The organism is Pseudomonas sp. NBRC 111124 (assembly GCF_001320245.1).
In the GTDB taxonomy this organism is placed as follows: Bacteria; Pseudomonadota; Gammaproteobacteria; order Pseudomonadales; family Pseudomonadaceae; genus Aquipseudomonas.
The window spans coordinates 1-42607 of record NZ_BCBA01000046.1 but is presented as its reverse complement, the minus strand read 5'-3'; the positions used below and the strand labels follow the sequence as shown (position 1 = coordinate 42607).

General features: G+C 67.2%; 34 protein-coding genes. 29 read left to right on the top strand and 5 right to left on the bottom strand.

What is annotated here, in order from left to right:
• Positions 1–206 precede the first annotated feature (206 nt).
• From APH28_RS18730 to APH28_RS18705, 6 genes are read left to right on the top strand one after another with little or no spacing between them, the layout of a single operon-like run.
• The gene (locus APH28_RS18730) at positions 207–998 is read left to right on the top strand and encodes an enoyl-CoA hydratase/isomerase family protein (protein WP_060511944.1); all 792 of its coding nucleotides are present in this window, start codon (positions 207–209) and stop codon (positions 996–998) included.
• 36 nt (positions 999–1034) lie between these two features.
• Positions 1035–2195 (top strand): acyl-CoA dehydrogenase family protein, encoded by a 1161-nt coding sequence (locus tag APH28_RS18725; RefSeq protein ID WP_060511942.1) that lies wholly within the window; start codon positions 1035–1037, stop codon positions 2193–2195.
• Between the two features lie 13 nt (positions 2196–2208).
• Positions 2209–4308, top strand: a complete 2100-nt coding sequence (locus APH28_RS18720; protein WP_060511940.1) for an acetate--CoA ligase family protein — start codon at positions 2209–2211, stop codon at positions 4306–4308.
• Positions 4309–4318: 10 nt separating this feature from the next.
• Positions 4319–5926 (top strand): 5-guanidino-2-oxopentanoate decarboxylase, encoded by a 1608-nt coding sequence (locus tag APH28_RS18715; RefSeq protein WP_060511954.1) that lies wholly within the window; start codon positions 4319–4321, stop codon positions 5924–5926.
• 29 nt (positions 5927–5955) lie between these two features.
• Positions 5956–7146: a pyridoxal phosphate-dependent aminotransferase gene (locus tag APH28_RS18710; protein WP_060511938.1), complete on the top strand. Its 1191-nt coding sequence runs from the start codon at positions 5956–5958 to the stop codon at positions 7144–7146.
• Positions 7139–8554, top strand: coding sequence for an aldehyde dehydrogenase family protein (locus tag APH28_RS18705; RefSeq protein WP_060511936.1), 1416 nt, complete (start codon positions 7139–7141; stop codon positions 8552–8554). The genes APH28_RS18710 and APH28_RS18705 overlap by 8 nt, the downstream gene beginning before the upstream one ends.
• 179 nt (positions 8555–8733) lie before the next feature.
• On the opposite strand, the gene APH28_RS18700 is transcribed toward APH28_RS18705, so the two are convergent.
• Positions 8734–9168 carry an Rrf2 family transcriptional regulator gene (locus tag APH28_RS18700; protein ID WP_060511934.1) on the bottom strand — a complete coding sequence of 145 codons (435 nt, stop codon included), beginning with the start codon at positions 9166–9168 and terminating at the stop codon, positions 8734–8736.
• A 187-nt stretch (positions 9169–9355) separates the two neighbouring features.
• Here APH28_RS18700 and APH28_RS18695 point away from each other — a divergent pair, with 187 nt between their 5' ends.
• The 5 genes from APH28_RS18695 (at position 9356) to APH28_RS18675 (ending at position 15173) form a co-directional block, all read left to right on the top strand.
• On the top strand, positions 9356–10957 hold the full coding sequence (locus APH28_RS18695) for an ABC transporter substrate-binding protein (protein WP_060511932.1): 1602 nt from the start codon (positions 9356–9358) through the stop codon (positions 10955–10957).
• 74 nt (positions 10958–11031) lie between these two features.
• Entirely contained in the window at positions 11032–11991 is a 960-nt protein-coding gene (locus tag APH28_RS18690) for an ABC transporter permease (RefSeq protein WP_060511930.1), read from the top strand.
• Positions 11992–11994: 3 nt separating this feature from the next.
• Positions 11995–12822, top strand: coding sequence for an ABC transporter permease (locus APH28_RS18685; protein ID WP_060511928.1), 828 nt, complete (start codon positions 11995–11997; stop codon positions 12820–12822).
• A 2-nt stretch (positions 12823–12824) separates the two neighbouring features.
• The gene (locus APH28_RS18680) at positions 12825–14459 is read left to right on the top strand and encodes an ABC transporter ATP-binding protein (protein WP_177334277.1); all 1635 of its coding nucleotides are present in this window, start codon (positions 12825–12827) and stop codon (positions 14457–14459) included.
• Between the two features lie 9 nt (positions 14460–14468).
• Positions 14469–15173 (top strand): NAD(P)H-dependent oxidoreductase, encoded by a 705-nt coding sequence (locus APH28_RS18675; RefSeq protein ID WP_060511926.1) that lies wholly within the window; start codon positions 14469–14471, stop codon positions 15171–15173.
• Positions 15174–15318: 145 nt separating this feature from the next.
• Here the strand turns inward: APH28_RS18675 and APH28_RS18670 are convergent, their stop codons facing one another.
• A complete protein-coding gene (locus tag APH28_RS18670; protein WP_060511924.1) occupies positions 15319–16710 on the bottom strand; it encodes an FAD-dependent oxidoreductase in 1392 nt (463 codons plus the stop codon).
• A 229-nt stretch (positions 16711–16939) separates the two neighbouring features.
• On the opposite strand from APH28_RS18670, the gene APH28_RS18665 reads away from it, so the two are divergent.
• The 3 genes from APH28_RS18665 to APH28_RS18655 are packed head-to-tail and all read left to right on the top strand — an operon-like array spanning position 16940 to position 20376.
• Positions 16940–18043 (top strand): polyamine ABC transporter substrate-binding protein, encoded by a 1104-nt coding sequence (locus APH28_RS18665; protein WP_060511922.1) that lies wholly within the window; start codon positions 16940–16942, stop codon positions 18041–18043.
• A 36-nt stretch (positions 18044–18079) separates the two neighbouring features.
• Entirely contained in the window at positions 18080–19498 is a 1419-nt protein-coding gene (locus APH28_RS18660) for an aminotransferase (RefSeq protein ID WP_060511919.1), read from the top strand.
• Between the two features lie 53 nt (positions 19499–19551).
• A complete protein-coding gene (locus APH28_RS18655) occupies positions 19552–20376 on the top strand; it encodes a helix-turn-helix transcriptional regulator (protein WP_156340924.1) in 825 nt (274 codons plus the stop codon).
• Here the strand turns inward: APH28_RS18655 and APH28_RS18650 are convergent.
• Together APH28_RS18650 and APH28_RS18645 are read right to left on the bottom strand one after the other, a co-directional pair.
• A complete protein-coding gene (locus APH28_RS18650; RefSeq protein WP_060511916.1) occupies positions 20345–21670 on the bottom strand; it encodes an MFS transporter in 1326 nt (441 codons plus the stop codon). The two genes, APH28_RS18655 and APH28_RS18650, sit on opposite strands and share 32 nt — an antisense overlap.
• Positions 21667–22650, bottom strand: a complete 984-nt coding sequence (locus APH28_RS18645; protein WP_060511914.1) for a flavin reductase — start codon at positions 22648–22650, stop codon at positions 21667–21669. The genes APH28_RS18650 and APH28_RS18645 overlap by 4 nt, the downstream gene beginning before the upstream one ends.
• 185 nt (positions 22651–22835) lie before the next feature.
• Between APH28_RS18645 and APH28_RS18640 the strand changes: the two genes are divergently transcribed.
• The 5 genes from APH28_RS18640 to APH28_RS18620 all read left to right on the top strand — a co-directional run bounded on the left by APH28_RS18640 (position 22836) and on the right by APH28_RS18620 (position 30157).
• Positions 22836–24272, top strand: a complete 1437-nt coding sequence (locus APH28_RS18640) for a coniferyl aldehyde dehydrogenase (RefSeq protein ID WP_060511912.1) — start codon at positions 22836–22838, stop codon at positions 24270–24272.
• Between the two features lie 32 nt (positions 24273–24304).
• On the top strand, positions 24305–25876 hold the full coding sequence (locus APH28_RS18635) for an amidase (protein ID WP_060511950.1): 1572 nt from the start codon (positions 24305–24307) through the stop codon (positions 25874–25876).
• A gap of 122 nt (positions 25877–25998) precedes the next feature.
• On the top strand, positions 25999–27720 hold the full coding sequence (locus APH28_RS18630; protein WP_060511910.1) for an FAD-binding protein: 1722 nt from the start codon (positions 25999–26001) through the stop codon (positions 27718–27720).
• Positions 27717–29393, top strand: a complete 1677-nt coding sequence (locus APH28_RS18625) for an FAD-binding protein (protein WP_082432335.1) — start codon at positions 27717–27719, stop codon at positions 29391–29393. The genes APH28_RS18630 and APH28_RS18625 overlap by 4 nt, the downstream gene beginning before the upstream one ends.
• On the top strand, positions 29390–30157 hold the full coding sequence (locus tag APH28_RS18620) for an SDR family oxidoreductase (RefSeq protein ID WP_060511908.1): 768 nt from the start codon (positions 29390–29392) through the stop codon (positions 30155–30157). Before APH28_RS18625 ends, APH28_RS18620 begins: the two co-directional genes overlap by 4 nt.
• A gap of 82 nt (positions 30158–30239) precedes the next feature.
• Here the strand turns inward: APH28_RS18620 and APH28_RS18615 are convergent, their stop codons facing one another.
• Positions 30240–31025, bottom strand: a complete 786-nt coding sequence (locus APH28_RS18615; RefSeq protein WP_060511905.1) for an enoyl-CoA hydratase — start codon at positions 31023–31025, stop codon at positions 30240–30242.
• Between the two features lie 136 nt (positions 31026–31161).
• On the opposite strand from APH28_RS18615, the gene APH28_RS18610 reads away from it, so the two are divergent.
• The 10 genes from APH28_RS18610 to APH28_RS18565 all read left to right on the top strand — a co-directional run bounded on the left by APH28_RS18610 (position 31162) and on the right by APH28_RS18565 (position 42474).
• A complete protein-coding gene (locus APH28_RS18610; RefSeq protein WP_060511904.1) occupies positions 31162–31935 on the top strand; it encodes an SDR family oxidoreductase in 774 nt (257 codons plus the stop codon).
• A 57-nt stretch (positions 31936–31992) separates the two neighbouring features.
• Positions 31993–32961 (top strand): bifunctional MaoC family dehydratase N-terminal/OB-fold nucleic acid binding domain-containing protein, encoded by a 969-nt coding sequence (locus APH28_RS18605; protein WP_060511902.1) that lies wholly within the window; start codon positions 31993–31995, stop codon positions 32959–32961.
• Positions 32962–32970: 9 nt separating this feature from the next.
• Positions 32971–34104: an acyl-CoA dehydrogenase family protein gene (locus APH28_RS18600; protein ID WP_060511900.1), complete on the top strand. Its 1134-nt coding sequence runs from the start codon at positions 32971–32973 to the stop codon at positions 34102–34104.
• Complete coding sequence (locus APH28_RS18595) at positions 34076–34495, top strand: MaoC family dehydratase (RefSeq protein WP_060511898.1); 420 nt, start codon at positions 34076–34078, stop codon at positions 34493–34495. The genes APH28_RS18600 and APH28_RS18595 overlap by 29 nt, the downstream gene beginning before the upstream one ends.
• 17 nt (positions 34496–34512) lie before the next feature.
• Positions 34513–35691 carry a lipid-transfer protein gene (locus APH28_RS18590; RefSeq protein ID WP_060511946.1) on the top strand — a complete coding sequence of 393 codons (1179 nt, stop codon included), beginning with the start codon at positions 34513–34515 and terminating at the stop codon, positions 35689–35691.
• Positions 35692–35701: 10 nt separating this feature from the next.
• On the top strand, positions 35702–36871 hold the full coding sequence (locus APH28_RS18585) for an acyl-CoA dehydrogenase family protein (RefSeq protein ID WP_060511896.1): 1170 nt from the start codon (positions 35702–35704) through the stop codon (positions 36869–36871).
• A gap of 68 nt (positions 36872–36939) precedes the next feature.
• On the top strand, positions 36940–38145 hold the full coding sequence (locus APH28_RS18580; RefSeq protein WP_060511894.1) for an acyl-CoA dehydrogenase family protein: 1206 nt from the start codon (positions 36940–36942) through the stop codon (positions 38143–38145).
• Positions 38142–39296: an acyl-CoA dehydrogenase family protein gene (locus APH28_RS18575; RefSeq protein WP_060511892.1), complete on the top strand. Its 1155-nt coding sequence runs from the start codon at positions 38142–38144 to the stop codon at positions 39294–39296. Before APH28_RS18580 ends, APH28_RS18575 begins: the two co-directional genes overlap by 4 nt.
• A gap of 22 nt (positions 39297–39318) precedes the next feature.
• Positions 39319–41007, top strand: coding sequence for a class I adenylate-forming enzyme family protein (locus APH28_RS18570; RefSeq protein WP_060511891.1), 1689 nt, complete (start codon positions 39319–39321; stop codon positions 41005–41007).
• 108 nt (positions 41008–41115) lie between these two features.
• Positions 41116–42474, top strand: coding sequence for a DUF1329 domain-containing protein (locus APH28_RS18565; RefSeq protein ID WP_082432334.1), 1359 nt, complete (start codon positions 41116–41118; stop codon positions 42472–42474).
• Positions 42475–42607 lie beyond the last annotated feature (133 nt).

The following is a 42607-nucleotide window of genomic DNA, read 5'->3' as shown; positions in this document are numbered from 1 at the left end:
CGCCGCGCGGGCGGCGCTCGATCTCATCGGCGCCAAAAACTTTTCGTCGTACACCTGTTGGCCCAAACGCAACCCCGCTCCATCCCCTGATTCCCCCCACTTGTTCGAAGTTGTAACACCGCGATAACCCCAATTGCCTCCTTGTTGAACACTCGTTTAGCATGAGCCTCACCTCCCACAGCAATCACAATAATCCGAGGCCCGTCATGACCGCTCCGTCGTCCCTAATCACCCAGGTTGAAGCCGGCGTTGCCTGGATCACCCTGAACCGCCCCGAACAGCGCAACGCGCTGGACATCCCCACCCTGAAGCAGCTGCACGCCACCCTCGAAGCCTTCAACACCGACCCCGCCGTGCGCGTGGTCGTGCTGACCGGCACCGGCCGCAGCTTCTGCGCCGGCGCCGACCTTGCCGAATGGGCCGAAGCCGAAGCCCGTGGCGCACTGGAAACCTACGGCTGGACCGAAACCGCCCACGCGCTGATGCACTGCCTGCACAACCTGGACAAACCCACCCTCGCCGCCATCAACGGCACCGCCGTCGGCGCCGGCATGGACCTGTCGCTGTGCTGCGACCTGCGCCTGGCTGCCCAGTCGGCCCGCTTCAAGGCCGGCTACACCAGCATGGCCTACTCGCCGGACGCCGGCGCCAGCTGGCACTTGCCACGGCTGATCGGCAGCGAGCAGGCCAAGCGCCTGCTGTTCCTCGATGAACTGTGGGGCGCCGAACGCGCCCTGGCGGCCGGCCTGGTCGGTGAAGTGGTCGCCGACGACCAACTGCTCGCCGCTACTGCCGAACTGGCCGCGCGCCTGGCCCAAGGCCCGACTTTTGCCTACGCCCAGACCAAGCGCCTGATGCGCGAAGGCGCCTCGCGCAGCCTCGCCGAGCAGCTCACGGCCGAACTGGCCGCCGGCCTGCTCTGCGGGCGCAGCGAGGACGGCGCCGAGGCCTTGCGCGCCGCCACGGAAAAACGCGCGCCACGCTTCAGCGGCCAATAAGCACTCACTCTTCCCCCGGTTACCCAGGAACAGGCCATGAATTTCCAACTCACCCAAGAACAAGAAATGTTGGTGGATGCCGTACGCAGCTTCGTCGCCAAGGAGCTGTTGCCCCATGAAGAAGCCGTGGACCGTGCCGACGAAGTGTCCCCGGAGCTCGCCGCGCAGATTCGCGGCAAGGCTATCGCCGCCGGCTTCTACGCCTTCAACATGCCCGAGGAAGTCGGTGGCGGCGGCCTCGACTACCTGTCCCAGGCCCTGATCGAGCGCGAGCTGTCCAAGGTCTCGTGGGCGCTGCATGTGTTCGTCGCCCGGCCTTCGAAGATCCTCATGGCCTGTACCGGCCAGCAGGTCGAGGACTACCTGCTGCCATGCATCCGTGGCGAGAAGACCGACTGCTTCGCCCTGACCGAACCGGGCGCCGGCTCCGACGCCAATTCGATCAAGACCCGCGCCGTGCGCGAGGGCGATGACTTCGTGATCAATGGCAGCAAGCACTTCATCAGCCATGCCGGGCACGCAGACTTCGCCATCGTCTTTGCCGTCACCGACACCTACGAGCACAACGGCCGCAAGCGCAATGCCGTCACCGCGTTCCTGGTCGATCGCGGCACACCGGGCATGACCATCCGCCGTGGCCCGAAATGCGTGAGCAACCGCGGCTACCACACCTACGAACTGTTCTTCGATGACTGCAAGGTGCCGGCTGCCAAGGTGCTCGGCGAAGTCGGCAAGGGCTGGGAAGTGGCCAACGCCTGGCTGACCGCAGGCCGGGTCATGGTTGCCGCCAACTGCGTCGGCCAGGCTCAGCGCGCGCTGGACGTGTCGCTGCAGTGGGCGGCCGACCGCAAGCAGTTCGGCCAGCCGATCGGCACCTACCAGGGCGTGTCGTTCAAGCTCGCCGACATGGCCACGCAGATCCGCGCCGCCGAGCTGCTGACGTTGCACACCGCCTGGAAGATGGACCAGGGCAGCATGACCGACGGCGAGGCCGGCATGGCCAAGCTGTTCGCCAGCGAAGTGCTCGGCAAGGTCGCCGACGAAGCGGTGCAGATCTACGGCGGCATGGGCCTGATGGACGAAGGGCCGGTCGAGCGGATCTGGCGCAACGCGCGCATCGAGCGGATCTGGGAAGGCACTTCGGAAATCCAGCGGCACATCATTTCGCGCGAACTGCTGCGCCCACTGCTGCGCTGACCGGAGCCTCACCATGTCGCAAGCCATTCGTGACAACCTCAAACGCCTGCTGGCGCCGCAGCACCTGGCCTTCGTCGGTGGCCGCAGCATGGCCCGGGCGCTCAAGCGCTGCGCTGACGGCGGCTACCCGGGCCAGATGTGGCTGGTCAACCCGCAACACGACAGCATCGACGGCGTGCCTTGTGTGCGCAGCGTGGCCGAGCTGCCCTGCGCGCCTGACGCGGTGTTCATCGCCACTAACCGCGAACTGACCCTCGCCTGCGTCGCCGAACTTGCCAAAAAAGGGGCGGGCGGGGCGATCTGCTATGCCTCGGGCTTTGCCGAAAGCGGCGCTGAAGGCCAGGCACTGCAACAGCAGCTGCTCGACGCCGCCGGTGACATGGCGCTGCTCGGGCCCAACTGCTACGGCCTGCTCGACTACCTGCACAGCGCCGCGCTGTGGCCGGTGGCTCACGGTGGCAAGGCGGTGGAGAAGGGCGTGGCGGTGCTCACCCAGAGCGGCAACTTCGCCTACAACCTGTCGATGAGCGACCGCTCGCTGCCGGTGGCCTACATGGCGTCGGTCGGCAACCAGGCGCAACTGGGCATCGCCGAACTGATGGACGTGCTGCTTGACGAACCCCGGGTCACCGCCATTGGCCTGCACCTCGAAGGTTTGAAGAACGTGCCGGGCTTTGCCCGCGCCGCGCACAAGGCACTGGAAAAGGGCATCCCCATCGTCGCGCTGAAGACTGGCGTGTCGCAGATCGGCGCCGAGCTGGCGCTGAGCCACACCAGTTCGCTGTCCGGCTCCGATGCCCTCTACGACAGCCTGTTCGAGCGCCTGGGGGTGATCCGGGTCAGCGGCCCGGTGAGCTTCGTCGAAACCCTCAAGGCCGCTGCCTGCGGCAACCTGCCCAAAGGCGCCAGCCTGATCGCGTTGGCCTGCTCGGGCGGCGATGCCGGGCTGATCGCCGACTACAGCGAAAGCAACCAGTTGAGCCTGCCGGCGCTGGACGCCCGCCAGGTCGAGGAGCTGGCCCAGGTACTGCCGGCCTACGCCAACCTGGTCAACCCGCTGGACTTCACCACGGCGATCTGGGGCGACGGCCCGGCCAAGGCGCGCATGCTCGACAGCGCCCTGCGCAGCGACGCCGACGCGGCGATGCTGGTGCTCGATTACCCCGCCGAGTTCACCGGCGAGCGCAAGGAATGCGACCTGCTGCTGGAACTGTACTGTGCGGCGCTCAAGCGCCATGGCAAGACCGGTTTCGTCACCTCGGCCTTCCCGGAACTGCTGCCAGCCAGCGCCCGTGAACGCTTGCACGCGGCCGGCGTGCCAGCGCTGCAAGGGGTAGAGGATGGCCTCGCCGCCTGGGGCCGGGTTGCCCGTTACGCACAGCAGCGCCCGGCCTTGCTGGCGCTGGGCGAATCGGCGCGGGTGCCGCTGTGCCCGCAGCCGCTGTCCGGTGACAGCCGCCTGCTCAACGAGTGGGAATCCAAGCAGGCCCTGCGCGGCTTCGGCCTGCCCATCCCGAGTGGCGTGCTGAGCAGCCCGCAGAGCGCACTGGCCGATGCCGGCAAAGTGGGCTATCCGCTGGTGCTCAAGGCCGTCAGCGCGCAGTTGCCGCACAAGACCGAGGCCGGCGCGGTGGCGCTGAACCTGGCCGATGAGGCCGCCCTCGGCCGGGCGCTTGAGCAGATGCGCACACGCATTGCCGCTTACGCGCCAGGCGTCGGCTTCGACCAGGTGCTGCTCGAACCCATGGCCAGCGCGCCACTGGCCGAGCTGATCGTCGGCATCAAGCGCGAGGCGGATTTCGGCCTGGCGCTGGTGATCGGTGCCGGCGGCATCCTCGTCGAGCTGCTCAAGGACAGCACCAGCCTGCTGCTGCCGACCACCGACGGCGCCATCCGCAAGGCCGTGCTCAGCCTGCGCAGCGCAGCCTTGCTGCAGGGCTTCCGTGGCAAGCCGGCGGCCGACCTGGACGCGCTGGTCGCTGCCATCCGCGCAGTGGCCGACTACGCCTGCGAAAACGCCAGCCAGCTGCTGGAGCTGGATGTGAACCCATTGATGGTCGGTGCCAATGGCACCACTGCGGTCGATGCCTTGATCCGCCTCGGCCAGGTGTAAGGACATGAACATGACGAACCCCACACTCACAGGCGGCCAGGCGCTGGTGCGCCTGCTGGCCAACTACGGCGTCGATACCGTCTTCGGTATCCCCGGCGTGCATACCCTTGAGCTGTACCGCGGCCTGCCCGGCAGTGGCATTCGCCACGTGCTCACCCGGCACGAACAGGGCGCCGGCTTCATGGCCGACGGCTATGCCCGGGTCAGCGGCAAGCCCGGCGTCTGCTTTGTCATCACCGGCCCCGGCGTGACGAATGCGGCCACCGCCATCGGTCAGGCTTACGCCGACTCGATTCCGCTGCTGGTGATTTCCAGCGTCAATCATACCGCCAGCCTGGGCAAAGGCTGGGGCTGCCTGCATGAAACCCAGGACCAACGCGCGATGACCGCGCCGATCACGGCCTTCTCGGCCGTGGCGCTGAAGGCCGAAGACCTGCCGGAGCTGATCGCCCGCGCCTATGCCGTGTTCGACAGCGAACGCCCGCGGCCGGTGCATATTTCGGTGCCGCTGGACGTGCTGGCGGCGCCGGTGGCGCGGGACTGGAGCCATGAAGTGGTGCGCCGCCCTGGTCGCGGCCCGGCCAGCCTCGACAGCCTGCAACAGGCAGCTGCCAGGCTGGCCGCGGCCAAGCGCCCGATGATCATCGCCGGCGGCGGCGCCCTGCAGGCAGGCGCCGAGCTGCAGCAGTTGAGCACACGCCTGGCGGCGCCGCTGTTCACCAGCGTCGCCGGCAAGGGCCTGGCACCGCTGGGCTCGCCGCTCAACGCCGGTTCCACCCTGTGCGTGGAACCAGGCTGGGCACTGATCGCCGAGGCCGACGTGGTGCTGGCGGTCGGCACCGAGATGGCCGACACCGACTTCTGGCGCGAGCGCCTGCCACTGACCGGCGACCTGCTGCGGGTGGATATCGACCCGCGCAAGTTCAACGACTTCTACCCGTGCGCGGTGCCGTTGCTCGGCGATGCCCGGCAGACCCTGGCGGGGCTGCTCAAACAGTTGCCGGATGGCGTGCGCGATGCCTCCCAGGCAAGCGCCGCAGTGGCCCGGCTGCGTGCTGCCGTGCAGGCCGGCCACGGTCCCTTGCAGGCGCTTCACCAAGCGATCCTGCAGCGGGTCGCGGCCGAGCTGCCGGACAACGCCTTCGTCAGCACCGACATGACCCAGCTGGCCTACACCGGCAACTACGTCTTCAACAGCCGGGCGCCGCGCAGCTGGCTGCACCCCACCGGCTACGGCACCCTCGGCTACGGCCTGCCGGCCGGTATCGGCGCGATGTTCGCCACGGCCGACCGCCCGGGCCTGGTGCTGGTGGGTGACGGTGGCTTCCTCTACACCGCGCAGGAGCTGGCGACTGCGGTCGAGGAGCTGGACCGCCCGCTGGTGGTGCTGCTGTGGAACAACGATGCGCTGGGGCAGATCCGCGACGACATGCTCGACCTCGATATCGAGCCCATCGGCGTACTGCCGCGCAACCCGGACTTCACCGGCCTGGCCCGTGCCTTCGGTTGCACGGTCGCGCAGCCGCAGAGCCTGGACGAACTGCAACGCGACCTGCGCGGCGGCTTTGCCCGCAACGGCGTGACCCTGATCGAGCTCAAGCACGCCTGCGCGCGCTGAGCCCACCCCGCACAACAGGACAACCAGCCATGCGATTTTCCTCACTGACCCAACGGATCGCCGGCGACGGCGCCGCCGCCTGGGAGATCCACTACCGCGCCCTGGCCATGCTCGAAGAGGGCCGCGACGTGCTGCTGCTGTCGGTCGGCGACCCGGACTTCGACACCCCGGCGCCGATCGTCCAGGCCGCGGTGGCCAGCCTCGAAGCCGGCAATACCCATTACGCCGACGTGCGCGGCAAGCGCAGCCTGCGCGAGGCCATCGCCCGTCGCCACCAGCAGCGCAGCGGTCAGGCGGTCACGGCCGACCAGGTCACGGTGCTGGCGGGGGCGCAGTGCGCGCTGTTCTGCGTCGCGCAATGCGTGCTGGAGCCGGGCGATGAAGTGATCGTCGCCGAGCCGATGTATGTCACCTACGAGGCGGTGTTCGGTGCCTGCGGCGCCAACGTGGTGCCGGTGCCGGTGCGCCCTGAGCATGGCTTTCGCGTGCAGCCCGAAGACGTTGCCGCCCGGATCACCCCGCGCACCCGTGCCCTGGCACTGAACAGCCCGCACAACCCCTCCGGCGCCAGCCTGCCGCGCAGTACCTGGGAGGCCCTGGCCGAACTGTGCATCGCCCATGACCTGTGGCTGATCAGCGACGAGGTGTACAGCGAGCTGCTGTTCGAAGGCGAACACATCAGCCCGGCCAGCCTGCCGGGCATGGCCGAGCGCACGGCGACGCTGAACAGCCTGTCCAAGTCCCATGCCATGACCGGCTGGCGGGTCGGCTGGGTGGTTGGATCCGCGGCGCTTTCCGGGCACCTGGAAAACCTGGCGCTGTGCATGCTGTATGGCTCGCCCGATTTCATCCAGGATGCGGCAGTGGCCGCGCTGGTACAGCCATTGCCGGAACTCGAACACATGCGCGAGGCCTATCGCCAGCGCCGCGACCTGGTGTGTGCACGCCTGGCCGACTGCCCCGGCATACGGGCACTGAAACCCGATGGCGGGATGTTCGTGATGGTCGATATTCGCGAGACCGGGCTCAGCGCACAGGCATTCGCCGACCGCCTGCTCGACCAGCATGGGGTGTCGGTGTTGGCCGGTGAAGCGTTCGGCCCGAGTGCGGCCGGGCATATCCGCCTGGGCCTGGTGCTCGGCGCCGAGCCGCTGGCTGAAGCCTGCCGCCGCATAGCCCGGTGCGCGAGCGAACTGATGGAGGCGCAACGCAATGGGTGAATACAGCCGCTTGTTCATCGATGGCCGCTGGCAGCAGCCGCTGGGGCAGGGCATGGCCGAGGTGATCGACCCGGCCAGCGAGGCGGTGGCCGGTAAGGTGCCGCTGGGTAACGAAGAGGATGTGGAACGCGCCGTCAACGCGGCGCGAAAGGCGTTCGCTGACTGGTCGCGCACGCCGTCCAGCGTGCGCGCCGGGTACATTCGCGCCCTGGCCGAACAGCTCAAGGCCCGGGCCGACGAGATGGCCGCGGTGATCACCACCGAGCTGGGCATGCCGGTGCAGTGGTGCCGGTCGGTACAGGTCGACGGGCCCATCGTCGGGCTTGAGCAGTACATCGAACTGGCCGGCCTGATGGAGGAGGTGCGCGAAGTCGGCAACTCGTTGGTGTACCGCGAGGCGGTGGGCGTGTGCGCGTTCATCAACCCTTGGAACTACCCGCTGCACCAGCTGATCGGCAAGCTCGCGCCAGCCTTGGCCGCAGGCTGCACGGTGGTGGTCAAGCCGAGCCAGGAAACCCCGCTGCATGCCTTTTTGCTGGCCGAGATGATCGAGGCCATCGGGCTCCCGGCCGGGGTGTTCAACCTGGTCAGCGGGCCGGGGGCGAAGGTCGGCGAGGCGCTGGCACGGCACCCGCAGGTGGACATGGTTTCGTTTACCGGGTCCACCGGCGCGGGCGTGCGGGTCTCCCAGGCGGCGGCACCGTCGGTTAAACGCGTGTGCCTGGAGCTGGGTGGCAAGTCGCCGTTCCTGATCACCGCCGACGCCCCGCTGGAAGCGGCGGTGCGCCATGGCGTACAGGACGTGATGATCAACTCGGGGCAGACCTGTACCGCACTGACCCGCATGCTGTTGCCGGCCTCGCGCTATGCCGAAGCCCTGGACATCGCCGTGGACGAGGCCCGCAGCCTGGTGATGGGTGACCCGCAGGACCCGCGTAGCTTTCTCGGGCCGATGTGTTCGGCCGGGCAGCGGCGCACGGTGCAGGACTACATCCGGGTCGGCCAGGAAGAGGGCGCACGATTGCTGTGTGGCGGGGAGACAGCACCAGGCTTCGAACGTGGGTTCTATGTACCGCCGACGCTGTTCGCCGCCGTCGACAACCGCATGCGCATTGCCCAGGAAGAAATCTTCGGGCCGGTGCTGTGCCTGATTCCTTATGCCGATGAGGCCGAGGGTATTGCCCTGGCCAACGACTCGCCATTCGGGCTGTCCAGCGCGGTGTGGGCGGGCAGCCGCGACAAGGCGCTGCAACTGGGGCGCCAGCTGCGTGCGGGGCAGTGCTTCGTCAATGGTGGGGCGTTCAACTACCAGGCGCCGTTCGGCGGCTACAAGCAGTCGGGCAATGGCCGCGAATGGGGGGAGGAGGGCCTGAACGAGTTTGTCGAGGTGAAGGCCATTCAGCTCTGAATGGCGGAGCAACCGTCATGCGCGATCCACCCTGTGGGAGCCGCGCTTGCCGGCGATGGGCCGCAAAGCGGCCCCGGCAATTTATGCAACAACCTTGAAATCGTGGGGCCGCTTCGCGGCCCATCGCCGGCAAGCGCGGCTCCCACAGGGTGGAACGCGACAGTTTTCAGAAACGTCGTTCAGGCCGTGTGCTCCTTTGGCGTATCGAACGCCACGAACAGCTGATCCGCCGTGATCGCCCCCAGGTCCAGGCGCATGTTCTGTTCCAGCATCGCAAACAACTGGGTGAACACTTCATACACCTTGCAGTGATCTTCGAGCCCGGCAAACGGGTTGTCGATCTTCTCGGCGATCAGCGAGCTTTCCTGCACCGCGTCATACACCTCGCGCAAGGTGATCTCCTGCGGCGCGCGGGCCAACGTCACACCACCCTGTGCGCCGCGGAACGAGGTCAGAATGTTGGCCTTGACCATCTGCGACACCATCGAGCGCACGCGGGTCGGGTGCACCTTGACCCACTTGGCGATGGTTTCGGTGCGCAACTTCTGCGGGGCATTGGCCGCCACGAACGAAAGGATGTACGAAGCGGTGATGAGTCGGGTCGACTGGCTCATGGGGCAAAGGCTCCCTGCGAAAACGTCAATGGTACACCAGTGAAAAAGCCCGGTATCGGGCGCTGGAAATCAGCTTGTCCTGCCGCTAATGTATTTGTTACGGTAACAATTACAAATTGTAAACAGCTTCTACGCAATCCGCTTTGACCGAACAACAATTCCTTGCGGTTCAACAGGGGCAAATGCCATGAGCGATAACAACAAGAACAATCCTCACGCCATTCTCGACGGCGGCCTGCCGCGCCGGGATTTCCTCAAGTACAGCGCGGCCGCTGCGGCCATTGCCGGGGCGTTCTCCCTCGGCCTGCCGCTGCCTGGCCATGCCGAAGAGGCCACGCCAAAGCCGGGCGGCACCTTGCGCCTGGGCCTGGCCGGGGGCAGCACCACCGACTCCAGGGACCCAGGCTCGTGGGTCGACACCTTTACCTTCATCGGTTTTTCGGCGGTGTACAACACGCTCACCGAAATTTCCGTGGACGGCACTGCCATCCCCGAGCTGGCCGAGCGCTGGGAATCGAGCCCCGACGCCAAGGTCTGGACCTTCGCCCTGCGCCAGGGCGTGACCTTCCACAACGGCAAGACCCTGAGCGCCGATGACGTGGTGGCTTCGATCCAGCACCACCTGGGCGACACGTCCACGTCTGCGGCCAAGACCGTGCTGGGCGATGTCGCCAAGGTGCACGCCAGCGCCCCCGACACCGTGGTGTTCGAGCTGCACTCGGGTAACGCCGACTTCGCCTACGTGGTCGCCGATTACCACCTGGTGATCATGCCCGCCAAGGACGGCTTGGCCGACTGGCAGGCCGGCGTCGGCACCGGCGGCTACCGCATCAAGGGCTTCGAGCCGGGCGTGCGCATGGACCTTGAGCGCAGCCCGGACTACTGGAAGCCGGGCAGGGCGCACTTCGCCAGTGCCGAGCTGATCGCCATCGCCGACGGCGCCGCGCGGGTCAACGCCCTGGTCACCGGCAAGGTCGATGTGATCAACAAGGTCGACCTCAAGACCGTGTCCCTGCTCAAGCGCAACCCCAAGCTGGTGATCGAGGAAACCAAGGGCGCTCAGCACTACACCTTCCCGATGCTCACCGACAGCGAGCAGTTCCGCGACAACAACGTGCGCATGGCCCTCAAGCACGCGATCAACCGCGAGACCCTGCTGGCCTCGGTGCTCTATGGCTACGGCCAGGTCGGCAACGACCACCCGCTGCAGCCGGCCAACCGCTTCATCAACCCGGCGCTGGAGCAGCGCGTCTACGACCCGGACAAAGCCCGTTTCTACCTGCGCCAGGCCGGCATGGACAGCCTCAAGGTGCGCCTGCAGGCTTCCGATGCCGCCTACAGCGGCGCGGTGGATGCCTCGGTGCTGTTCAAGGAGCAGGCGCGCCAGGCCGGGATCGACATCGACGTGGTGCGCGAACCGGCCGATGGTTTCTTCACCAACGTGTGGATGAAGCAGCCGTTCACCACCTCGTTCTGGTACTCCAGCCTCACCGCCGACCGCATGTTCAGCATCGGCTACGCCAAGGGCGCGGCGTGGAACGAGACCCACTGGGACAACCCGCGCTTCAACCAGCTGCTCAACGCCGCCCGTGGCGAGATGAACGAGCCGCTGCGCCGCGAGATGTACAACGAAATGCAGGCGCTGTGCCGCGATGAAGGCGGGGCTATCGTGCCGCTGTTCGCCAGCTCTGTCGCGGCCCGCTCCAGCCGCGTGGCCCATGGCCCGCTCACGGCGCCTTATGGCGAGTTGGATGGCCTGCGGGTGATCGAGCGCTGGTGGCAGGCTTGAGCCGCTGAACCTGTATTCAGTCGGGGTATCCAGTCGATGCATCCAGCGAAGGCGTCCAGTGAAGGAGTGATGCGGTGAACAATCTTGGCAAACTGCTTGTGCAGCGGCTGGCCCTGGGCCTGTTGTCGCTGTTTGCGGTCTCGGTGGTGATCTTCCTGGCAGTCAGCCTGCTGCCAGGCGACATCGCCCAGGCCATGCTCGGCCAGTCGGCCACCCCGGAAACCGTGGCGGCCCTGCGCGCCCAGCTGGGGCTGGACCTGTCGCCCGTGGAGCGTTTCGTGCAATGGGCGTGGCGCCTGCTGCACGGTGACCTGGGGGTGTCGCTGGCCAACCAGCGGCCGATCATCGAACTGGTGGGCACGCGGCTGGGCAACACCTTCAGCCTGGCCCTGCTGGCGGCGCTGTTCTCGGTGCCGACGGCGTTGCTGCTGGGCATGCTTGCGGCGTTGTACCGCAACAGTTGGTTCGACCGCCTGCTCAATACCGGCGCCTTGAGCGCCGTGTCGTTCCCCGAGTTCTTCGTTGCCTACCTGCTGATCCTGGTGTTCGCGGTCAAGCTCGAATGGCTGCCGGGCATCTCCAGCCTGCCTGCCGACGCCTCGCTGGGCGAGGTGCTGGAAGTCTCGGTGCTGCCGGTGGCGACCCTGAGCCTGGTGGTGATCGCGCAGATGATGCGCATGACCCGCGCCTCGCTGATCAACCTGCTGGCCAGCCCCTACATCGAAATGGCCCGGCTCAAGGGCGTGTCGCCGGCGCGGGTGATCTTCAAGCATGCCTTACCCAATGCCCTGGCACCGATCGTCAACGTGGTGGCGCTGAACCTGGCGTACCTGGTGGTGGGCGTGGTGGTGGTGGAGGTGGTGTTCGTCTACCCGGGGCTCGGCCAGTTGCTGGTGGACGCGGTGGCCAAGCGCGACATCCCGGTGGTGCAGGCCTGCAGCCTGATCTTCGCCGGCACCTACATCTTGCTCAATACCGGCGCCGACGTGCTGTCGATCGCCAGCAACCCACGCCTGATGCATCCGAAGGGGTAGACCATGAACTTGATCACACCTGTGCTGCGTGCGCCCCTGAGCGCCAAGTTCGGCCTGCTGGTGATTGTTGCCTACACCGTGGTGGCGCTGTTTGCGCCGCTGTTGGCGCCGTACGGCGAAACCCAGGTGGTCGGCGAAGGCTTCGCGCCGTGGAGCGCGCAGTTCCTGCTGGGCACCGACAACCTAGGCCGCGACACCTTGAGCCGCCTGCTGTTCGGCGCTCGCAACACCCTCGGCATCGCCTTCCTGACCACCAGCCTGGCGTTCCTGCTGGGTGGCCTGTGCGGGTTGGTGGCGGCCATCAAGGGCGGCTGGATCGACCAGGGCCTGTCGCGCCTGGTGGACATCCTGATGGCCATCCCGCAGCTGATCTTCGCCTTGCTGATCCTGAGCGTGGTCGGCACCACCGCCACCTCGCTGGTGCTGGTGATCGCCTTGCTCGACGCCACCCGGGTGTTCCGCCTGTCGCGGGCGGTGGCGATGAACGTGGTGGTGCAGGACTTCGTCGAAGCCGCACGGTTGCGCGGCGAAGGGCTGTGGTGGCTGGTCACCCGCGAAGTGCTACCCAATGCGGCGGCGCCGCTGATTGCCGAGTTCGGCCTGCGCTTCTGTTTCGTCTTCCTGTTCATCAGTGCCTTGTCGTTCCTCGGCCTCGGCATCCAGCCGCCGACCGCCGACTGGGGCAGCATGGTGCGCGACAACGCGGTGCTGATCACCTTCGGTGACATCAGCCCGCTGCTTCCGGCCCTGGCGGTGGCGTTGATCACGGTGAGCGTGAACTTCGTCGTCGACTGGGTGCTGCACCTGTCCAGTGGCCTGAAGGAGTGCTGAGCATGAACCCTGACACCTTGCTGGAAATCCGCGGCCTGCGCATCGAAGGCCAGCATGACGACGCCTGGCACCCGCTGATCAAGGGCATCGACCTGACCCTCAAGCGCGGCGAGGTGCTGGGCCTGATCGGCGAGTCCGGTGCCGGCAAGTCGACCTTGGGCCTGGCCGCGATGGGCTACGTGCGCGACGGCTGCCGGATCACCGGCGGCAGCGTGTGCTTCGATGGCATCCAGTTGCTCGATTGCAACACCGAAACTCTGCGCAAGCTGCGCGGCCTGCGCATCGCCTATGTGGCGCAGAGCGCTGCGGCCTCGTTCAACCCGGCCCACCGGCTGATCGACCAGCATGTGGAAACGGCAGTGGTCAACGGCGGCCTCGACCGCGCCAAGGCCGAGGCCGAGGCGGTGGAGCTGTACCGCATCCTGCGCCTGCCCGACCCTGAACACATCGGCCAGCGCTACCCGCACCAGCTGTCCGGCGGCCAGCTGCAGCGGGTGATGACCGCCATGGCCATGGCCTGCCACCCGGACCTGATCATCTTCGACGAACCGACCACGGCGCTGGACGTTACCACCCAGATTGAGGTACTGGCGGCGATCCGTGACGCGGTGAAGACCTTCGGCAGCGCTGCGCTGTACATCAGCCATGACCTGGCGGTGGTGGCGCAGATGGCCGACCGCATCATGGTGCTGCGCCACGGCAGCCTGGTGGAAGAGGCGCAGACCCGCCACATGCTCAGCGCCCCGCAGCAGGCCTACACCCAGTCGCTGTGGGCGGTGCGCAATTTCCACACCACGGCCAAGCCCTGCCCACTCGATGAGAAGCCCTTGCTCGAAGTGCGCAACGCCGATGCCCGCTATGGCCAGCATCCGGTGCTGCACGATGTGTCGCTGAAGCTCTATCGCGGTCAGACCCTGGCGGTGATCGGCGAATCGGGCAGCGGCAAGAGCACCACCGCGCGCCTGATCAGCGGCCTGCTGCCGCCGACCTCGGGCCAGGTGCTGTATGACGGTGAGGCCTTGCCGGCCGACTACCGCCAGCGCAGCAAGGAGCAGCTGCGGCGCATCCAGATGATCTACCAGATCCCCGACACCGCGCTCAACCCACGCCAGCGCATCGTCGACATCATCGGCCGGCCACTGGGCTTCTACCTCGGGCTCAAGGGCAAGGCGCTGCGCGAGCGAGTCGCCGAACTGCTGCGAATGATCGACCTGGAGCCGGCCAAGTACATGGACCGCCTGCCACGCGAGCTGTCGGGCGGGCAGAAGCAGCGGATCTGCATCGCCCGTGCCCTGGCCGCAGAGCCCCAGCTGATCATCTGCGACGAAGTGACCTCGGCCCTCGACCAGCTGGTGGCCGAAGGCGTGCTGAAACTGCTCGACCGTATCCAGCGCGAGCTGGACGTGGCCTACCTGTTCATCACCCATGACGTGGCCACCGTGCGCGCCATCGCCGACGAGGTGCTGGTGATGCAGCGCGGGCGGGTGGTCGACCACGGCAGCCGCGAAGCGATCTTCCAGCCGCCGCACCGTGACTACACCGGGCTGCTGTTCTCCTGCGAACCGGAGATGGACCCCGACTGGCTCGACCGCCTGCTGGCGGCGCGCAACGCCCATTCCCCTTTGGCAACTGTTTGAGGATTGCCCATGAAAGTGTTGATCGTTCACGCTCACCCCGAGCCTCAGTCCTTCACCGCCGCACTGCGTGATCAGGCGGCACAGACCTTCCGCGCCCAGGGCCATGAGGTGCAGGTCAGCGACCTGTACGCCATGGGCTGGAACCCGGTGGCCAGCGCCGACGACTTCAGCCACCGGGAAAACCCGGAGTACCTGGTGTATGCGCTGGAACAGCGTCTGGGCGTGAAGAGCGGCTCCATCGCGGCGGATATCCAGCAAGAACTGGACAAGCTGCTGTGGGCCGACCTGCTGGTGCTGAACTTCCCGATCTTCTGGTTCTCGGCGCCGGCGATGCTCAAGGGCTGGATCGACCGCGTGCTGGTGTCCGGGGTGTGCTACGGCGGCAAGCGTTTCTACGACCAGGGCGGCCTGGCCGGCAAGCGCGCATTGGTGACCGTGACCCTGGGCGGGCGCGAGCACATGTTCGGCGAAGGGGCGATCCACGGGCCGCTGCAAGACATGCTGCGGCCGATCCTGCGCGGCACCCTGGCCTATGTCGGTTTCGAGGTGCTGGAGCCGTTCGTGGCCTGGCATGTGCCGTACATCAGCGACGAGGCGCGCCAGGCGTTCCTGCACAGTTACGAACAGCGCCTCCAGCATCTGTCGGATGACCTGCCGCTGAGCTTCCCACGGCTGGACCAGTTCGATGAGGCGCTGTATCCGCTGCCGCGCTGATCATAGGGCAGCTTGGATTGCCGGGGCCGCTTTACGGCCCATCGCCGGCAAGCGCGGCTCCCACAGGGTCCTGCGTACGCCGATCAAGGTGGGAGCCGCGCTTGCCGGCGATGGGCTGCGAAGCAGCCCCGGGGCTGTCGAGCGCTCACGCCTTGTCCGCCTTGCCGGCAGCCGCAGCAAACTTGGCCAGATGGACGTCCAGCCGGCGAGGGCGCCGGCCAAGGTCCTCGGCGCGCTCCTTGCGGCGAATGGCATTGCGCACCATCAATGAACCCAGGTAGCGGATGGGCTCCGGCGGGAAATGCCCGAGCGGGCCGTTGAGCAATGGCGAGCGTGTCCATGGGTTGTCCAGCCCCAGCACCAGCGAAGACAGGATCTGACCGCCCATGTGGCACGGGCCCACACCACTTCCGGAATACCCGAAACCGTAGAAAATATTGCCTTTGGTGCCCATGCGGCCGAAGAACGGCAAACCGGTGACCGACCGATCCGAAGGGCCGTTCCAGGTCGCCGCAATATCGACGCCGGTGAATGCCGGGAAGAATTTTTCCAGCGAATCGCGCAGCAGGTTCGCATACGGCGATGGCTGGTCGAACACCGACAGCATGCGCCCGCCGAAAGCGAAGGTATTGCCGCCTTTGCCCAGCATGATTCGCCCGTCGGGGGTGTTGTGGTAGTAGTGAACGAAGATTCGTGAGTCGAGCACGGTCACGCCGCTGGTCAGGCCTATGCGCTGCAGCAGGTCCGGCCGGGGTTCGGTAATGATCATGTCGCTCGAAACAATGGCCACCGAACGCGAGAACTGCGGAAAGGTTCGCGACATCCAGGCATTGATCGCCAGCACCACGTTGGCGCAGGTGACTTTGCCGTGGGGTGTCACGACCGTGGCGGGCTGCCCTTCGTCCAGGCCGACCATCGGCGAGCCTTCATGAATGCGCACGCCCAGCCCCAGTGCCACGCGGCGCAGGCCACGCACCAGCTTGGCCGGCTGCACGCTGGCCGCTGCGGGCGAGTACCAGCCCTCAAGGTGCTGGGCCGAGCCCGCCATCCGTTGCACATCGGCAAGCGGGCGTTTGCAGAAGGTGTTGATGCCATGGCGCTCAAGCGCCGCGACCACCGCGTCGGTGGAGCCGACCTGAGCCTGGCTGGTCGAGGTATAAAGCGTGCCGTCGAGCCGATAGTCGGCTTCCACGCCGTACTTTTTGCAGAAGTCGCCGATGGCGTAAATGCTCTGCTCCGACGCCTTGACCAGGCGCACGGCCTCCTCGAGCCCGAAAAGTCGCTCCAGGGTAAAGAACTTCGCCGACCAGGACAGCGCACAGCCGCCGTTGCGCCCACTGGCCCCCGCGCCGCAGATGTCCGCTTCGACGATGACCACATCGAGTTCAGGGTTCTGTTCCTTGAGCATGATGGCGGTCCACAGGCCGGTATAGCCGCCGCCGACGATGCAGACATCGGCGCGGGTGTCCTGTCGCAGGGGCGGACAGGGTTCGTCGGACTGATGTTTCAGGGCTTGTTCCAGCCAGAAAGGGCGCATCGTGCTTCTCCAGAAAGGGACCGAAAAGGGCGCCGAGCAATGGGTGCCCTGTGCCACGCATCCTTGCAGTGCACTGTGCATAAATAAAATCGATTAAACGTATGCATTTATAAGTTAAGCCTATGGACGCCGACCCCACCCATTCGGGTTATGGTCCCGTAGGCCAATCCCCCGGATAGTGGCTCCATCAGCTCGCCCGAGCCGATCCTGATCACACGATGGAGTTGCTATGCGCAAGGCATTGAAGGTGATTTCCAGTCTGCTGATGTGTTGTACCGCCACGGCCGCCCTGGCCAGCGAGGCAGACACCAGCAACACGCTCAGGTTGTACAACTGGACCGACTACATCGGCGAAAACACCCTCGCCGATTTCGAAAAGCAGACCGGCATCAAGGTGATCTACGACACCTTCGACGGCTACGAGACGGTCCAGACCAAACTCCTCACCGGCCGCTCCGGCTACGACCTGGTGATGCTCAATGGCTCGTTGGTGCCGCCGCTGATCAAGGCCGGGGTGTTCCAGCCGCTGGACAAGAGCAAACTGCCCAGCTGGGCCAACCTCGACCCGCAAGTGGTGCAGAGTCTGCAAGCCTTCGACCCCGGCATGGTCTACTCGGCGCCTTACACCTGGGGCAGCTCGGGTATCACCTACAACGTCGACAAGATCAAACAGCGCATGCCCGACGCACCCATCGGCTCGCTGGCCATGCTGTTCGACCCGAAGATCGTCTCGCGCTTCGCCGACTGCGGCGTGACCGTGATGGACGCGCCCAGCGAAGTCATCCCGCTGGCCCTCAAGTACCTCGGCAAAGACCCCCAGAGCGCCAAGCCGGCCGACCTCAAGGCCGCCCAGGACGTGCTCATGGGCATCCGCCCCTACATCAAGAAGTTCGACTCGGTGAACTACCTCACCAGCCTGCCCAACGGCGACGTATGCATGGCCCTGACCTGGTCCGGCGACTACGCCACCGCCCAGGCCCGCGCGGTGGAGGCGAAGAAGGACATCAACCTGGCGTTCTTCATCCCGAAAGAAGGCTCGCTGATCTGGTTCGACAGCCTCTACCTGCCCAATGACGCCCCGCACGTGGCCAACGCCCACCGCTTCATCGAATACCTGCTGCAGCCCGAGACCATGGCCGAGGTTACCAACTACATCCACTACGCCAACAGCAACGCGGCCGCCACCGCCCTGGTGCAGGCCGATATCCGCAACGACCCGGCGATCTACCCCGACGAGCAGACCCGCGCGCGGCTGTTCACCCAGAAGTCCCAGGACCCGCAGGCCATGCGCGCCATCACCCGGGTCTGGAGCACGGTCAAGACCGGCATCTGACCCCTTTCACCGTACCGATCCGACAAGGAATTGCTTATGGCTACCCCGACTCGCCCATTGGCCGCCACCCCGCACAACGACCCGCTGGTGAAAGCCGACAAAGCCCACTACATGCACGGCTACCACATGTTCGACGAGCACGCCGAGCAGGGCGCGCTGAACATCCAGGCCGGTGACGGCGCCTACATCCACGACACCCAGGGCAACCGCTTCCTCGACGCCGTCGGCGGCATGTGGTGCACCAACATCGGCCTGGGCCGCGAGGAAATGGCCCTGGCCATCGCCGACCAGGTGCGCCAGCTGGCCTATTCCAACCCGTTCTCGGACATGGCCAACCCGAAAGCCATCGAGCTGTGCCAGAAGCTCGCGAGCCTTGCGCCCGGCGACCTCGACCATGTGTTCCTCACCACCGGCGGCTCCACTGCCGTGGACACCGCCTACCGGCTGATCCAGTACTACCAGAACTGCCGCGGCAAGCCGCACAAGAAGCACGTGATCGCCCGCTACAACGCCTACCACGGCTCGACCTGTCTGACCATGTCGATCGGCAACAAGGCCGCCGACCGGGTGCCGGAGTTCGACTACGCCCACGAGCTGATCCACCACGTCTCCAACCCCAACTTCTACCGGGCGGGCGACGACATGGACGAGGCCGAATTCCTCGACTTCCTGGTGGCCGAGTTCGAGGACAAGATCCTCTCCTTGGGCGCAGACAACGTCGCAGCCTTCTTCGCCGAGCCGATCATGGGCTCGGGCGGCGTGATCATCCCGCCGACGGGCTACTTCCAGCGTATGTGGCAAGTGTGCCAGACCTACGACATCCTTTTTGTGGCCGATGAAGTGGTCACCTCGTTCGGCCGCTTGGGCACCTTCTTCGCCTCCGAAGCGCTGTTCGGCGTCACCCCGGACATCATCACCACCGCCAAGGGCCTTACCTCGGCCTACCTGCCACTGGGCGCGTGTATTTTCTCCGAGCGCATCTGGAAGGTGATCGCCGAGCCGGGCAAGGGCCGCTGCTTCACCCACGGCTTCACCTACAGCGGGCACCCGGTGTGCTGCGTGGCGGCGCTGAAGAACATCGAGATCATCGAGCGGGAAAACCTGCTGGCCCATGTCAACGATGTTGGCAGTTACCTGGAGCAACGCTTGCAGACCCTGGCTGAGCTGCCACTGGTCGGCCAGGTGCGCTGCATGAAACTGATGGCCTGTGTCGAATTCGTCGCCAACAAGCAGACCAAGGCACTGTTCCCCGATGCGGTGAACATCGGCGAGCGCATCCATGTGCGGGCCCAGGCCAAGGGGTTGCTGGTGCGGCCGATCATGCACCTGAACGTGATGTCGCCGCCGTTGATCATCACCCACGCTCAGGTGGACGAGATCGTCGACACCCTGCGCAGCTGCATTCTCGAAGCGGCGCAGGAATTGACCGAGCAGGGTCTGTACCACGGCCAATGATCGACCTTCTGCCAAAGATGCACGCGCGTGCCCCGGCCGGTAGACTGCGGGGCATGAGCCGAGCACACGAAAACACCACAATAAACCTGCCGTTTCATGCCCTGCAGCAATGGCACGGCGCCCTGCAACAGGCCTTCGCCCACAGCGAGGGCCCGGACGCGCTGGCCTGGCTGGCCGCGGCCATCAGCCAGCTGGTGGCCGCCGAATCGATGCTGATCAGCCTCGAACGCAAGGGCCAGCCGCCGCAGCTGTTGTATCAGCAGGGCATTCCGGCCCGTTACCACGAGGCGGTGCTGGAACGCTATTTCGCCGCGGGCTACCTGCTCGACCCGTTCTGCCTGGCGGTGCAGAAGGGCCTGGCGCAGGGCTTCTACCACCTGGAAGACATCGCCCCGGACAACTTCTTCGACAGCGACTACTACAAGACCTACTACCTCGGCACCGGCTGCAGCGAAGACAGCTACTTCATCGTCGACCTGGGCAACGACAGCAAGATCTCCCTGAGCCTGTTCCAGGGCTGCAGCGGGGCACGCCTTGAGGTTGCGCAACTGCACCTGTTGCAGGCCGTGGAACCGATGGTGCGCGAGCTGTTGATGCGCTTTGCCCGGCATGGGCTGGAGCAGCAGCCAGAAGCCCAAGGGAGCGTGCAGGCCGCGTTCGACAGCTTTGGTTGCGGGGTGCTCACCGAGCGCGAGCGGCAGGTGGCGCAGATGGTGCTGCAGGGGCACTCGGTGAAATCCACGGCCCATGAACTGGGGATTTCACCCGAGACCGTGCGGATGCACCGCAAGAACCTCTACCTGAAGCTGGACATCAACTCGCAATCGGAACTGTTCGCCCAGTTCATCAGCTGGTTGCGGCGCGCGCCTGGCCGCTGACCTGCACCGAGGTGCGCAGCAACAGCAGCACCGCGCCCAGCACCGGCAGGCTCACCAGCAGCAGCGCGTAGCGCAGCGACTGCACGCCGAACAGCGGTTGCAGCAGGTCGCTGAGCAAACCCGTCAGCAGCGGGCCGGCCCCCACGCCTAGTAGCGTGCTGACGATGGTCTGCAGGGCCATGGCCGTGCCGCGCTGTTGTGGCGCCACCAGTTGCGTGACCAGGTTGTAGGAAGGCGCCACCCACCACACGGCAAAGAAGCTGTACAACGCGCACCACAGCATGGCCACCGGCACCGGCAGGGCGCCCAGGTACATCAGGCGCTCGCTGGGCCACAGCAGGTAACTGGCCAGCGCCGAGAGTGCTGCCAGGTGGCCCACTATCGGCAGTGACAGTTGCCAGTGCGCGCCCCGGCGGGCCAGGCGGTCGCTCAGCCAGCCACTGAACAGCCCGCCAATGCCGGCAGCGCTGCCGCAGACCACGCCGGCGAGCATGCCAGCCTCGCGCAGCGACAGGCCATGGGAGCGCACCAGAAAGCTGGTGTTCCACATGGCCACGGCATAGGAACCCAGGGTGGTCAGCCCGCCCGCGAGAATCAGCCAGCGGTAGGGCGCCAGCGCCCACAGTGCGCGGGCTTCGGCGCCAAGGCCAAGGCGCGGGGAGGGGGCCGGGTGAGGGCTCAGGTCCCAGCGGCCACGGGCCGGCTCGCGCACCAGCAGCCCAAGGATGGCGGCGAAGGCCAGGGCCGGCAGCCCCAAGGCGATGAACGCCGTGCGCCAGCCGTATTGCTCGACCACCCAGGCCCCGATGCTCAGGCCGATGATCGACGAAAAGGTCGGTGCAGCGGTGAAGCAGCTGATGGCGAACGAGCGCCGCTGCGGCGGGTACAAGTCGGCGATCAGCGACAGCGACGCCGAGGTGGTCGGCGCCTCGCTCACCGCCACCAGCATGCGCGCCAGGGCCAGCACCAAGAAACTGCCCGCCAGCCCGCAGCTCATGGTGGCCAGTGCCCACAGCAGGCAGGCCAGCGCCAGCAGGCGCAGGCGCGGCAGGCGGTCGACCAGGCGCCCGGCCGGCAAGCCGAGCAGGGCATAGACGGCGGCGAAGGCCAGGCCCGAGATCAGGCCCAGCGCGCTGTCACCGACCTGGAACTCGGCCTTGATCGGCTCGAACATCACCGCCAGGATCTGCCGGCCGACGAAGTTGTCGGCGAACACGGCCGCCAACAGCAACAGCAGGCCATGGCTGCGCCAGCCGACCGTGGCCGCCGGCAGGGTTGGCGTGGCGCTGCTCATCGCGGTGCCCACAGGTCCGGCAGGCCGGGGTCGCTGACCACGATCAGGCGCTTGAGCAACACCTTCAGCGCCTGGGCATCGGCCTCGCCCAGCTTGCCGATGAGGTCTTCCTCGACCACCTTGGCCAGGGCCACCTGCTGCAGCGACAGTTCGCGGCCATTGGCGGTGAGCACGAAGCGCAACTGTGCGGCATCACCCTCGATGGCCACCAGGCCCTGGCGCTCGAGGAAGCGCATGCCGGCCAGGGTGACCACGTGGCCGGTGTAGCTGACGAAGGTGTTGAGTTCGCCCAGGGTCAGGTTGTCGCGGATCGACAGCACCGCCAGCACGAAAAATGCCTGTTCATCCAGTTGCTGGTTACTGAGCAGCTGGCGCAACTGGTTGAGCACCTGATAGTGGCCGCGACCCAGCAGGTAGCCGAGCAGGTCTTCGGTGTAGCTGCATTCCGGTGGCGGCGGCGTGGTGGCCAGGCGCAGCTCGCTGCGCGGCTTGCGCGTGGCCAGGGCGTACTGGCCGCTCTGGAAGGCCAGCGGTGCGCGGTCGCTGTGGTCGAACGCCAGCACCTCGCCGACGAAGATCACATGGTCGCCGCCTTCGTACTGGAAGGCCGTGCGGCACTGGAAGCGTGCGGTGCAGTCCTGCAGCAGCGGGGCATCGCTGATGCCGTTGTCGAGCTCGATTTCGGCGAACTTGTCCTCGCCCTGGGTGGCGAAGCGGCCGGACAGCTTCTCTTGCTCGATCGACAGCACGTGCACGTTCCAGTGCTTGCCATTGCTGAACACCGGCAGGCTGCGCGCCTGCTTGGACAGGCTCCACAACACCAGTGGCGGGTTCAGCGACACCGAGTTGAAACTGTTGGCGGTGATGCCCACGGGCGCGCCGTCTTCGCCCTGGGAGGTGATGATGGTGACACCGGTGGTGAAGGTGCCAAGTGCGGCGCGGAAGGCCTGGGGGTCGAAACCGATCTGTGGGGTTGCCATGGCTGGCCTCATGCGGGGTGGCTTTTGTGGCGCCAGTATTGGCCTGCAGGCCTTGCCGGGCATCGTCTCAACGGACTAACGCAGTTGCTCGATTCTGGTCCGATCGGACGAGGCGCCGACCCTCGCGGAAGGGTTAGTGTGGCGCCATGCGCATCGGGCGCAGTCAACAGCCAGAGGAGACACCCATGCCACCTGTTTCGTCATCGGTCCAGGCCCTCAGCGGCCTGCTGTCGCGCCAGCGAAGCGCCTTCGCAGGCGAGGGCGCCGTCACGGCCGATCGCCGTCGTCAGCGCCTGCAACAGGTGATCGACCTGCTGGTCCGCCACCATCCGAGCCTGACCCAAGCCATCGACGAGGATTTCGGCGGCCGGCCCGCTGGTTTCACCCTGATGAACGACGTGATCGGTGCCCTGGCCAGCCTCAAGCACGCCAGGGACCACCTGCAGCAGTGGATGGCCGATGAGCCCAGGGCGCCCTTTGCGCCCTACGACCAGCTCGGCGCCAAGGCCTGGGTGCGTTACCAGCCCAAGGGCTCGGTGGGCATCATCGGCACCTGGAATGCACCGCTGTACACCTTGTTCAGCCCGCTGGCGTCGGCCCTGGCCGCCGGTAACCGGGCCATCCTCAAACCCTCCGAGGTGCTGCCGCGCACTGCGGCCCTGGTCGCCGAGCTGTGCGCCGCGCACCTCGACCCGCTGGAGGTGGCGGTGGTGACTGGCGGCCCGGAGCTGGCCGATGCCTTCACCGCCCAGCCGTTCGACCATCTGGTGTTCACCGGCAGCACGGCGGTGGGGCGCAAAGTCATGGCCAACGCTGCGCAGAACCTGGTGCCGGTGACCCTGGAGCTGGGCGGCAAGTCGCCGGTGATCGTGTCCGCCAGCGCCGACCTGGCCAAGGCCGCGCACAGTATTGCCGTGGCCAAGGCCACCAATGCCGGGCAGATTTGCATCAACCCGGACCTGGTCTATGTGCCCCGGGCGATGCAGGAGCCCTTCATCGCCGAGCTGCGCGCCGCTTATTGCGCGCTCAACCCGAGCGTTATGGGTAACCCGGACGTGGTCGCGGTGGTCAATGCCCAGCACCTGGCGCGGGTCGAGGCGTTGGTGCAGGATGCGCAGCAGCTTGGTGTGCGTGTCGAGACGATGCCCGAGGTGGCCCCCGGCAGCGCAGATGAACGCCGTCGGCCCTTGCGCGTGGTGGTCAACCCGCCCGAGCAGGCGCAGATCATGCACGCAGAAATCTTCGGCCCGGCGCTGGTGGTGCTGGCCTATGACGCGCTGGACGCGGTCATTGCCCAGATCAACAGCCGGCCAAGGCCGCTGGCGCTGTACTACTTCGGTGAAGATCTGCAGGAGCAACAGCGGGTGCTCGACCACACGCTGTCGGGCGGGGTGACGCTCAACGACGTGATGATGCACGCCGCGCTGCACGACGCGCCGTTCGGCGGTGTCGGCGCCTCGGGCATGGGGCATTATCACGGCCGTGAGGGGTTCCTGCAGTTCAGCCACCTGCGTACTGTGTTCCAGGCCCCGGCACACGACCCGCGCCGCGAATGGGGGCTGCTGCCACCCTATGGCGAGCACTACCTCGCCGCCATGCTGGCCCAGGTCACCGCCGACTGATGCGTACTTACAACAATGAAGAACAGGACGCCATGAGTAATCAGACCCACGATCCGCATTCCACTGCCACCTCCAGCTGGTCACGCCGCGGCGTGCTCAAGGCCGGGGCTGTCGGCCTCGGCGTTGGCCTGCTGGGGCGCTTTGCCGACGCCGCAGCCACGGGCTTGTCTGCCGCCGATTACCAGGGCCTGGACGCCTGGGCCATGGCCGAGGCAGTACGCGCCGGCAGCCTCAGTGGCGAAGAGCTGCTGGCCGCCGCGCTGGCCCGACATGCCGCTGTCAACCCCAGGGTCGGCGCTGTGAACATGCTGCACGAGGCATATGCCCAGGCCCTGCTGGCCCGTCGCCGCGCCGCTGGCGACAGCGCCAAGGGCGCGCTGGCCGGGGTGCCGCTGCTGCTCAAGGACCTCAACACCTACCTGCAAGGCACGCCGACCAGCCACGGCTGCCGGCTGTTCCGCGACGCGCCGCCGGCCACAGTTACCAGCACCCTGATCGCCCGCTACGAGCAGGCCGGCGCGGTGCCGTTCGGCAAGACCACCTGCCCGGAATTCGGCCTGACCACCACCACCGAATCACTGCTCTGGGGCCAGACCCATAACCCGTGGAACCTGGCCATGAGCGCCGGCGGCTCATCCGGTGGCGCCGCCGCCGCAGTGGCTGCCGGCATCGTCCCGGTGGCGCATGCCACCGACGGCGGCGGCTCGATCCGCATCCCGGCGTCGTACTGCGGGCTGGTCGGGCTCAAGCCCAGCCGTTACCGCACGCCCAGTGGCCCGTTACATTTCGAAGGCTGGTTCGGTGCCAGCGTCGGCAATGTGGTGTCGCGCACCGTGCGTGACACCGCACTGTTCCTCGATGCCGGGCAGGGCCACGAAGCCGGCAGCGCTTACTGGAGCGCGCCGCTGGAGCGCCCTTATGTGGACGAATTGCAGCGTGCCCCGGGCAAGCTGCGCGTGGCCGTGGTGCGCCAGTCACTGACCGGCGCGCCGCTGGACCCGGCGATTGCCGCCACCCTGGAACAGACCATCAAGCAGTTGCAGGGCCTGGGCCACGAGCTCGAAGAATTGAAGCTGGCCGTAGACCCCCGCGAGCTGTTCGGCGCCCATGGCACGGTGATCGGCACCGCGCTGTCGAGCCTGGTGCACGAACGCGAGCAGGCCCTGGGCCGTGCAGCCGGCCCAGGCGACCTGGAGCAGATCACCCAAGTGGTACTGGAACGGGCCCGCGCCACCAACGGCGAGGCGATGTACCGCGCCCGGCAGAGCTTCGAGCGCATCGGCGCGGCGATGGAGCAGCCGTTCACCCGCTTCGATGTGATCCTTTCGCCGGTCACCGCCAACCTCACTCCGGCCCTCGGCCAGCTCAGCCTTGACCAGCCCTGGGACAGCTACGCCCAACGGGCGATGGGCAGTGCCGGCTTCACCGTCTTGGCCAACGTCAGCGGCCAGCCGTCGTTGTCGCTGCCACTGGGGCAGAGCGACAGCGGCTTGCCGGTGGGCATGCTGTTCACCGCCCGGCTCGGCGGCGAAGACCTGCTGCTGCGCCTGGCCAGCCAGTTGGAGCAGGATCGCCCGTGGGCTGGGCGCCGGGCGCAGCTGTAGTGCCTAGTCCGCTTTGACGATGAGTGCCCGTCGGCCAGCGCCGATCATGGGATGCACGCCGCCAGCCGCACCGCGAGGGTGCTGGCGGCTCCTCCCTGACCTTAGCGAATGGCACAACAACAATGACGGCTCAAGATCAGTCTCAAACCCAGTACGACGTGATAGTGGTCGGCTCGGGGGCCGGCGCGATGACCTCGGCGGTGTTCCTTGCCGACCAGGGCTTCAGCGTGCTGGTTCTGGAAAAGAGCGACAAGTTCGGCGGCACCTCGGCCATTTCCGGGGGCGGCATCTGGATCCCCAACAACCACTATTTCGCCCGCCAGGGCGGTAACGACAGCGTCGAGCAGGCGCGCCGCTACCTCGATGCCGCCGCCGGTGATCAGGTCGAACCGGCCCGCCTGCAGGCCTACCTGGACAACGCGCCGAAGATGATCGAGGCGCTTACCCGCTGCAGCCGCGTGCGTTATGCCGTGGCGGCCAAATACCCGGATTACTACCCGCACCTGCCCGGCGCCTTGGCCGGCGGGCGCACCCTCGACCCGGAACTGTTCGACAGCAGCCTGCTTGGCGCCGAACTGGACAACCTGCGCAAGCCGTCACCCTCGACCCTGCTGATGGGCCGTATCGCCTGGACCGCGCGCGACGCGCACAAGGCCATGGCCCGCGGTTTCGGCTGGCGCCTGCTGATCCTGCGGCTGATGCTGCGCTACAAGCTCGATTTCAAGTGGCGCCGCAAAAGCCGCTTCGACCGCCGCGCCGCCCTGGGCAGCTCGCTGGTGTGTTCGCTGCGCCGCTCGCTGATGGACCGCAACGTGCCGCTGTGGCTGAACAGCGACTTCCGTGAACTGATCGTCGAGCAGGGCCGGGTCAGTGGCGTGCGCATCTACCGCGAGGGCCGCGAGGTCGCACTGCTGGCCCGGCACGGGGTGATCCTGGCGTCCGGCGGCTTCGAGCAGAACCAGGCCCTGCGTGAACAGTACCTGCCCAAGCCCACGCGCATGGCCTGGAGCGCCACGCCACCGGGCAACAACACCGGCGCCGCGCTGCAGGCCGGCCTGGCCCAGGGCGCGGCCACCGCGCTGATGGACTGGGCCTGGTGGGCGCCGACCATCGCCGTGCCCGGCGAAGACAAACCGCGGGGCATCTTCGCCGAGCGTGCCTTCCCCGGCGCCATCGTGGTCAATGGCCAGGGCCAGCGCTTCGTCAACGAGGCGGCGCCGTACCTGGAGTTCGTCGACGCCATGCACCGCGACAACGCCCGCACCGGCGGTGGTTCGGTACCGGCCTGGGTGATCTTCGACGGGCATTTCCGCTTCAACTACGCCATGGGCCCGTTGATGCCGGCCCAGGTCATGCCCGACAGCCGCCTGCGCCCGGAGTGGCGCGACACCTTGTACTGGAAGGCCGACAGCCTGGAGGCCCTGGCCGACAAGATCGGCATCGATGCGCAGGGCCTGGCCAGCACCGTGGCCAAGGTCAACGACTATGCGCGCACCGGGGTGGACCTGGACTTCGGCCGTGGCGGCAACGTCTTCGACCGTTACTACGGCGACTGCAACATCAAGCCCAACCCCTGTCTGGCGCCGCTGCGCAAGGGGCCGTACTACGCCATGCGCCTGGATGCCGGTGACATCGGCACCAAGGGCGGCCTGCTGACCAATGCCCAGGCCCAGGTGCTGCGTGAGGACGGCTCGACCATCGCCGGCCTGTATGCCATCGGCAACTGCTCGGCCTCGGTGATGGGTACCAGCTACCCCGGTGCCGGGGGCACCCTGGGCCCGGCCATGACCTTTGCCTACGTGGCCGCCAACCACCTGGCGGCAACGCGCCGGGAGGTGGCATGAGCAGCGCCGTGACCGCGATTCTCGAACCGTTGCAGGTGGCCGACGCGGCGGCACTGCAATGGCAGGCGCAGTGCGATGTGCTGGTCATCGGTTGGGGGGCTGCCGGGGCCTGCGCGGCGCTGCAGGCGCGCGCCGAGGGCGCCGATGTGCTGGTCGCCGACCGCTTCACCGGCGGCGGTGCCAGTGCCCGCAGCGGGGGCGTGGTGTATGCCGGCGGTGGTACGCGCCAGCAACAGGCGGCGGGGTTCGACGACAGCCCCGAGGCGATGTTTGACTACCTGCGGCATGAAACCCAGGGTGTGGTCAGCGACGACACATTGTGGCGCTTTTGCCGCGATAGCGTCGCCAACCTGCAATGGCTGGAAAGCCACGGCGCGCCGTTCGCCCACCAGATGCCACCTGGCGGCAAAACGTCGTACCCGCCCGACGGCGCCTTTCTCTACTACTCGGGCAATGAGCTGGTGCCGGCCTATGCGGGCCAGCAGCCGGCGGCGCCCCGTGGGCACCGCACGGTCGGCAAGGGCCAGTGCGGCGCGGTGCTGTACAGCCGCTTGCAGGCGGCCTGCCTGCGCGCCGGCGTGCGGCCGTTGCCGCAGTCGGCAGCCCGGCGCCTGGTGCTCGACGGGCAGGGCCGGGTGATCGGTGCCGAGCTGTGGCGCCTGGCGCCAGGCAGCAAGCCGGCACGTGAGCATGCACGGCTGGCGGCCCGTGCCGAACGCCTGCAGAACTTCATGCCAGGCTACTGCGACCGCCTGCGCCGCCGGTTGAGCGCGCTTGAACACAAGCACGCCCGGCCCTGGCTAGTGCGGGCAATGAACGGGGTAGTCCTGAGCACCGGCGGCTTCATCTTCAACCGCGAGCTGATCAAGACACACGCACCGGCTTTTCGCCGCAACTTCAAGGTCGGTGCCACCGGCTGCGACGGCAGCGGCCTGCGCCTGGGCCTTAGCGTCGGCGCCGCAAGCGATCGCCTGCAACGGGTATCGGCGTGGCGCTTCATCAACCCGCCGTACAGCTGGCACAAGGGCATTGTGGTCAACCGCGCCGGCGAGCGCTTCTGCAACGAAGAGGTGTACGGCGCCACCCTCGGCCAGCCGTTGATGGAAGAGCAGGGCGGGCAGGCCTGGCTGGTGCTCGATGCGCCGTTGCGCAAGCAAGCCCTGCGCGAGGCGCTGTTTGGCGGTTACTGGTGGTTCCAGGCGTTGCCAGCGTTGGTGCTGATGCTGTTGGGCGCGCGCAAGGGCAAGGGCCTGCAGCAGTTGGCGCAGGCCACTGGCATGCCCGCAGAAAACCTGCGCCAGGCGTTGCTGGCCAACAATGCCGCAGCCCGAGGCCAGGCGCCGGACCCGTTCGGCAAGTCGGCGGGTGGGCGCGCGGTGCTGGAGCAGGCGCCGTTCTATGCCTGCGATATCTCGGTGGGCAATCCGATCTTCCCGCTGGGGGCGTTGACCCTCGGGGGCCTGCGGGTGGACGAGGTCAGTGGTGCAGTACTGAACGGCGACGGCCAAGCGATCGCCGGGTTGTTCGCGGCCGGGCGCACGGCGCTGGGCATTCCTTCTCATCTCTATATCAGTGGCCTGTCCCTGGCCGACTGCGTGTTCTCCGGGCGTCGTGCCGGAGCCGCCGTGGTCGCCGGGGCTCGCTTGAACACGGACTGCGAGGTGGCGTCATGAATCATGGTAAGGGGCGGGTAGCAGGCAAGGTGGCGCTGATCACCGGCGGCGCCAAGGGTATCGGCGCTGCCAGTGCGCGGCTGCTGGTGGAGCAGGGCGCCCAGGTGCTGATCAGCGATATCGATGAACAGGCCGGGCTGGCCCTGGCCGAAGCACTGGGCCGCTCGGCCAGCTTCATCCTCCATGATGCGAGCGATGAGCCGCAGTGGCAGCGGGTAATGGCGGCTGTCGCCGAGCGCCATGGCCGGCTGGATATCCTGCTCAACAATGCCGGCATGCTGCAGCCTGGCAATATCGAGGACACCGAGCTGCACGACTGGGAGCGGCTGATGCAGGTGAATGCCGCCAGTGTGTTCCTGGGGTGCCGGGCGGGCATTGCGCTGATGAAGCAGCAGGGTGGATCGATCATCAACCTGTCGTCGGTGGCGGCCCTGGCCGGCCGTGACGATTACCTGGCCTACAGTGCCTCGAAAGGTGCGGTGGCGGCTTTGACCCGCTCGGTGGCGGCGTTCTGCCGGCGGCGGCGTTATCGCATTCGCTGCAATTCGTTGCACCCGGATGGCGTGCTGACCGACATGACCCGGGGCGGTTTCCCTGAAGGGGTCGACCCGGCGCGGTTGACCATCGACAGTGACCCGATGAACCGCATGTGTTTGCCTGAGGATGTGGCGGCCAGTGTGTTGTACCTGGCCAGTGACGAGGCGCGGGCGGTGAATGGGGTGGAATTACGGATTGATAGTGGGCAGTTGGTGATGTCGATCTGAAATGACCATTTGGGGCCGCTGCGCGGCCCTTCGCGGGCAAGCCCGCGAAGGGCTGCGAAGCAGCCCCAGCAAAATAGGTAAGTCAGCACCCCTCAAACCGCGCCGGGCGCTTTTCGATAAACGCCTGCATCCCTTCCTTCTGGTCCCGTGAAGCAAACAACAACGCATTCGCCTTACGCTCCAGCGCCAAGGCCGCCCCCAGCGGCGCATCCATTCCCGCCAGGATCACCTCCTTGATCTGCTCGGCCGCCAGCGCCGGCATCCCTGCGATCACCCACGCCAGCTCCAGCGCATGGCCCTGCACCTGGTCATCGTCAACCAGGTCACTGACCAACCCCGCCACCCAGGCCTCTTCGGCGCTGATCGGCTGCCCGGTCAGCGCCATGCGCATGGCCTTGACCTTGCCCACCGCCCGCACCAGCCGCTGGGTGCCGCCGATGCCAGGCATGATGCCGATGCGGATCTCCGGCTGGCAGAAGCGCGCGCTGCGCCCGGCGACGATCAGGTCGGCGAGCATCGCCAGTTCGCAACCACCGCCATAGGCATAACCGCAGACCGCGGCGATCACCGGCTTCGGGCAGTGCTGGATCGGCGCCCAGACCCGCTCGGTATGGCGCTGGTAGATATCGATCGGACCCACCCCGGCCATGCTGCCGATGTCACCGCCAGCGGCAAACACCTTGTCGCCGCCGGTCAGCAGGATGCAGCGCACCTGCGGGTCTGCACCCAGTTCAGTGAAGTGGCGTGACAGCAGCGCTTGCAGCTCCAGGCTCAGGGCATTGGTGGCGTGCGGGCGGTTCAGGCGCAGCAACGCTACGCCCGGTAGCGGGTGTTCGAGCAGGACCGGTGGAGCGGCTGAATCAGGCATGGGGTTCCTCGTGTGCAGGGGCGCGATGGCCGCCAGTGTCACCTCGCACCCTGGCCCATTCATCGTCCGTTCAGACGAAGTACACCCGTCATCGAGCCTCTAGAGTCGGTTGCCATGGCAGAACGAGGAACAGGCAATGGGCTTTGATTACAGCGGCAAGGTGGTGCTTGTCACCGGCGGCAGCAAAGGGATCGGCGCGGGTATCGCCGAAGGGTTTCTGGCAGCCGGGGCGCAGGTGATCGTCTGTGCCCGCAGCCAGCCCGAACAGCTGCCCAGCGCCGAGGGGCGCAGCGCGGTGTTCATCGCCGCCGACGTGCGCGACGGCGAGTCGCTGCAGGCGTTGTTCGACACCGTTGAGCGCGACTTTGGCCGCCTCGACGTGCTGGTCAACAACGCCGGTGGCAGCCCGTCGGCAGTGGCTGCCACTGCCTCGCCACGCTTTCATGAGGGCGTGCTGCGGCTGAACCTGATCGCCCCGCTCAATGCCGCCCAGCACGCCAACCGCCTGATGCAGGCGCAGGCGCAGGGTGGTTGCATCGTCTTCATCGGCAGCATCAGCGCCCTGCGTGCCTCGCCCGGCACCGCTGCCTATGGTGCGGCCAAGGCCGGGGTGCTGGCGCTGGTGCAATCGCTGGCCGTGGAATGGGCGCCGAAAGTGCGCGTGGTCGCGGTCAGCCCCGGCCTGGTGCTGACCGACCAGGCTCACCTGCATTACGGCAGCGAACACGGCATCGCCGCCGTCAGCGCCGGCATCCCGGCCGGGCGCATGGCCGCTGCCAGCGACATCGCCAACGCCTGCCTGTACATCGCCTCACCCCTGGCCAGCTATGCCAGCGGTTGCAACCTGCTGCTGCACGGCGGTGGCGAACGCCCGGCGTTTCTCAGTGCGGCCCAGGCCCTACCGACTTGATCGACCACCTGGCGGTGGCCGTATCGGCGCGCCGCCCTCACGTAGCAGGAGACGACTTTGGCTGACCCACAATTGCTATCGAGCGTGCGCGCCCTCGTGGGCCGCGAATATGGCCGGGTGTATGCCTGGGATGCGGTGAATGCGCCGATGATCCGCCAGTGGTGCGAGATCATGGGCATCGACAACCCGCTCTACAGCGACCCCGACTTTGCCCAGAGTAGCCCGTACCAGGCGATCATCGCCCCGCCGGCCATGCTCCAGGTGTGGACCATGGAAGGGCTGCACGCCAACAACTACCCGCCAGGGTCCACCGAGCAGAACCCGTACGAAGTGCTCAAGCTGATCGAGGAATACGGCTACACCTCGGTGGTGGCGGTGAACTCAGAGCTGAGCTTCACCCGCCCGCTGCATTTGGGTGAGCGGCTGTACTACACCACCCGCCTGGACGCGGTGGGCGACGAGAAGACCACCGCCCTGGGCACCGGCTTCTTCGTCACCCTGGTGATGAGCCACTTCGTCGAAAAGCCCGAAGGCGACGAGCCGGTGGGCGAACTGCTGTTCCGCGTGTTCAAGTTCCGCCCGGCCAACCCGCAACCTGCGGCCAAGCCCGAGGCCGCGCCGGCCAAGGCCAAGCGCCCGCTGCCGGGGGTAAGCGACGACACCCGGTTCTTCTGGGAAGGCTGCGCCGAAGGGCGGCTGCTGATCCAGCGCTGCAGCGCCTGCGCCACCTTGCGCCACCCCCCGGCACCGGTGTGCATGGCCTGCCACAGCTTCGAGTGGGACAGCCTCCAGGCCAGCGGGCGCGGCAGCCTGTATTCATTCGTGGTCATGCACTACCCCGAAGTGCCGCCGTTCGACCACCCCAACCCGATCGGCCTGATCGAGCTGGAGGAGGGCGTGCGCCTGGTCGCCGGGTTGATCGGCGTGCAGCGTGAGCAACTGCAGATCGGCCAGCGCCTGCAGGTCGAATTCCACACCTTCGACGCGCAGCAGACCCTGCCGTTGTTCCGGCCTGTGGCCGAGTAAGGGGCGCCCATGGACTTTCAACTGAGCGAAGACCAGCGGGCCATCGAGCAGATGGCCGAGAGCCTGTTCAGCGACCACTGCCACGACGATTACCTGCGCCACTGGGATGCCAGCGGCGAGCCGCTGATGGCGCCACTCTGGGCGCTGTGCCAGGAAACCGGCCTGCACGCCTTGGCCATCCCCGAGCAGCAGGGCGGCAGCGGCCTGGGCATGACCGAACTGATGCTGGTGCTGCAGGCGCAGGGGCGCAGCCTCGGCCAGGTACCCTTGTGGCGGCACCAGCTGGCGGCCGCGACCCTGGCCGCCTTCGGCCTGGGTGACCTGGCGCAGCTGGCGGCCCAGGCGGCTACTGGCGAGCGCTTGCTGAGCCTGTCGCTGGACGGCCTGCACGGCGCAAACGGTATCGCCTTGCAGGCCACGGCCTGCGCCGAGGGCTGGCAGGTAAACGGGCAGGTGGCGGCACTGCCACTCGGTGGGCAGGCCCACGCGGCGCTGCTGCCAGTACTCGCCAACGATCAGGCACGGCTGCTGCTGCTCGACCTCGACACCCCGGCCATCCGCCGTGTGCCGGGGGTGCTGACCCACGGTGAGGCGATCACCAACCTGCACATCGAGGGCCTGCGGGTCAGCGCCGACCGCGTGCTGCCCGCTGCTGCGCTGGCCTGGCTCGAACCCCGCGCCATCGCCGCCCTGGCGGCGCTGCAACTGGGGGTCAGTGCCGAGCACATCCAGCGCACCGTGGCTTATGTGAGCGAGCGCCAGCAGTTCGACCGGCGCATCGGCAGCTTCCAGGCGGTGCAGATGAGCATGGCCGATGCGCACATCGCCCTGGAGACCCTGCGCAGCGCCCTGTGGCAGCTGTGCTATCGGCTGGACGCTGGCCTGCCTGCGCCGTCCGAGGCCCAGGCCACCGCCTACCTGGCCTGCGAGGCCGGCCACCGCATCGGCCATGTCGCCCAGCACGTGCATGGCGGCATTGGCGTCGACCTGACGTACCCGATTCACCGCTACCTCTACTGGAGCCGCGCCCTGGGCATCGCCCTCGGTGGTTCGGCGGCATGCCTGGAACGGCTCGGCGACTGGCTGAGCGACAACGACAAGCTGGGATGGAAATATGACCTCGAAGAACACCAAGCGCTTTGACGACGTGCGCCCCGGCGAAACCCTGCCAGCGCTGCAGGTACCGATCACCGTGGCGCTGATCGCCGGCGGCGCGATTGCCACGCGTGACTACTTCCCTGGCCACCACGACCTGGATGCCGCCCGTGAACTGGGTTCGCCCCATGTGTTCATGAACATCCTCACCACCAACGGCCTGGTGCAGCGCTTCGTCGAAGGCTGGGCCGGCCCGCTGGCGCGCTTCACCGCGCTGAAGATCAAGCTGGGCGTGCCCAACTACCCCGGCGACAGCATGACCTTCAGCGGCAGCGTGACCGGCCTTGACCCCGAAACCCGCACGGTGGAAGTGACCCTCAGCGGCAAGAACTCAATGGGCAACCACGTGACCGGCACGGTCGCGCTGGTGCTGCCATGACCTTTGGAGGCAGCAGCATGAACACGATGTCGATTTCCGGGCGCGCCGCAATCGTCGGCTTGGGCGCGACCGAATTCTCCAAGAACTCCGGGCGCACCGAACTGCGCCTGGCCCTGGAAGCCACCCTCGAAGCCCTGCGCGACGCCGGCATCGACCCCTCGGAAGTGGAGGGCTTCAGCTCCTACTCGGTGGACAAAGTCCCGGAGTACGAAATCGCCCGCCTGTTGGGCTGCAAGGACGTCAAGTTCTTCTCCCAGGTGCCCCACGGTGGCGGCGCCGCCTGCGCACCGGTGATGCACGCGGCCATGGCGGTAGCCACCGGCGTGGCTAAGGTAGTGGTGGTGTACCGGGCGATGAACGAGCGTTCCTGGTACCGCTTCGGCAGCGGCAGCTACGGCTTTGCCGCCACACCGATCTTCGACAACGTCAACTACGGCTGGTACATGCCCCACGGCTTCCATACCCCGGCCGCCTGGGTCGGCATGTTCGCCCAGCGCTACATGCACACCTATGGCGCCACTTCGCAAGACTTCGGCCGGGTGGCCGTGGCCGCGCGGGACTTTGCCGCCAGCAACCCCAAGGCGTTCTTCCACGGCAAGCCGATCACCCTCGAAGAGCACCAGGCCTCGCGCTGGATCTGCGAACCGCTGCACCTGCTCGACTGCTGCCAGGAGTCCGACGGGGCGGTGGCCATGGTCATCACCTCGGCCGAGCGTGCCCGCGACCTGCGGCAGAAGCCGGTGACCATCAAGGCCGGCTCCCAGGGCATCACCCAGGGCCAGCAGAGCATGACCTCGTTCTACCGCGGCGACATCACCGGCCTGCCGGAAATGGGCGTGGTCGCCAAGGAGCTGTACCGCCAGTCCGGGCTCGGCCCCGAGGCGCTGCAGACGGCGGTGATCTACGACCATTTCACGCCGTTCGTGCTGCCGCAACTCGAAGAATTCGGCTTCGCCCGGCGTGGCGAGGCCAAGGAATTCATCCGCGCCGGGCACCACGCCCGCGGCGGCAAGCTGCCGATCAACACCCACGGCGGGCAACTGGGCGAGGCCTACATCCACGGCATGAACGGCATTGCCGAGGCAGTACGCCAGGTGCGCGGCACGGCAGTCAACCAGGTGGCGGACGTGGAAAACGTGCTGGTCACCGCCGGCACCGGCGTGCCCACCAGCGGCCTGATTCTGGGCGCAGCCTGAGGAGCGCAGCATGTTCGTCGATCTCACCCCCGAGCAACACGCGCTGCGCCGCCAGGTGCGCGACTACTTCCAAGCACTGATGACCCCCGAGCTGCGCGAGCGCCTGCGCGGCCAGGAAGGCGGCGAGCTGTATCGCCAGACCGTGCGCCAGATGGGCCGCGACGGCTGGCTGGCGGTGGGCTGGCCGAAGGCCCATGGCGGCCAGGGCTATGCGGCCACCGAGCAGCTGATCTTCTTCGAAGAGGCCAACATCGCCGGCGCGCCGCTGCCGTTCGTGACCATCAGCACGGTGGGCCCGGCGCTGATGGAACACGGCAGCGCGGCGCAGAAAGAGCGCTTTCTGCCGGGCATCGCCGCCGGCGAAATCATGTTCGCCATCGGCTACTCCGAGCCCGATGCCGGCAGCGACCTGGCGGTGCTGCGCACCAGCGCCCGGCTGGACGGCGAGCACTTCGTGGTCAACGGCAACAAGCTGTGGACCTCGGGCGCCGAGTCGGCTGACTTCATCTGGCTGGCGGCGCGTACCGACCCGAGCCAGGCGCGGCACAAGGGCGTGTCGATCCTGATCCTCGACACCCGCCTGCCGGGCTTCTCCAGCACGGTGATCCCGACCACCAGCAACCCGACCGCCGCCACCTATTACGACAACGTGCAGGTGCCAAAAGACATGCTGGTCGGCGAACTGCACGGCGGCTGGAAGCTGATCACCTCGCAGCTCAACCACGAGCGCCTGGGCCTGGGTTCCTGGTCAGACAAGGTCGTCGGGCTGTTCCGCCGCGTCTTCCTGTGGGCCAAGGCCCGTGACGAGCAGGGCCGGCGGGCGATGGACAAGGCCTGGGTGCGCAGCTCGCTGGCCGAGTGCTATGCGCGCCTGGAGGCGATGCGCCTGATCAACCTGCGCATTGCCGCCAACCTTGAACACGAGCACATGGACGTGGCGTTGAGCTCGACCACCAAGGTGTACGGCTCGGAATCGGCGATCGAGATCCTGCGCAGGCTGTCGGCCATCGTTGGCGCCAATGGCGTGGTCCGCGGCGGCTCGGCGGCGGCGGCGCTGCATGGCGACCTGGAGTACGAACTGCGGGCCTCGGTCACCGTGACCTTTGGCGGCGGCACCAATGAAATCCAGCGCGAGCTGATCGCCCAGTTCGGCCTGGGCATGCCACGCACCCAGCGCTGAGCCACCACAACCACAACAACAGGCCCCGCCCCGGCAGCGCCCGGGGCCTGGGCCGAGGGTTGCATCCGATGAGCACGATAGAGCAATTCAGGCACGAGACCCGCGCCTGGCTGGAAGCCAACTGCCCGCAGTCGATGCGCACCGCCATGGGCGAAGGCGATGTGGTCTGGGGCGCCAGCCAGCCGCAGTTCGCCAATGACGATGCGCGCCTGTGGTTCGAACGCATGCGCGATAAGCGCTGGTTCTGCCCCGAATGGCCCGAGGCCTACGGCGGCGCCGGGCTGGATGCCGAGCAGCTGGCGGTGCTGGAAAGCGAAATGCGCCGCCTCAAGTGCCGGCCGCCGCAGATCAACCTGGGCATCTGGATGCTCGGGCCGGTGCTGTTGGCCTACGGCAGCGAAGAACAGAAACGTAGCCTGCTGCCGCCCATGGCACGCGGTGAAGTGCGCTGGTGCCAGGGCTTCTCCGAACCCAACGCCGGCTCCGACCTGGCCAGCCTGAAGATGGCTGCGCGTGACGCCGGCGATCACTTCGTGGTTGATGGCAGCAAGATCTGGACCTCCTACGGCGACAAGTCCGACTGGATGTACGCGCTGGTGCGCACCGACAGCCAGGCGCCCAAGCACGAAGGCATCAGCCTGATCGTGCTGGACATGCGCAGCCCTGGGGTGAAGGCGGTGCCGATCGACCTGATCAGCGGCAAATCGGCGTTCTGCCAGGTGTTCTTCGATGGCGTGAAGGTGCCCAAGCGCCAGCTGATCGGCCCGCTCAATGGTGGCTGGAACCTCGGCAAGTACCTGCTGCAGCACGAGCGCAAGGCCATGTCGAAGTTCGGCGAGTTCAGCCTGCCGTCGCACTTCGACCTGCTGGCGCTGCTGCGCGAATACCTGCCGCAGCCGCGCAGTCAGGGCGAGCTGGCCTTGCAGGCGCGGGCGGTGGCCTGCGCCATGGACGAGCATGCCTACGGCCTGACGGTGCAGCGCATGGCCCAGGAGGGGCGTGCCGGCGACGACATCAGCGGCCTGATGGCGATCATGAAGCTGCTGCACACCGAGCAGGAGCGCGACAAGTTCGAGGTACTGCTCGACGCCATGGGCGGACACGCCCTCGGCTGGCAGGCCCCGGGCTTCAGCGAGCGCGAGCTGGCGGTGACCCGCGCCTGGCTCAACAGCTACGCGCTGACCATTTCCGGGGGCGCATCGGAAGTGCAGCTCAATGTGATTGCCAAGCGCGTGCTTGGGTTGCCCGACGGCAAGAAAGGAGTGTTGGCATGAACCTGCGTTACAACGAAGAACAACGCCTGCTGGCCGACAGTGCCCGCGACTTTCTCGCTGCGCGCAGCCCGGTGGCGGCGCAACGGCGCCTGCGCGACCAGGGCGTGGCGCAAGGCTTCGACACCCAGCTGTGGCGCGAGGCGGTCGAGCTGGGCTGGAGCGCCATCCCGTTCGGCGAGCACGTCGGTGGGCTGGACTTCGGCTGCATGGGCCTGGGGCCGATCTTCGAGGCCAAGGGCCAACACCTGGCGGCGACGCCGCTGCTGTCCAGCGTGGTCCTGGCTGGCTCGTTGCTGGCCTTGGCCGGCTCGGCGCAGCAGCACAATGACTGGCTGCAGGCGGCGATCCTCGGTGAGAGGCGCCTGGCCCTGGCACTGGAGGAGGGTGCCCGTCACCGGCCCAGCGACGTGGCCATGGCGGCGGTCGCCGAGGGCGACGGTTACCGCCTGAGCGGGGAAAAGTTCTGGGTCATCGATGGCGTTGGTGCCGATGCCTACGTGGTGGCGGCGCGCACTGCCGGGCAAGCCGGCGAAGAAGCCGGCATCAGCCTGTTCCTGGTCCCCGCCGACAGCCAGGGCGTGCAATGCACGGCGCTGCCATTGATCGACTCGCGCAACAGCGGGCGCCTGCGCCTGGACCAGGTGCGTGTGGGCAGTGAGGCGCTGCTGGGAGAACCGGGCGCAGCCTGGGCGGTGCTCGACGCGGTGCTCGACCGCGGGCGTGCGTGCCTGGCAGCGGAGCTGCTGGGCGCCGCGCAGCAGCTGTTCGAGACCACCGTGGAGTACCTCAAGACCCGGGTCCAGTTCGACGTGCCGATCGGCTCGTTCCAGGCCCTGCAGCACCGCGCCGCGCACCTTTACACCGAGCTGGCCCTGGCGCGCAGCGCGGTGATGGCTGGCCTTGCGGCGCTCGACGACCCGCAGCTGGACGCCGCCCGGCGTGGGCGGCTGGTCAGCCTGGCCAAGTGGAAGGCCGGCGACACTGCGCTGCAGGTCGCCAACGAGGCGGTGCAGATGCATGGCGGCATCGGCGTCACCGACGAGCTGGATGTCGGCCTGTACCTCAAGCGGGTACGGGTGGCCCAGGCCTGCCTGGGTGACCGCGACTTCCATTGCGAACGTTATGCCGCCCTCGACGCGGCCTGCGCCTGAGCGCAGCGGCTGGAGAACCCTGATGAACATTGACCATTGGCGGCACGCCTGGGCGCAACTGATCGCCCCCGGCTCGCCGTTCGAAGTGATGACCCCGGCTGCGGGCGGCCCGCGCCAGTTTCGCCATGCGCCGCGCAACCTGTTGCAGGTGTTCGACGCCGCACGGGTGCACGGCGACAGGGAGTTCGTCGTCTGGCAACAGCAGCGCCTGAGCTTTGCCGACTATTTCGACGCGGTCGACCGGCTGGCCGGCCAGCTCGCAGGCCGCCTGGGCCTGCGCCCTGGCGAGCGGGTGGCGATTGCCATGCGCAACCAGCCGGCCTGGCTGGTGGCGTTTGCCGCCATTCAGCGCTGCGGCGCGGTGTGCGTGCCGCTCAACAGCTGGGGCCTGCACGATGAACTGTTGCATGGCGTGGAGGACAGCGGTGCACGCCTGCTGATCGGCGACGATGCACGGCTGGCCTTGCTCCAGCACGACCTGGCGGCGGCCGGGCGGACCTTCATCGTGGTCGGGCGCGCCGCCGACGCCGGGCTGCCTGTGCACTGCCTGCGTTACGAGGACCTGCTGGCGGCCGAACCGCTGCCGCTGGCCCCGGTCGACCTGGCGCCCGAAGCCCCGGCGCTGATCCTCTACACCTCCGGCACCACCAGCCGCGCCAAGGGCGTGTTGTCCAGCCATGGGGCGATCTGCCAGGCGCTGACCGCGCTGGAGTTCCAGGGCGCGTTCTGCGCGCTGACCTCGCCCGAGCGGGTGGCCGGCATGCTTGGCAGCGGCTTTGCCTCGACCAGCCTGATGGCGGTGCCGCTGTTCCATGTCAGTGGCCTGCACGCGCAGTTCCTGGCGGCCTTGCGCGGCGGTCGGCGCCTGCTGTTGATGTACAAGTGGGATGCCGAGCAGGCGTTGGATTTGATCCGTGACGAGCGCTGCACCCAGTTCAATGGCGCCCCGGTGATGATGCAGCAACTGCTGGCCTCGCCGCGCTATGACGGCGCCGACACCGCCAGCCTTTTCGGCCTGGGCCTGGGCGGCGGCGCTTCGTCGGCCGGGCTGCTGGACGAGATGCTCGTACGCAAGCCCCAGGTCATTGCCGGCAGCGGCTACGGCCTGACCGAAAGCAACGGCATTGGTGCGGCGATTGGCGGTGATCTGTTCGCCTATCGCCCGGCCACGGCCGGCTGGCCGTTGCCGATTGTCGAGGTGTGCATCGGCGATGACCCCTCGCAGCCATTGCCGGCCGGCCGCGAAGGGCTGATCTGGCTGCGCTCGCCAACCCTGATGCAGGGCTACTGGAACCTCGCCGAAGCCAGCCGGCAGACCTTGCGCGATGGCTGGCTGGACACCGGCGACCTGGGCTACCTGGACGACGAGGGCTTCCTGATCATCAGCGGCCGGGTCAAGGACCTGATCAACCGCGGTGGCGAGAAGATTTCCGCGGCCGAGATCGAAACCTGTGTCAGCGACATGCCCGGCGTGCTGGAAGCGGCGGCGTTCGCCGTCGCCGACCCGCTGCACGGGGAAGTGGTGGCACTGGCGATCCATGGCTCGCCGGCGAGCTTGCCGGGCGACGAGCAGGTGCGCGCGTTCATCGCCCAGCGCCTGGCCGCCTACAAGGTGCCGGCCCAGGTCTACCGCGTCGACCAGCCCTTGCCGCGCAACGCCACCGGCAAGGTGCTCAAGGCCGCACTCAAGGCACGCCTGTCCAGCGCCTGAATCGTAGTCCCTCCGGACGATGCCGTACTGGCAGGAACCGGAACAATGAAGCCATACCACACGCCTTATCAGCGAAGGAGGCAGTACATGAAAACAACAACAACGGTGATGCTCGCAGCCGCTCTGACCCTCAACAGCGGGCTTGTCACCAGCGCCCACGCCGCCGTGCCACCTGCGGAGGCCGCCCGCCTGGGCAAGGACCTGACCTGCGTCGGCGCCGAGCAGGCCGGCAATGCCGAGGGCACCATCCCGCCCTACACCGGCAAGTACCTGGGCGAAGTGCCGGGCTGGAACCACGTCAAGTTCTCCGGTGACCAGCCGGTGGACCCGTATGCCAATGAAAAGCCGATCCTGGTGATCACTGCGCAGAACATGGACCAGTACGCCGCGCACCTGACCGATGGCCAGAAGGCGCTGCTGAAGAAGTACCCGACCAGCTACAAGATGAACATCTACCCGGGGCACCGCGACTTCCGTTACCCCGACTACGTGTGCCGCCGGGTCATGGACAACGCCCTGCATGCGCAGCTGGTCAACGACGGGCTGGGTGTCGAGGGCCTGGGCCAGGTGCCGTTCCCGATCCCGAAGAACGGCATGGAGGTGTTGTGGAACCACCAGCTGCCAGCGCGCGCCTACACCGAGGAGAAGATCTCCGACCTCGCCTCGGTACTGCCCAACGGCAGCATCGGCTGGGGCCGCGCCCATGCGCGCAACCTGTCGCAGGCCAACTCGCCAACGGTGGAGCCGAAGACCTCCGACATGGTTCAGGCGATGAGCTACAACACCACACTCAAGCCGGCCCGGGACAACGGCGTGATCAGCATTGCCCACGAGCCCTACAACTTCGTCACCTCGGCGCGCCAGGCCTGGTCCTACAGCCCGTCGACCCGGCGTGTGCGGCAGATGCCGGGGTATGGGTACGACCAGCCGATGATCGGCACCAACGGCACCATGACGGTGGACGAGGACCGCCTGTTCAACGGTGCGCCGGAGCGCTACACCTGGAAGCTGCTGGGCAAGCGCGAGATCTACAGCCCGGCCAACGCCTTCAAGGCCAATGCCGGTACGGTCAAGTACGCCGAGCTGCTGACGCCGAACCATCCCAACCCCGAGTTCATGCGTTATGAGCTGCGCCGGGTGTGGGTGGTCGAGGCTGACCTGAAGGACGGTTACCGCCATGTGTATGGCAAGCGCGTGCTGTTCATCGATGAGGACACCTGGAACGCGGTGATGGCCGACAACTACGATGCCCGTGGGCAGCTGTGGAAGCATGCGATGGTCAACTACTACTACCACCCGGACATGAGTGGCTGGCAGGCGGGGTCGCAGTTTTTCATGGACCTGAACTCGGGGCAGTACACCGGGTATGGGATGACCAACGAGGCCAAGAAGGGGCCGATTCTCAACGAGAGCAAGTTTACGCCCGACATGTATACCGCCGATGCGGCGCGGGCGATTGGGCGTTGATGGGCTGAAATCCTGGAAGTGAACGAGGCCTGGCAGGGGCGACCCTGCCGGGCCTTGTTTTTCGATGGGGGGTGGGAGATTGGGAGAGGGCTGCCAGGTGTCTGTCTAGGGTTTTGCAGCGCCTATCAGATCG

Coding starts and splice junctions, on each gene's coding strand:
- APH28_RS18730 (WP_060511944.1), top strand. CDS start 207: ATGACCGCTCCGTCGTCCCTAATCACCCAGGTTGAAGCCGGCGTTGCC.
- APH28_RS18725 (WP_060511942.1), top strand. CDS start 1,035: ATGAATTTCCAACTCACCCAAGAACAAGAAATGTTGGTGGATGCCGTA.
- APH28_RS18720 (WP_060511940.1), top strand. CDS start 2,209: ATGTCGCAAGCCATTCGTGACAACCTCAAACGCCTGCTGGCGCCGCAG.
- APH28_RS18715 (WP_060511954.1), top strand. CDS start 4,319: ATGACGAACCCCACACTCACAGGCGGCCAGGCGCTGGTGCGCCTGCTG.
- APH28_RS18710 (WP_060511938.1), top strand. CDS start 5,956: ATGCGATTTTCCTCACTGACCCAACGGATCGCCGGCGACGGCGCCGCC.
- APH28_RS18705 (WP_060511936.1), top strand. CDS start 7,139: ATGGGTGAATACAGCCGCTTGTTCATCGATGGCCGCTGGCAGCAGCCG.
- APH28_RS18700 (WP_060511934.1), bottom strand. CDS start 9,168: ATGAGCCAGTCGACCCGACTCATCACCGCTTCGTACATCCTTTCGTTC.
- APH28_RS18695 (WP_060511932.1), top strand. CDS start 9,356: ATGAGCGATAACAACAAGAACAATCCTCACGCCATTCTCGACGGCGGC.
- APH28_RS18685 (WP_060511928.1), top strand. CDS start 11,995: ATGAACTTGATCACACCTGTGCTGCGTGCGCCCCTGAGCGCCAAGTTC.
- APH28_RS18680 (WP_177334277.1), top strand. CDS start 12,825: ATGAACCCTGACACCTTGCTGGAAATCCGCGGCCTGCGCATCGAAGGC.
- APH28_RS18675 (WP_060511926.1), top strand. CDS start 14,469: ATGAAAGTGTTGATCGTTCACGCTCACCCCGAGCCTCAGTCCTTCACC.
- APH28_RS18670 (WP_060511924.1), bottom strand. CDS start 16,710: ATGCGCCCTTTCTGGCTGGAACAAGCCCTGAAACATCAGTCCGACGAA.
- APH28_RS18665 (WP_060511922.1), top strand. CDS start 16,940: ATGCGCAAGGCATTGAAGGTGATTTCCAGTCTGCTGATGTGTTGTACC.
- APH28_RS18660 (WP_060511919.1), top strand. CDS start 18,080: ATGGCTACCCCGACTCGCCCATTGGCCGCCACCCCGCACAACGACCCG.
- APH28_RS18655 (WP_156340924.1), top strand. CDS start 19,552: ATGAGCCGAGCACACGAAAACACCACAATAAACCTGCCGTTTCATGCC.
- APH28_RS18650 (WP_060511916.1), bottom strand. CDS start 21,670: ATGAGCAGCGCCACGCCAACCCTGCCGGCGGCCACGGTCGGCTGGCGC.
- APH28_RS18645 (WP_060511914.1), bottom strand. CDS start 22,650: ATGGCAACCCCACAGATCGGTTTCGACCCCCAGGCCTTCCGCGCCGCA.
- APH28_RS18640 (WP_060511912.1), top strand. CDS start 22,836: ATGCCACCTGTTTCGTCATCGGTCCAGGCCCTCAGCGGCCTGCTGTCG.
- APH28_RS18635 (WP_060511950.1), top strand. CDS start 24,305: ATGAGTAATCAGACCCACGATCCGCATTCCACTGCCACCTCCAGCTGG.
- APH28_RS18630 (WP_060511910.1), top strand. CDS start 25,999: ATGACGGCTCAAGATCAGTCTCAAACCCAGTACGACGTGATAGTGGTC.
- APH28_RS18625 (WP_082432335.1), top strand. CDS start 27,717: ATGAGCAGCGCCGTGACCGCGATTCTCGAACCGTTGCAGGTGGCCGAC.
- APH28_RS18620 (WP_060511908.1), top strand. CDS start 29,390: ATGAATCATGGTAAGGGGCGGGTAGCAGGCAAGGTGGCGCTGATCACC.
- APH28_RS18615 (WP_060511905.1), bottom strand. CDS start 31,025: ATGCCTGATTCAGCCGCTCCACCGGTCCTGCTCGAACACCCGCTACCG.
- APH28_RS18610 (WP_060511904.1), top strand. CDS start 31,162: ATGGGCTTTGATTACAGCGGCAAGGTGGTGCTTGTCACCGGCGGCAGC.
- APH28_RS18600 (WP_060511900.1), top strand. CDS start 32,971: ATGGACTTTCAACTGAGCGAAGACCAGCGGGCCATCGAGCAGATGGCC.
- APH28_RS18595 (WP_060511898.1), top strand. CDS start 34,076: ATGACCTCGAAGAACACCAAGCGCTTTGACGACGTGCGCCCCGGCGAA.
- APH28_RS18590 (WP_060511946.1), top strand. CDS start 34,513: ATGAACACGATGTCGATTTCCGGGCGCGCCGCAATCGTCGGCTTGGGC.
- APH28_RS18585 (WP_060511896.1), top strand. CDS start 35,702: ATGTTCGTCGATCTCACCCCCGAGCAACACGCGCTGCGCCGCCAGGTG.
- APH28_RS18580 (WP_060511894.1), top strand. CDS start 36,940: ATGAGCACGATAGAGCAATTCAGGCACGAGACCCGCGCCTGGCTGGAA.
- APH28_RS18575 (WP_060511892.1), top strand. CDS start 38,142: ATGAACCTGCGTTACAACGAAGAACAACGCCTGCTGGCCGACAGTGCC.
- APH28_RS18570 (WP_060511891.1), top strand. CDS start 39,319: ATGAACATTGACCATTGGCGGCACGCCTGGGCGCAACTGATCGCCCCC.
- APH28_RS18565 (WP_082432334.1), top strand. CDS start 41,116: ATGCTCGCAGCCGCTCTGACCCTCAACAGCGGGCTTGTCACCAGCGCC.